The 55894-nt window shown below is 72.8% G+C and carries 47 protein-coding genes and 2 tRNA genes; 16 read left to right on the forward strand and 33 right to left on the reverse strand.

Going from position 1 to position 55894, the window contains the following annotated elements; genetic code table 11:
- Nucleotides 1-142: 142 nt before the first annotated feature.
- From galE to ACFV4F_RS11040, 4 genes are all read right to left on the reverse strand, one after another.
- Nucleotides 143-1105, reverse strand: a complete 963-nt coding sequence (gene galE, locus ACFV4F_RS11025) for a UDP-glucose 4-epimerase GalE (protein WP_380444284.1) — start codon at nt 1103-1105, stop codon at nt 143-145.
- Nucleotides 1106-1280: 175 nt separating this feature from the next.
- Nucleotides 1281-1949: a LuxR C-terminal-related transcriptional regulator gene (locus ACFV4F_RS11030; protein ID WP_380444282.1), complete on the reverse strand. Its 669-nt coding sequence runs from the start codon at nt 1947-1949 to the stop codon at nt 1281-1283.
- Nucleotides 1950-2117: 168 nt separating this feature from the next.
- A tRNA-Thr gene (locus tag ACFV4F_RS11035) sits at nt 2118-2193 on the reverse strand.
- 118 nt (nt 2194-2311) lie between these two features.
- Entirely contained in the window at nt 2312-2782 is a 471-nt protein-coding gene (locus tag ACFV4F_RS11040; RefSeq protein ID WP_380501630.1) for a winged helix-turn-helix transcriptional regulator, read from the reverse strand.
- A 147-nt stretch (nt 2783-2929) separates the two neighbouring features.
- Between ACFV4F_RS11040 and ACFV4F_RS11045 the strand changes: the two genes are divergently transcribed.
- Nucleotides 2930-3526 (forward strand): flavodoxin family protein, encoded by a 597-nt coding sequence (locus tag ACFV4F_RS11045; protein WP_380501632.1) that lies wholly within the window; start codon nt 2930-2932, stop codon nt 3524-3526.
- 46 nt (nt 3527-3572) lie between these two features.
- On the opposite strand, the gene ACFV4F_RS11050 is transcribed toward ACFV4F_RS11045, so the two are convergent.
- On the reverse strand, nt 3573-4889 hold the full coding sequence (locus ACFV4F_RS11050) for an MFS transporter (RefSeq protein WP_380501634.1): 1317 nt from the start codon (nt 4887-4889) through the stop codon (nt 3573-3575).
- A gap of 162 nt (nt 4890-5051) precedes the next feature.
- Here ACFV4F_RS11050 and ACFV4F_RS11055 point away from each other — a divergent pair, with 162 nt between their 5' ends.
- Genes ACFV4F_RS11055 through ACFV4F_RS11065 form a run of 3 tightly spaced genes read left to right on the forward strand, consistent with a single transcriptional unit; the run spans nt 5052 to nt 8424 of the window.
- Nucleotides 5052-5513, forward strand: coding sequence for a WXG100 family type VII secretion target (locus tag ACFV4F_RS11055; protein WP_380444274.1), 462 nt, complete (start codon nt 5052-5054; stop codon nt 5511-5513).
- Between the two features lie 9 nt (nt 5514-5522).
- Nucleotides 5523-7748, forward strand: coding sequence for a hypothetical protein (locus ACFV4F_RS11060; protein WP_380501636.1), 2226 nt, complete (start codon nt 5523-5525; stop codon nt 7746-7748).
- A complete protein-coding gene (locus tag ACFV4F_RS11065) occupies nt 7741-8424 on the forward strand; it encodes a hypothetical protein (protein ID WP_380501638.1) in 684 nt (227 codons plus the stop codon). Before ACFV4F_RS11060 ends, ACFV4F_RS11065 begins: the two co-directional genes overlap by 8 nt.
- Nucleotides 8425-8581: 157 nt before the next feature.
- Here ACFV4F_RS11065 and mycP read toward each other — a convergent pair whose 3' ends face one another.
- From mycP to ACFV4F_RS11080, 3 genes are all read right to left on the reverse strand, one after another.
- Entirely contained in the window at nt 8582-9775 is a 1194-nt protein-coding gene (gene mycP, locus ACFV4F_RS11070; RefSeq protein WP_380501640.1) for a type VII secretion-associated serine protease mycosin, read from the reverse strand.
- A gap of 239 nt (nt 9776-10014) precedes the next feature.
- Nucleotides 10015-11622 carry a WXG100 family type VII secretion target gene (locus ACFV4F_RS11075; RefSeq protein ID WP_380501642.1) on the reverse strand — a complete coding sequence of 536 codons (1608 nt, stop codon included), beginning with the start codon at nt 11620-11622 and terminating at the stop codon, nt 10015-10017.
- 4 nt (nt 11623-11626) lie between these two features.
- Nucleotides 11627-12064: a hypothetical protein gene (locus ACFV4F_RS11080; protein WP_380501644.1), complete on the reverse strand. Its 438-nt coding sequence runs from the start codon at nt 12062-12064 to the stop codon at nt 11627-11629.
- Nucleotides 12065-12383: 319 nt separating this feature from the next.
- Between ACFV4F_RS11080 and ACFV4F_RS11085 the strand changes: the two genes are divergently transcribed.
- Entirely contained in the window at nt 12384-14231 is a 1848-nt protein-coding gene (locus ACFV4F_RS11085; protein ID WP_380501646.1) for an FUSC family protein, read from the forward strand.
- A 31-nt stretch (nt 14232-14262) separates the two neighbouring features.
- Here ACFV4F_RS11085 and ACFV4F_RS11090 read toward each other — a convergent pair whose 3' ends face one another.
- From ACFV4F_RS11090 to rsmI, 7 genes are all read right to left on the reverse strand, one after another.
- Nucleotides 14263-16080, reverse strand: coding sequence for an ABC-F family ATP-binding cassette domain-containing protein (locus tag ACFV4F_RS11090; protein ID WP_380501648.1), 1818 nt, complete (start codon nt 16078-16080; stop codon nt 14263-14265).
- 192 nt (nt 16081-16272) lie between these two features.
- Nucleotides 16273-17205: a 4-(cytidine 5'-diphospho)-2-C-methyl-D-erythritol kinase gene (locus ACFV4F_RS11095; RefSeq protein ID WP_380501650.1), complete on the reverse strand. Its 933-nt coding sequence runs from the start codon at nt 17203-17205 to the stop codon at nt 16273-16275.
- Complete coding sequence (gene rsmA / locus ACFV4F_RS11100) at nt 17202-18083, reverse strand: 16S rRNA (adenine(1518)-N(6)/adenine(1519)-N(6))-dimethyltransferase RsmA (protein WP_380444257.1); 882 nt, start codon at nt 18081-18083, stop codon at nt 17202-17204. The genes ACFV4F_RS11095 and rsmA overlap by 4 nt, the downstream gene beginning before the upstream one ends.
- Before the next feature lie 235 nt (nt 18084-18318).
- Nucleotides 18319-19197 carry a TatD family hydrolase gene (locus ACFV4F_RS11105; RefSeq protein ID WP_380501652.1) on the reverse strand — a complete coding sequence of 293 codons (879 nt, stop codon included), beginning with the start codon at nt 19195-19197 and terminating at the stop codon, nt 18319-18321.
- The gene (metG, locus tag ACFV4F_RS11110) at nt 19197-20816 is read right to left on the reverse strand and encodes a methionine--tRNA ligase (RefSeq protein WP_380444253.1); all 1620 of its coding nucleotides are present in this window, start codon (nt 20814-20816) and stop codon (nt 19197-19199) included. Before metG ends, ACFV4F_RS11105 begins: the two co-directional genes overlap by 1 nt.
- A gap of 162 nt (nt 20817-20978) precedes the next feature.
- A complete protein-coding gene (locus ACFV4F_RS11115) occupies nt 20979-21404 on the reverse strand; it encodes a hypothetical protein (RefSeq protein ID WP_380444251.1) in 426 nt (141 codons plus the stop codon).
- Between the two features lie 349 nt (nt 21405-21753).
- Entirely contained in the window at nt 21754-22638 is an 885-nt protein-coding gene (gene rsmI, locus ACFV4F_RS11120; RefSeq protein WP_380501654.1) for a 16S rRNA (cytidine(1402)-2'-O)-methyltransferase, read from the reverse strand.
- Between the two features lie 97 nt (nt 22639-22735).
- On the opposite strand from rsmI, the gene ACFV4F_RS11125 reads away from it, so the two are divergent.
- The gene (locus ACFV4F_RS11125) at nt 22736-24586 is read left to right on the forward strand and encodes a dolichyl-phosphate-mannose--protein mannosyltransferase (RefSeq protein WP_380501656.1); all 1851 of its coding nucleotides are present in this window, start codon (nt 22736-22738) and stop codon (nt 24584-24586) included.
- Between the two features lie 190 nt (nt 24587-24776).
- The gene (locus ACFV4F_RS11130) at nt 24777-26549 is read left to right on the forward strand and encodes a penicillin-binding transpeptidase domain-containing protein (RefSeq protein WP_380444245.1); all 1773 of its coding nucleotides are present in this window, start codon (nt 24777-24779) and stop codon (nt 26547-26549) included.
- A 33-nt stretch (nt 26550-26582) separates the two neighbouring features.
- On the opposite strand, the gene ACFV4F_RS11135 is transcribed toward ACFV4F_RS11130, so the two are convergent.
- From ACFV4F_RS11135 to ACFV4F_RS11160, 6 genes are all read right to left on the reverse strand, one after another.
- Nucleotides 26583-28007 carry a glycosyltransferase 87 family protein gene (locus ACFV4F_RS11135; protein WP_380444243.1) on the reverse strand — a complete coding sequence of 475 codons (1425 nt, stop codon included), beginning with the start codon at nt 28005-28007 and terminating at the stop codon, nt 26583-26585.
- A 160-nt stretch (nt 28008-28167) separates the two neighbouring features.
- Nucleotides 28168-29730 carry an amino acid permease gene (locus ACFV4F_RS11140; RefSeq protein ID WP_380501658.1) on the reverse strand — a complete coding sequence of 521 codons (1563 nt, stop codon included), beginning with the start codon at nt 29728-29730 and terminating at the stop codon, nt 28168-28170.
- 177 nt (nt 29731-29907) lie between these two features.
- Nucleotides 29908-31419: a penicillin-binding transpeptidase domain-containing protein gene (locus ACFV4F_RS11145; RefSeq protein ID WP_380501660.1), complete on the reverse strand. Its 1512-nt coding sequence runs from the start codon at nt 31417-31419 to the stop codon at nt 29908-29910.
- Complete coding sequence (locus ACFV4F_RS11150) at nt 31419-32810, reverse strand: FtsW/RodA/SpoVE family cell cycle protein (RefSeq protein WP_380501662.1); 1392 nt, start codon at nt 32808-32810, stop codon at nt 31419-31421. Before ACFV4F_RS11150 ends, ACFV4F_RS11145 begins: the two co-directional genes overlap by 1 nt.
- 171 nt (nt 32811-32981) lie before the next feature.
- Entirely contained in the window at nt 32982-33662 is a 681-nt protein-coding gene (locus ACFV4F_RS11155; protein WP_380444235.1) for an ABC transporter, read from the reverse strand.
- Entirely contained in the window at nt 33659-34522 is an 864-nt protein-coding gene (locus ACFV4F_RS11160) for an ATP-binding cassette domain-containing protein (RefSeq protein ID WP_380501664.1), read from the reverse strand. The genes ACFV4F_RS11155 and ACFV4F_RS11160 overlap by 4 nt, the downstream gene beginning before the upstream one ends.
- Before the next feature lie 205 nt (nt 34523-34727).
- On the opposite strand from ACFV4F_RS11160, the gene ACFV4F_RS11165 reads away from it, so the two are divergent.
- From ACFV4F_RS11165 to ACFV4F_RS11175, 3 genes are all read left to right on the forward strand, one after another.
- The gene (locus tag ACFV4F_RS11165) at nt 34728-36050 is read left to right on the forward strand and encodes a VWA domain-containing protein (RefSeq protein WP_380501748.1); all 1323 of its coding nucleotides are present in this window, start codon (nt 34728-34730) and stop codon (nt 36048-36050) included.
- Nucleotides 36051-36052: 2 nt separating this feature from the next.
- Nucleotides 36053-36934, forward strand: coding sequence for a peptidase (locus ACFV4F_RS11170; RefSeq protein WP_380501666.1), 882 nt, complete (start codon nt 36053-36055; stop codon nt 36932-36934).
- A 127-nt stretch (nt 36935-37061) separates the two neighbouring features.
- A complete protein-coding gene (locus tag ACFV4F_RS11175) occupies nt 37062-37493 on the forward strand; it encodes a universal stress protein (RefSeq protein ID WP_380501668.1) in 432 nt (143 codons plus the stop codon).
- A 3-nt stretch (nt 37494-37496) separates the two neighbouring features.
- Here ACFV4F_RS11175 and ACFV4F_RS11180 read toward each other — a convergent pair whose 3' ends face one another.
- From ACFV4F_RS11180 to ACFV4F_RS11225, 10 genes are all read right to left on the reverse strand, one after another.
- A complete protein-coding gene (locus tag ACFV4F_RS11180; RefSeq protein WP_380501670.1) occupies nt 37497-39107 on the reverse strand; it encodes a DUF2079 domain-containing protein in 1611 nt (536 codons plus the stop codon).
- Nucleotides 39108-39109: 2 nt separating this feature from the next.
- Nucleotides 39110-40330 (reverse strand): glycosyltransferase 87 family protein, encoded by a 1221-nt coding sequence (locus ACFV4F_RS11185; RefSeq protein WP_380501672.1) that lies wholly within the window; start codon nt 40328-40330, stop codon nt 39110-39112.
- A gap of 345 nt (nt 40331-40675) precedes the next feature.
- Nucleotides 40676-40749, reverse strand: a tRNA-Ala gene (locus ACFV4F_RS11190).
- Between the two features lie 81 nt (nt 40750-40830).
- Nucleotides 40831-41841 (reverse strand): hypothetical protein, encoded by a 1011-nt coding sequence (locus ACFV4F_RS11195; protein ID WP_380497974.1) that lies wholly within the window; start codon nt 41839-41841, stop codon nt 40831-40833.
- 150 nt (nt 41842-41991) lie between these two features.
- Entirely contained in the window at nt 41992-42618 is a 627-nt protein-coding gene (locus ACFV4F_RS11200; RefSeq protein ID WP_380443846.1) for a GNAT family N-acetyltransferase, read from the reverse strand.
- Nucleotides 42615-43133: a molybdenum cofactor biosynthesis protein B gene (locus ACFV4F_RS11205; RefSeq protein ID WP_380501674.1), complete on the reverse strand. Its 519-nt coding sequence runs from the start codon at nt 43131-43133 to the stop codon at nt 42615-42617. The genes ACFV4F_RS11200 and ACFV4F_RS11205 overlap by 4 nt, the downstream gene beginning before the upstream one ends.
- On the reverse strand, nt 43130-43570 hold the full coding sequence (gene moaC / locus ACFV4F_RS11210; RefSeq protein WP_380501750.1) for a cyclic pyranopterin monophosphate synthase MoaC: 441 nt from the start codon (nt 43568-43570) through the stop codon (nt 43130-43132). The genes ACFV4F_RS11205 and moaC overlap by 4 nt, the downstream gene beginning before the upstream one ends.
- Nucleotides 43571-43726: 156 nt before the next feature.
- A complete protein-coding gene (gene glp / locus ACFV4F_RS11215; RefSeq protein ID WP_380501676.1) occupies nt 43727-45070 on the reverse strand; it encodes a gephyrin-like molybdotransferase Glp in 1344 nt (447 codons plus the stop codon).
- 25 nt (nt 45071-45095) lie between these two features.
- Nucleotides 45096-46016, reverse strand: a complete 921-nt coding sequence (galU, locus tag ACFV4F_RS11220) for a UTP--glucose-1-phosphate uridylyltransferase GalU (protein WP_380443826.1) — start codon at nt 46014-46016, stop codon at nt 45096-45098.
- 12 nt (nt 46017-46028) lie between these two features.
- Nucleotides 46029-46961, reverse strand: a complete 933-nt coding sequence (locus ACFV4F_RS11225) for a GGDEF domain-containing protein (RefSeq protein ID WP_380497975.1) — start codon at nt 46959-46961, stop codon at nt 46029-46031.
- Nucleotides 46962-47054: 93 nt separating this feature from the next.
- On the opposite strand from ACFV4F_RS11225, the gene ACFV4F_RS11230 reads away from it, so the two are divergent.
- Nucleotides 47055-47630: a 5-formyltetrahydrofolate cyclo-ligase gene (locus ACFV4F_RS11230; protein WP_380501678.1), complete on the forward strand. Its 576-nt coding sequence runs from the start codon at nt 47055-47057 to the stop codon at nt 47628-47630.
- A gap of 189 nt (nt 47631-47819) precedes the next feature.
- On the opposite strand, the gene ACFV4F_RS11235 is transcribed toward ACFV4F_RS11230, so the two are convergent.
- Nucleotides 47820-50540 carry a penicillin acylase family protein gene (locus ACFV4F_RS11235; RefSeq protein WP_380501680.1) on the reverse strand — a complete coding sequence of 907 codons (2721 nt, stop codon included), beginning with the start codon at nt 50538-50540 and terminating at the stop codon, nt 47820-47822.
- Nucleotides 50541-50892: 352 nt separating this feature from the next.
- Here ACFV4F_RS11235 and ACFV4F_RS11240 point away from each other — a divergent pair, with 352 nt between their 5' ends.
- The 5 genes from ACFV4F_RS11240 to mscL all read left to right on the forward strand — a co-directional run bounded on the left by ACFV4F_RS11240 (nt 50893) and on the right by mscL (nt 55422).
- On the forward strand, nt 50893-52377 hold the full coding sequence (locus ACFV4F_RS11240) for a potassium/proton antiporter (protein WP_380501682.1): 1485 nt from the start codon (nt 50893-50895) through the stop codon (nt 52375-52377).
- Between the two features lie 302 nt (nt 52378-52679).
- Nucleotides 52680-54035: an MFS transporter gene (locus ACFV4F_RS11245; protein WP_380501684.1), complete on the forward strand. Its 1356-nt coding sequence runs from the start codon at nt 52680-52682 to the stop codon at nt 54033-54035.
- Nucleotides 54036-54148: 113 nt separating this feature from the next.
- Entirely contained in the window at nt 54149-54451 is a 303-nt protein-coding gene (locus ACFV4F_RS11250) for an FmdB family zinc ribbon protein (protein WP_380443815.1), read from the forward strand.
- A 248-nt stretch (nt 54452-54699) separates the two neighbouring features.
- Complete coding sequence (locus tag ACFV4F_RS11255) at nt 54700-54972, forward strand: hypothetical protein (RefSeq protein ID WP_380501686.1); 273 nt, start codon at nt 54700-54702, stop codon at nt 54970-54972.
- Nucleotides 54973-55002: 30 nt separating this feature from the next.
- On the forward strand, nt 55003-55422 hold the full coding sequence (gene mscL / locus ACFV4F_RS11260) for a large conductance mechanosensitive channel protein MscL (RefSeq protein WP_380497980.1): 420 nt from the start codon (nt 55003-55005) through the stop codon (nt 55420-55422).
- Between the two features lie 39 nt (nt 55423-55461).
- Here the strand turns inward: mscL and ACFV4F_RS11265 are convergent, their stop codons facing one another.
- A complete protein-coding gene (locus ACFV4F_RS11265; RefSeq protein WP_380443810.1) occupies nt 55462-55716 on the reverse strand; it encodes a hypothetical protein in 255 nt (84 codons plus the stop codon).
- Between the last annotated feature and the right edge of the window lie 178 nt (nt 55717-55894).

The raw sequence follows: 55894 nt of genomic DNA on the forward strand, positions 1-55894 counted from the left end.
GCGCGGGGGGGCGCGCCGGGCTTTTGTCCCCCCCCGCCCGCCACTTTTCGCGCGGGGGGGGGGGGGGGCCCCGCCCCCCCCGGGGCGCCCCCCCGGGGGGGGGGGGGGGGCGGCGCCTGCGGTTCCTTCGAGCTCGGCCCGCTTACAGGCCGTTCTTCTCCAGCGTGAACTTCCAGGCGTCGGCGACGATGTCGTCCAGGTTCGGACGGCGCGGCGTCCAGCCGAGGGCGTCGTGGGCACGCTCGGCGGAGGCCACCAGCACCGCCGGGTCGCCGGCGCGGCGCCCGGACACCTGCACCGGGATCTCGCGGCCGGTGACGCGCTTGACCGACTCGATCACCTCACGCACCGAGAAGCCGCTGCCGTTGCCCAGGTTGCAGATCAGGTGCTCGCCCGGCTTGGCGGCGTCCAGCGCCAGCAGGTGCGCGTCGGCCAGGTCGGCGACGTGGATGTAGTCGCGGATGCAGGTGCCGTCCGGGGTCGGGTAGTCGTCGCCGTACACCGCGATGTGCGGGCGCTGGCCCAGCGCGGCCTGGAAGACCAGCGGGATCAGGTGCGACTCGGGGTCGTGCCGCTCGCCGTAGGCGCCGTACGCGCCGGCCACGTTGAAGTAGCGCAGCGACACCGCGGCCAGGCCGTGGGCGACGGCCTCGCTGGTGATCAGGTGGTCGACGGCGAGCTTGGTGGCGCCGTAGGTGTTGGTCGGCGCGGTGCGGGCGGTCTCGGCGATCGGCACGACCTCCGGCTCGCCGTAGGTGGCGGCGGTCGAGGAGAACACCAGCTTGCGCACGCCGGCCTCGCGCATCGCGCTGATCAGCTCCAGCGAGCCGGCCACGTTGTTGCGCCAGTACTTCTCCGGGTCCACGACCGACTCGCCGACCTGCGAGGAGGCGGCGAAGTGCAGCACGCCGTCGAAGGAGCCGTCCAGCACCTTGCCGGCCTCCTGGATCCGGCCCTCGACGAACTCGGCACCGGCCGGAACGCCCTCGCGGAAACCCGTCGAGAGGTCGTCCAGGACGGTCACCTGGTGCCCCGCCTCCAGCAGGTGAGCGGCCACCACACTGCCGACGTAGCCGGCGCCACCCGTGACCAGGTACTTACTCATGATGAGACCTCCAGCGGGCGATGGCCGCCGGATCGGCGGGGCCATCGGAAACGTGCGAACGACTGGCGCCTATTCTCCCTGCCCTCCGGGGGTGCTCCGGACCAGGGTCCGCGGCCCCCGCGACCGCCTGCGGCAGCTCCCTCCGGTGCCCTTCATCGCCCTCCGGCGCACGCCTTCAGTCGGAGGCCATCCGCTCCAGCAGGCCGGTCCTCGCGGCCACCGCCGCCGCCTCCAGCCGGGTCCGCGCGCCCAGCTTCATCAGCACCCGCTGGACGTGCGTCCGGGCCGTGCTCGCGGCGATCCGCATCCCGGCGGCGATCGCCGCGGTGTCCTCGCCGTCCGCGATCCGGGCCAGCACCTGCACCTCACGGCGGGTCAGCAGGCGCAGCAGCCGGACGGCTTCGTCGTCCGGCTCGGCGGCCGGCCGCAGCAGCTGGTCGAAGGCGCCGCGCAGCACGTCCACGGCCACCGCCGCCTCGCCCGCCCGGGCCCGCCCGATCGCCCGCTCGACCACTTCGATCCGCTCGTCGCTCGGCACGTAGCCCGCCGCCCCGGCCGCGAACGCCCCGGCCACACCGCGCAGTTCACCCACCGGGCCGAGCACGATGACGGCCACCTCGGGCCGCTCCCGGCGGATCCGGCGCAGCCCGTCGAACGCGCCCGGCTCGGCCGGCGCGGCCACGCCGAGCAGGCACACCTCGGGCCTGCGCCCGGCCACCAGGTCGGCGGCCACGCCCGCCGGCGAGCCGACCGCGAGCACCCGGTGACCGCGCAGCTGGAGCGCGGTCGCGAGTGCCTCGGCCAGCAGCCGGTGGTCGTCGACCACCACGAGTCGAACGCCCATGACGCCCTCCCGGTCGGGGTCCGGCTCGCGCCCGCTCCCCACGGGCGGGCGGCCGATGACGCACCATCACAGCGCATTCCGTACCCGACTCGCTAGGCCACCGCGTGTCGGCGGCCCGGCCGGGCCGGGAACGCGAAAGACCCCCGCCTTCAGGCGAGGGTCTTCGAGTGGAGCCCCCATGCGGAATCGAACCGCAGACCTTCTCCTTACCATGGAGACGCTCTACCGACTGAGCTATAGGGGCTTGCCGGACGTTTCCGCCGGGCCGGTCGAACAAGGAAGACATTACACGGCCGTCGGCCCGGAAGGGAAATCGGCTCCGACCTGCCCCCTCCGCCCCCCTCCGCCCCCTTCCGTCGCCCTCAGGCCTCGGCGTGCGCCGCGTCGAACACCTCGCGGGCCGCGAGCATCTGCTGGGCGCGGCGCTCCGTCCAGCGGCCGAGCGGCGAGACCAGTTCGGCCAGTTCCCGGCCGAGCGGCAGCAGGTCGTAGACCACGCGCGGCGGCGTCTCCGGGTGGACCGTGCGGCGCACCAGGCCGTCGCGCTCCAGCGTGCGCAGCGACTGGGTGAGCATCTTGCGGCTGACCCCGCCGATCCCGCGCTGGAGTTCGGAGAACCGCTGCGGGCCGCAGAGGGCCAGGCTCATCAGGATCAGCAGCGACCACTTGTCGGCCAGCTCGGCGAACATCTCGCGACTGGGACAGAGCTGGGCGAAGACGTTGAGCTCCAGCTCCTCCCGCTGCACATGCTCCTGGGATCCCCGGGGCTCCCGGGAGTCCCAGGACTCCCGGTGCCACCCGATGTCGGCGCGGGCCGTTTCCTCCGTCGTCATGACACCCAGGGTAGCTCCGTCGGTCTCCAATCCCCCCTTGGTAACCATTGGAGACTTGGTCTATATTGGAGACCAGGCGGGCCGAGGCCCGTCGTCCCCTTCCTTCTTCGTCCCCCGGGCCACCGCCGCCCGTACAGGAGTGCCCGCATGACCGCCATCCGCCCCACCGTCGCCATCGCCTTCCACTCCGGCTACGGCCACACCGCCGTCATCGCCGAGGCCGTCGCCCGCGGTGCCGCCGCCGGCGGTGCCGAGGTCGTCTCGATCGCCGTCGACACCATCACCGACGAGCAGTGGGCCCAGCTCGACGCCGCCGACGCGATCGTCTTCGGCTCCCCCACCTACATGGGCACCGCGTCCGGCGCCTTCCACGTCTTCGCCGAGGCCACCAGCAAGCGCTGGTTCGGCGACGTCTGGCAGGACAAGGTCGCGGCCGGCTTCACCAACTCCGCCTCCAAGAGCGGCGACAAGGCCGGCACCCTCGGCTACTTCCAGACCCTCGCCGCCCAGCACGGCATGAACTGGGTCAACCTGGGCCTCAAGCCCGGCTGGAACGCCACCACCGCCAGCGAGAACGACCTCAACCGCCTCGGCTTCTTCAGCGGCGCCGCCGCCTCCTCGCCGGCCGACGCCGGCGCCGAGGCCGTCCACAAGGCCGACATCGCGACCGCCGAGCACCTCGGCGGGCGCGTCGCCAAGCACACCGCGGTCGTCCTGGCCGGCCGCGCCGCCCTGGCCGGCTGACCGCGCCGCACCTGCCTGCCGCACCGCCTGCCGCACCGCCTGTCGGCTACGCCGCCGGATCCGTCCCCAGCAGGGGCGCCCGGCGGCGTTCGCCGTCCACCGACCCCAGCTCCGCACCGCACGTCTCCGGCAGCAGCCGCAAGCACAGCACCGCCACCACGCCCAGCGCCGCCACGTACCAGCCGACCAGCTCGGCCGTCCCGTACGCCGCCGTCAGCCGGGTCGCCACCAGCGGCGTCAGCGCCCCGCCGACCACGCCGCCCAGGTTGTACGTCAGTGCCGCGCCCGTGTAGCGCACCCGGGTCGGGAACAGCTCCGGCAGGAACGCCGCGACCGGCCCCAGCAGGGCACCCAGCACCACCATCGCCCCGGCCAGCGCCACGAACATCAGCGGCCGGCGCGCCGTCTCCAGCAGCGGGAACTCGACGAGCGACCAGGCCGTCGCGAACGCCGTCGCCCACAGCATCGTCCGCCGCCGGCCCCAGCCGTCACTGCGCCCCGCGGTCGTCCACCCGGCCGCGCCCATGCCCACCGCGCCCACCAGCAGCATCGGCAGCAGCACGGTGCTCGGCACCCCGAGACCGGTCGCCGCGTACGCCAGCGCGTACGTCGTGGTCAGGTAGAACAGCGCGTACCCCACGGTGATCACGCCACAGCCCACCAGCACCGTGCGCCAGTGCCCGCGCAGCACCTCCGCCACCGGCAGCCCGGGCCGGCCCGCCTCCTGCCCGCGGAACAGCGGAGACTCCTCGACCTTCAGCCGGATGAACAGCCCGACCACGACGAGCGCGAGCGAGGCGACGAACGGGACCCGCCACCCCCACTCCCTGAACGCCCGCTCGTCCAGGCCGAGTTGCACCAGCAGGAACACTCCGTTCGCGAGCACGAACCCGACCGTCGGCCCCAGCTGCAGGAACGCCCCGTACCGCCCGCGCCGCCCGGCCGGCGCGTGCTCCGCCAACAACAGCGCAGCCCCACCCCACTCCCCGCCGAGCCCGACCCCCTGACACACCCGCAACACGACGAGCGCCACCGGCGCCCACCACCCCCACACCCCGAACCCCGGCAACACCCCCACCGCCGCCGTGGCCACCCCCATCAGCAGCAGCGACACCACCAGCGTCGTCTTCCGCCCCAACCGGTCCCCGAAGTGCCCGAACACCACGGCCCCCAACGGCCGCGCCAGGAACGCCACCGCGTACACCGAGAACGCCGCCAACAGCGCCCCCACCGCCCCCAACCCCGGGAAGAACACCGCCCCGAAGACGAGCGCCGCCGCCGTCCCGTAGATGAAGAAGTCATAGAACTCGATCGCGGTCCCGATCAGAGCCGCAGCCGCCGCCCGCCGCACTTGCACACCCATGCCCCCAACCCTGCCCGCCCCACCCACCCCACCCCCAGCCCCCACCCGAGTGACCCCGGCGCACGACCCCATCCCGCGCGCCCCGTGGCAGACTCGCAGCGACGAAGTGGCGACACTCCGCGCACGGTGGAGGTCGCTCAGCCCACTCCTGAGGGGGGATTGATGGTTGATCTGGACTTCGAGCGCCGAATGAACCCGTGGCTCTTCGACAGCTCCGGAAAACTGACGGACGCGGCCAAGAAGCAGTTTCCCGACCTGGCCGCCGTCGAGTCCGGAGCGCCGGCGCCGGTCTACACACCGAGCGCCCCCGCGCCCGGTACATCGGCGCCGACCGTAGCCGTCAGTCCGGAGGCGCTGAGGCGTGCGGCAACCAACAGCGACACCCTGAAGACCAAGTTCGGGCAGGCGTGCAAGCAGCCCACCACGCACGCCTCCGCGGCCTCCGCGCAGCTCCCGACCAACTGGGCGCTGCGCGCTGCGATCACCAGCGCGGCCGGCGTCTGGACGGACCAGGTCAGGACCCTTGAGGATGCGATCGGAAACGTGGCCGGGAACTTACGCCTCAACGCCGACCGGTATGCGCAAACGGATCAGGCGAATACCCACGCGTTCGGAAAGGGCTGAGGCACCGGCATGAAGTTCGAAGAACTGAGGAACGCGCAGGTGACCGGCCTTGACACCCTGGCCGGCGAGTTCGAGGCGATGCTTCGGCAGTGGAACTTCTCCTCCGAGCTGACCGGCGACATCATCACGCCCTTGAACGGCTCGGGCTGGCGCGGATTCGCGGCCGAGACCGCGGCTGAGAACATCACGAAGATACGCAACGAAATCGACGCGGCCTTCGAGGAGGCCAGCGGCATCGCCCAGACCCTCCGTGATGCCCACACCGAGATCACCGCCGCAAAGGCCGACCTGGAGGCGGCGATCCGATCGGCAACCGACCAGAAGCTGACGGTCGACAACGACGGAACCGTCCACTGGCCCCCGGCGACGACCCCGGAGGAGAAGAAGGACCCCGACTACGCCGGGGCCTACCGGCAGAAGGCCACCGACGCCGCCGACGCGATAGCCAAAGCACTGTCCCGGGCCGCCGAAGCGGACGCCGCCGCAGCAGCCGCTCTCGCAGCGGACACCGGCACTGACCGGAAGGCGTTCAACAAGAAGCCGGTGGGCGGCGTCTCCGAGCAGGAGGCAAAGCAGGCAGTGGACCTGATGCGTCTCGGGGACAAGGCCACGCCCGCACAGATCGCCCAGCTCGACACCCTGCTGAAGGCGCACTCCAGCGACTCGCGGTTCGCCACCCTCTTCCTCGACTCCATGGGGCCGGACGGTTTTCTCAAGTCCTTCGGCGCAATGGCCGAGTACAGCGGCTACTACGGCAACGACGCGACGAAACGGGCCCTGGCCGATATGCAGGCCAATCTCGGCCTCACCCTCGCAACGGCAACGGACGGGGCCAAGCAACCGCATCTGTCCGACGCGTGGCAGGCGGGACTGCGCAAGGCTGGAGCCAGCCAGTACCAACTGCTCCCGGACCAGCTCCAAGGCGGCAACCCGTACGGCTACCAGATCCTCTCCAACATCCTCCGGACCGGCACGTACGACCAGCGCTTCCTCAACCCGCTGGTCGAGCACATCACCCAGCTCAGTGCAGCGAATCCAGGCCGTTGGGAGGACGCCGTCAGCAAGGCCAACCCGCTGGAACAGGTACTCGTCCTCGGAAAAGACGGCTCAGGCCTCAACCCGATGGCCGGCGCCCTGGAGGCGCTCGGCCACAAGCCGGAGGCGGCGACCGCGTACTTCCATGACCCGGCAACCACCTACAACGAGGACGGAACGGTCAAGGCCACCGGCCAGCCGAACACCTACCTGAAACAACTGACCGACGCGGGCTTCAACTCCCTCCTCCAGGACTTCGAGCCGGACCACCTCACTCCGCACTACCGGGCAGCAGCACATGACGCGACCGCACTCGGCCATGCGCTGGAGGCGGCCACCACCGGGCGGGCCTACGACGCGACCGACGGTCCGATGCCCACGCACTCACGCGAGATGAGCGCGGTGATGAAAGACGTCGTCGATCGGTTCGGGAACACGGACGGCCCCGGGCTGCTCAAGAAGGACGGGATATTCACCACCATGGACCCGAGCTTCGGCCACATGGTGGCGTCGTACATGGGCGACGTCCAGATCGCAGTCGACCACAACAACCACTCGATGCCGACCAACGGGGACCCGGCCGGCCTCGACCAGGGCGCCACCCAGAAGCTGCTGGGGGTGCTCGGCCGGAACCCAGATGCCTTCGGCACGATCGCGCAGGCACAACAGGCCTACACGACTGCCCACCTGCAGGACGTCATGCTGCAGAAGGACAAGTACGGGGAACTCTTCGGCGAGGCCATCACGAATGCTGCCCGCCCTGGAGGCGAGGTGGCAGGCATCCTCAACGCTGTGGCAACCGATGAGGTCTACAAGCAGAAGCTGCAGGAAATGACCGACTACAACAACAGCGTCGACGAGAAGGTCGGCTGGGCCAAGCAGGTATGGACGGCTACCGCAGGCAAGGCGATAGAGGGAATCCCCGGGGCGGATAAGCTTCTGACAATTCCCACCGACAAGATATTTCAGAACATAGCGCTGGGCTACCACATCGACAGATATCCGAGCGACGCCGCCGCGGACTGCTTCAACAGCGGGAGGAACGCCGCGTCGGACGCGGCAGAAGCAGCCATCAGGGAGACGGCGAAGGGCAAGGGGATCGACCCGACGTACCTCAACGCCTTGGCCAATACGGCCGCCAACGGGGCGAAGCAGGGTCTCTCCGACGGAAGCATCCTGACAAAGGCAATCAATGCCTGACGCCCCGGAGAATCCCCTCGAAAGTGCCCCCGCAGAACAAAAAGCGGTCCGGTACCGGCAACGCCGATTGGTACTCGCGATGGTGCTGGCGCTGGTCGTCGGCGGGGGCGGCGGGCTGTGGTGGTGGGCCTCGCACGACTCGCTGAACCTGCCCGAAAGTGCCTGCTGGTCGATATTGGACCAGAATGACCTGCGTTCGCTGGCCGGTGCGGCGCGGGGGACGTACACCGTTCGTTACGGAGAGCACCGTGGGGACGAAAACTCGCTCCAGCCGGGCCTACAGAATCAGACCTGCACAGTGGAGGAGGATCACCACGTGCTCTCGGGGGTGACCGTCCGCCCGTGGGGCAAGCTCACCTACCACGATGTCTACGACGCGAACGCGGACCCGGCGGCGAAGCGGCAGTCGGACCTCGGTCCCGACATCCAGGGGCTGTGGGAGGAACACGGCAGAATGCGGCTCGCGTTTCTTTGCGATAATCCAGCGGCGAATTTGACACATCTCACGTACCTGGAGGTCATGGTCTGGGGAGACTCCGAACTCGTCGACCCCGAGCTGCCATCGGTTCGCCAGGCCCGCCTGAACACTGCACTGAAGACGGCCAAGACGGCCGCCAGCACGAGCGGGTGCGTGAACCCGATTCACTTCCCGGCGCAGGCGCCCGGGGTGGTCTGATTCGCACGACGGCGCGTCGCCCGGCGGCCTCTCGCTCCTGCCGCGGACCGAGAGGCCGCCGCTGCATTCGTTCAGGCGGTGAGGTCGCTGTCGTGGTCGAACTCGCGCGCCTCGATGTCGGCATCCCGAAGCGGTTCAGCCCCAACTCGGCCGCCAATTACCTCACGTACGGGTTGTCCGTTGGCTTCACCGGCGACCCATCGGCTGCAACCCTGCTGGCCGCATTTCGCCACCGTGCCACGAAGATCACCCCACCCGCCACCAGTACCACTCCGCTGACCACGGCGATCGCAATCGGCAGCACCGCGCCACCCGAATCGGATGCCTTGTCTGCGATGGGCGCCGCTGCCGGAGAACCGACATTCGTCGGTGCTGCGGGCACGGCAGCGGGTGAGGTCGCCGGGGCAGAAGAGGTATCGGCCGATGGCGAAGCCGAGGGCATCGGAGCCGTCTTGCTCGGAATCGGGTACACATCCGCCGGCCCCGGATCGCCCGGCGTGGCCAAGGCGATGCGAGGGCGGACCGCGCCATACCCGACGCTGTCGTTGCGGCTGGAACCATCGGTCGGCTTACCAGCCGTGTTGATGAGGACCCGCAGAACCTGATTCGCCGTCCAGTCGGTGTGCACGGCCCACACCAGGGCCGCCGAGGCTGAGACCAAAGCGGTCGCAGCCGACGTGCCGTGGCCTTTGCAGTAGCCAGTAGGGTCGATACACGCCTGGACGATATCTGTGCCAGGCGCCACGAGATCAACCTGCCAACCCTGTTGAGACTCAGCCGCCGTCACCAAATTCCTGTCGACGGACCCGACACCGACGACATACGGCAAACCTCCCGGGTACTCGACCAGGTTTCCGTCCTGTGCACTGTTCCCTACGCTGGCAATCACCAACGAACCCTTGGCCACCGCACGAGCGAGTACGGCATTTAGCTTTGCCGCATTTTCGGGAGACGTCACAGCCGCAGCGACCCCCTGCGAGATGTTGATGACCTTGGCCCCCTGATCAACCGCGAAATCGACGGCCTGCCCGATCTGATCAAGAAAGACCGCTGCGGGAACCGCGTGGCCCGGGACACCACCGTCGACCTTCACGGGAAGGATTTTGGCCCCCGGCGCCAGGCCATAGGCACCTTTCCCCCCCATTCCCTTGCCAGACCCGGCAATGAGGCTCGCCATCGCCGTACCGTGACCGTCGGAGTCGTCCCCAACCCCACCCGGCAGTCCACTGAAGTCCTTACCCGGCAGAAGTTGTCCGGTTAGGTCCGGGTGATCGAACTTGAACCCGCCATCAATCACGGCAACGGTGATGCCCTGTCCGGTCGACGTATTCCACATCTCCGGAGCGTGCATCGCGTCCAGATACCACTGATCGCCACGAATGGAACCCCCGGCAGCTGCTGGAGCCACAGCCGGACCGGCCATGACGCCGACCGCCAAAGCCGCTCCAGCAAGGCCGCGCCAACGCACTCTGCCGCACGTTCGCCGCATCACAACTCCTCGTCAGTCTTCGTGTCAGCCGAGGGCCGTGCCCCGGACAGGTCTGCCCGGCCCTTGGGGACAGACCAGCCGGCCGGGCAGTCGCGTCAGTTCTACTCAACCACGTTCGGATTGCTAAGCGGTGTACCGCTGGTCCAGGTCTCCTCGTCCTCGTGCAGGTAGTCAGGCCTCTGGCGGCGATCCCGCTCGTTCCTCCCCGCCCCGCCCCCATGCACGCCCGGCATCATGCCGTTCTGGCCGGAGCGAGCCCCACCTTCAACAGTCGCAGTCTGCCTGCGCAGGCCAGTACCGCCGGGGGTGAACTCGCCACCAGCGGAAGGGCTCTTCCGTCCGCCAACAATCCCGCCACCGGTCGAGGTCAGGCCCCGGCCACGTGTGCCCCCGCCCGAGGCACCCATACCGGGGCCAACCGGACCGGGATGCATGCCACCCATCCCCGGCATCCCCGATACCCCTGCTCGCCCCGGCTGCGCCTCACAAGCTCCGAAGACTGTCCCGGTGGGCAGCCCTGGGGTAGCTGACCGTCCTGGAAGAGAACCGCCGCCGAAGGGAGCCGGCCTGCCAGAAGTCGAGCCACCACTCCTGCCTGGCACCGATCCACCCTTTCCTGGGTGGCCACCCGCCGGAACCGAACCGCCGATCGGGAAGGCGGGGTTACCTCCGGCCTCCGCAGCCCCGCCCGAGCGTCCGGGAGCCCCTCCCACACCATCGAGTGGCAGATTCCCGCCATGGATCGGACCGACCGGCACACTCGGGCTCAGCAGGCTTGGGACGGCTGGCAGGCTATCGAGACCCAAACCAGGACGGTCAACGGGAATCGACGGAGCTACTGCCCCCTCCTGTTCCTGCGGAGGTGGCACGCCCTCTCCACGACTCGAAGAAATCGGATCGATCCGCCCCAACGCCTCTGGCTTCTGCTGACCAACTGGCGGTTGGCGAAGCGCTTCCGAGCCGCCGCTGTAGCCGCCGCCCGGCGGGGCGTAGGCAGAACGCTGGCCACCGGCGCTCCCGCTCGGGTGGTGGACTGCACCATCGGGGTGTGTCGATCCCTCACCGCCGGGGGAGTAACCAACCAGGTCCTCCCGATGCTTGGCCCCCGGCGTTCCCGGCAGGGTCGGTTCTTCCAGCGAGTTCAGTGTCGTCGTGGCCGCGGAGTAGGCCTGCGCCAGCTTCTCCATCTGTCGGATGGCTTCCTGGCGGTCACTCTCGATCCTCGCCGCTGCCACGTCGGCCTGGGCCTTGGTGATCCAGCCTTCCTTGTTCTTCGCCATGAAGTCGTCGAAGGACTGGCCCGACTCGGCAATCTGGGATCCCACGCCGGGTGACAGGTACTGCAGCTGGTTCTTGGCGGCCGCCAGCAGACTGATCTGCTTGTTGGGAGGATCGGGAACGGCGACCTGCGCGGTGCTGAGGGACTCGCCTGCCTGCAGGAGCGCGTCGCCGGCCTTGGTGGAGTAGTCGCCGAGCAGCGTGGCGGACTTCTGCAGGTTTCCGGCCCAGGTCTTGAAGCTCTCGGCCGCCGGGCCTTCCCAACCGACGTTGTCGACGTGCGACTTGAGGGCTGCGCTCAGGTCCTTCAGGACCTGGCCGGCCGCCTGGAGTTGTACGCCGCGGTCTACCACGGTCTTCGCGTCGGTCGAGCGGACCATGTCCTTCAGCTGGGCATGGTCGTACTGCTCAAAGTTCGTGCCGTCTGCCATTTCGTCACAGCCCCTCGATGCTCTTCGACGCTGCCCCGCCTGCCCCGCCCAAGTTCGCGTGCACGGTCTTGTGCGCGTCGGTCGTTGCCTGCTCGTTGCCCGCATAACTGCCGGCCGTCTTGGCCACCGCGAGTTTCATCGCCTCGATCTGGGAGGCGAAGTCCTTGTGGAGCTTGACGAGCTGGGTGTGGACCTTGTCGTAGGCGGTGGTCAGGGCGACCGCCTCCACGACGTGTTCGCTGTACGCGCCGCTGATCAGGGCCTTGCCGGCCAGCTTCTGCGCCTGCAGCTTGTCGGGTGCCGCCGCCGAGCCCTCCATCGTCTGCAGTAGTGCCTCGATCTTGCTGGCGAACGCCGTCAGCGTGTCGAGCTCCACCTTGACGTCCTGCTTGCCGAACGCGGACACCAGGTCCGCGACGTTGGGCGTCTCCGGTACCCCCACGGGCTGGTCCGGCTTCGGCCTGGGACCGGGCGGGACTTCTCCTGGCACAGCGAACACCTCTCCCCCGCTGCGGATGGCGGTCCGCAACACACCGTCAACTACCGAGCCTTGTAGTCACTGTCGGCAACGCCACCACCCCGACGGGTTGCCGGTACGGGTCATGCTAGCGATCGGCACCGTCAGCCTTGGTGCGCTTGGGTGCGATCGGTACGAACGGGCGGGCGGGCGCGCTCGGGCCGGTAGGATCGCGGTGTACGACCCGATCTGCCGCGCAATGTCGCACAGCAGCGACCCCTGGCCGCAGAACGGACGTGACCGCATGCCTGTCGAGGAGATCCCCGCCACCGCCTGGTGGGCCCGGGCCGTGCGGCCGACGCGGGTCGTGTTCCCGGGTGCGTTGGTGGTGCGGGCGGCTGCCGGGATGGGGGTGCCGCTCTCCGTCGGGCTCCTCGCCCACCGGCTGGATCTCGGGGTGTTCGCCGGGCTCGGGGCGATGCACGCGACGATGAACGACCGGGCCGAGCCGAACGGCTTGCGGGTGCGGCGGATCGGGACGGCCCTGCTGGCGTCCGCCCTCGGCATGCTGATCGGGACGGTGCTGCAGTACGTCCACGTCTCGCCGCTGGTCCTCGGCGCGGCGCTCACCGTCACCGCGTTCGTGTCCGGCGCCCTCAGCGCCACCGGCCCGCGCGGTTCCGCCGCCGGCATGCTGCTGCTGGTGTCGACGGCGCTGGGGAGCGGGATGCCGTTGCCGCATCCGTGGTGGGCGGCGGCGCCGATGATGCTGGCGGGTGCGGCGTTCGTCCTCGTCCTCGGACTGCCGGCCGGTCACGTCGACGAGCGCGACCGCGCCCTGGCCGCCGCGTACGACGCGCTCGGCCGCATGCTGGCCGATCTCGGCACTCCGCAGGGTCCGGCCTCGCGCCGGGTCCTGACGGCCCGGCTGAACCAGGTGCAGGACTTCCACCCGGACCGGACCGATCCCCGGTACGAGGCCGCCCTGGTCGCCTCCGAGGCGGCCACCGGCCTGTTGTGGGCGCGCCGCCCCGTCCCGCCCGAGGTCGCCGACGTCCCCGTCCGCCTCGCACGCGCCGTGGAGCAGGGCAGCAGCGAGATCACCGTCCCCGACTGGCGCCCCGACACCCCCGCGCGCCAGGCCCTGGACGCCGCCCTGCGCGCCGCTGCGGACACGGTGGCCGGCCGGGAGGTGGTGCTCGGCACCGCCCCCGCGCCGCCGCCCGACCCGTGGCGCATCCGGGCGCGCCTGCTGTCGCGCGGCTCGGTGGCGTACGGGCTGCGCGTGGCGCTCTGCATCGCGGTGGGTGCGGCGGTCACCGCCAACTACCCGCTGAGCAAGAGCTACTGGGTCCCGATGACGATCGCGTTCGTGCTCAAGCCGGACCTCGGCTCGGTGTTCCTGCGCGCGGTGAGCCGCTCGGTCGGCACCGTGCTGGGCGTCGCGCTCACCGCCGCCGTCGTGGGCGTGACCACCGACGAGTGGATCCTCACCGCCGTCGCCGCGCTCTGCGTGGCCCTGTTGCCGTACGCGACGGCGGCGCACTACGGGCTGACGACGGTCGCGATGACGCCGATGGCGCTGCTCCTGCTGCAGCTCGGCGGGCAGAGCAGCGCGGCCGAGTTCCGGCCGCGGGTGCTGGACACGGCCCTGGCGAGCGCGATCGTCCTGCTGCTCGGTTACCTGCTGTGGCCCGAGCGCCCGCGGCACCGGATCGAGCCGCGCGTGGTCGACGCGGCCACCACGCTCCGGTCCTACCTGGACGCCGTGACGACGGCCGGACGGGCCGAGGTGTGGCTGCGCCGCACCACGTACCGGTCGCTCGCGGACGCCCGCCTGGAGGTGCAGCAGGGCCTCGCCGAACCGCCCCCGACCGGCCGGCTCGCCGAGCAGTGGCTGCCGGCGACGGCGGCGCTGGAGCGGCTGGGCGGCGCGGTGGCGGCGTACGCGGCGCAGCTCCGGTACGGCGGGCGGGTGCCGGACCCCGCCGAGGTCGACCGGGTGCGCCGGGCGCTGGACGACCTGACCGCCGCCGCCCGTGAGCACCGCCCGCCGACGGGCCCCGCGGCCCGCCCGACGAAGCCGCACGACCCGGCGCGCAGCGCGCTGGGCCGTGCGGCGGACGAGCTCGAAGCCCTGCTCACCCCGTAGGGCGGTCAGCCCTGCTCACCCCGTAGGGCCGTCAGACCTGCTCGGCCAGCTCCAGCCAGCTCATCTCCAGCTCCTCCTTCTCCTCCCGGACGGCGCGCAGCTGCGCGTCCAGTTCCGCGACCTTGGAGAAGTCGGCGGCGTGCTCGGCGAGTTGGGCGTGCAGCTTGGACTCCTTCTGGTCCAGCTTGGCGATCTGCCGCTCCAGCTTCTGCATCTCCTTCTTGGCGGCGCGCAGGTCCCCGCCGGAGAGCCCGGCCCCGGCGGCCTCCTCGACCGCGGGAGCGGCCGCGGACGCGGCAGCAGCCGTAGCGGCGGCCATCCGCGCCCGGCGCTCCAGGTACTCGTCAACGCCGCCCGGAAGCATGCGCATCCGCTTGTCGCCGAGCAGCGCGTGCACGACGTCGGTCGTCCGCTCGATGAAGAAGCGGTCGTGGCTGATGACGACCATCGAGCCGGGCCAGCCGTCGAGCAGGTCCTCCAGCTGGTTGAGCGTCTCGATGTCGAGGTCGTTGGTCGGCTCGTCGAGGAAGAGCACGTTGGGCTCGTCCATGAGCAGGCGCAGCAGCTGCAGTCGCCGCCGCTCGCCGCCGGAGAGGTCGCCGACGGGCGTCCACTGCTTGTCCTTGCCGAAGCCGAACTGCTCGCACAGCTGGCCGGCGCTCATCTCCCGGCCCTTGCCGAGGTCGACGCGCGAGCGGACCTGCTCGACGGCCTGGAGCACGCGCACCTCCGGGTCCAGCTCCGCGATCTCCTGGGACAGGTAGGCGAGCCGGACGGTCTTGCCGACCTTGATCACGCCGGAGTCCGGCTGCACGTCGCCCTCGGAGGCGTACGCGTCGCGCAGGGCGCGCAGGAGCGAGGTCTTGCCGGCGCCGTTGACGCCGAGCAGGCCGATCCGGTCGCCGGGGCCGAGCTGCCAGGTGAGGTTCTCCAGGAGCAGCTTGGGGCCGGCCTTGACGGTCACGCCCTCCAGCTCGAAGACCGTCCGGCCGAGGCGCGCGTTGGCGAACTTCATCAGCTCGGACTTGTCGCGCGGCTCCGGCACGTCGGCGATCAGGGCGTTGGCGGCCTCGATGCGGTAGCGCGGCTTGGAGGTGCGGGCGGGGGCGCCGCGGCGCAGCCAGGCGAGCTCCTTGCGGGCGAGGTTCTGGCGCTTCTGCTCCTCGACGGCCTCGATGCGGGAGCGCTCGGCGCGCGCGAAGACGTAGTCGGAGTAGCCGCCCTCGTACTCGTGGACGGAGCCGCTCTGGACATCCCACATCCGGGTGCAGACCTGGTCGAGGAACCAGCGGTCGTGGGTGACGCAGACGAGGGCCGAGCGGCGCTTCTGCAGGTGCTGGGCGAGCCAGTTGATGCCCTCGACGTCGAGGTGGTTGGTGGGCTCGTCGAGGATGATCAGCTCGGGCGAGCCGAGGAGCAGCTTGGCGAGGGCGATCCGGCGGCGCTCGCCGCCGGAGAGCGGGCCGATGACGGTGTCCAGGCCGTCGGCGAAGCCGGGCAGGTCGAGGCCGCCGAAGAGGCCTTCGATGATGTCGCGGATGCGGGCGTCGCCGAGCCACTCGTGGTCGGCGCGGTCGGCGATGACCTCGTGCCGGATGGTGGCCTTCGGGTCGAGCGAGTCGTGCTGCGTGAGGACGGCCGGTTCGAGGCCGCCGTTCCAGGTGATGCGGCCGCCGTCGGGCTCCTCCAGCTTGGCGAGCATCCGGATCAGGGTGGTCTTGCCGTCGCCGTTGCGGCCGACGACGCCGATCCGGTCGCCCTCGCTCACGCCCAGGCTGACCGCGTCGAGCAGGGCGCGGGTGCCGTAGACCTTCGTGACGGACTCGATGGTGGCGAGGTTGACGGCCACGTGTGCTGCGCTCCTGGGGGGTTCGGCGGTGCCGGGGCGGCCCGCCGTTCCCCGGCCGGGCGCCCCTCTCGGGGACGCCCCGATCTCCCCAGCCTAATGGGCCCGCCGAATCGCCCGCACCGCCGAGCTCACCGCCCGCACCGCCGAGCTCGGCCCCACTACAGGGGCCGATGCATGACCGGGGCCGATCCCCTACAGCGGCCGGTCCACCACCGCGGCCCCCGCGACCGGCCCGTACGTGGCGTGCGCCGTCCGGCAGGTGCCGGAGGCGCGCAGGGCCGCGGCGATGGCGGCGGCGCCGTCGGCGTCCTTGGCGAGGAACGCGCAGGTCGGCCCGGAGCCGGAGACGAGGGCGCCGATCGCGCCCGCCTCGGTGCCGGCCCGCAGGGTGGCGGCGAGGGCGGGGCGCAGCGAGAGGGCGGCGGCCTGGAGGTCGTTGGAGAGCGCGGCGGCGAGGGCGACGACGTCGCCGTCCGCCAGGGCGGTGAGCAGCGCGGGGTCGGCGTCGGGGGTGGGGACGTCGACGGCGCTGGAGCCGGTGCCGGCCTCGTCGCGCAGGCGGTCGCACTCGTGGAAGACGGCGGGGGTGGAGAGGCCGCCGTCGGCGACGGCGAAGACCCAGTGGTAGGTGCCCTCGACCGGGAGCGGCTCCAGGATCTCGCCCCGGCCGCGGCCCAGGGCGACGCCGCCGACCAGGGCGAACGGCACGTCGGAGCCGAGTTCGGCGGCGAGTTCCAGCAGCACGTCGGCCGGGGTGTCCAGCTTCCACAGGGCGTCGCAGGCGACCAGTGCCGCCGCGCCGTCGGCGCTGCCGCCGGCCATGCCGCCGGCGACCGGGATGGCCTTGGCGATGTGCAGGTGCACGGCGGGGTCGGCGATGCCGTGGTGGGCGGCGAGCAGCCGGGCCGCGCGGGCGGCGAGGTTGCCGTCGTCGAGCGGGACGGCGCCGGCGTCCGGGCCGGAGCAGGTCAGCGTGATGCCCGGGCGGTCGCCCGGGGTGGCCGTCACCTCGTCGCCGAGGGCGACGGCGAAGAAGACGTTGGCCAGGTCGTGGAAGCCGTCGGCGCGCAGGCCGCCGACCCCCAGCTGGACGTTGACCTTGGCCGGCACCCGTACGGTGATCACTCGTTCCCAGCCTTCGGCTTGTGCTCGGCGATGGCGGCGAACTGTTCCACCGTCAGCATCTCGCCGCGCAGCTTGTGGTCGATCCCGGCGGCGGCGAGGGCCTGTTCGGCCCCGGCGGCGGAGCCGGCCCAGCCGGCCAGGGCGGCCCGGAGGGTCTTGCGCCGCTGGGCGAACGCGGCGTCGACCACCGCGAACACCTCCGCGCGGCTCGCGGTGGTCCTGGGGGGCTCGCGGCGGATCAGCGAGACGAGGCCGGAGTCGACGTTGGGGGCGGGCCAGAAGACGTTGCGCCCGATGGCGCCGGCCCGCTTCACGTCGGCGTACCAGTTGGCCTTGACCGACGGGACGCCGTACACCTTGTTGCCCGGCTTGGCGGCGAGCCGGTCGGCGACCTCGCTCTGCACCATCACCAGGGTGCGCTCGATGCTGGGGAAGGTGGCCAGCATGTGCAGCAGGACGGGCACCGCCACGTTGTACGGGAGGTTGGCGACGAGCGCGGTGGGCGCCGGGCCGGGGAGCTCGGTGACCTCCATGGCGTCGCTGAACACCAGGTCGAAGGCGTCGGCCTTGCCCGGCATCCGGGCGGCGACGGTGTCCGGCAGGTGCTGCGCGAGCACCGGGTCGATCTCGACGGCGGTGACGTGCCGCGCGACCTCCAGCAGGGCGAGCGTCAGCGACCCGAGGCCGGGGCCGACCTCCACCACCGCGTCCTGCTCCGTCACGTCGGCGGCCCGGACGATCCGCCGCACGGTGTTGCCGTCGATGACGAAGTTCTGCCCGCGCTGCTTGGTCGGCTTCACGCCGAACGCGGCGGCCAGCTCCCGGATGTCGGCGGCGCCCAGCAGGTGGCTGTCAGGGGTGGGTTCGGTGGTGCTCACGGGCCAAGGATACGGGCGCGGGCCCTGCCGTCCGGACGCGCCGGACCGGACGGACGGGTTCCCGATGCCACCCGCAGACCGGACGGACGGGTTCCCGATGCCGCCCGCAAACCGGACGCACCGGGTTCGGTACCCCCGAACCGGGCGGCACCCAGCCCCGGCACCCAGCACCGGCACCGGCACCCAGCCCCAGCCCCGGCCCCAACCCGGGACCCACGAACGAGGCGCCCCCGGCTCAGTACCCGAACGCCCGCGCCGTGTTCGCCGCGATCGCCGTCGCCAGCTCGTCCTCGTGCAGCCCCAGCGTCGCCGCCATCGACCGGACCGTGACCGGGATCAGGTACGGCGCGTTGGGCCGGCCGCGGTAGGGGTGCGGGGTGAGGAAGGGCGCGTCCGTCTCGACCAGGACGCGGTCGAGCGGGGTCGCCAGCAGGGCGTCGCGCAGCGGCTGGTTGGCCTTGAACGTGACCGGGCCCGCGAACGACAGGTACCAGCCGTGCTCGGCGCAGACCTTGGCCATCTCCGCGTCGCCCGAGTAGCAGTGGAAGACGGTCCGCTCGGGGGCGCCCTCCTCCAGGAGGACGGCGATGACGTCCTCGTGGGCGTCGCGGTCGTGGATGACCAGGGCCTTGCCGTGCCGCTTGGCGATCTCGATGTGCCGGCGGAACGACTCCTTCTGGATCTCCACGCCCTCGGGCCCGGTGCGGAAGTAGTCGAGGCCGGTCTCGCCGACGGCCCGCACCTGCGGCAGCGCCGCGAGGGCGTCGATCTCGGCGAGCGCCTCGTCCAGCGCCGCCGCACCGCCGGCCGGGCGCTGCTGCCCGGACCAGCCGTCGGGGTCGCCGAGGAAGATCCGCGGCGCCTCGTTGGGGTGCAGCGCGACGGCCGCGTGGACCTGCTCGAACCGGGCGGCCAGCTCGGCGGCCCAGCGCGAGCCGGGCACGTCGCAGCCGACCTGGACGACGGTGGTGACCCCGACCGAGGCCGCGCGGGCGAGGCCCTCCTCGGGCGTGCCGGACTGCATGTCCAGGTGGGTGTGCGAGTCGGCCACCGCCACCGCCAGGGGTTCCGGCAGGGGCGGCGGGGTCGACCGGTCGTCGTCCTTCTTCGCCATCAGGAAGCGGGCTTCTCTTCGAGGCGCGGGAAGAGGATCTCGCCCTTGGTGACGGTGGCGCCGACGGGCAGCCGGCCCCAGTCGGCCGTGGTGGCGACGGTCTGCGCGGCGAGCGCGCCCAGTCCGGCCTCGGCACCGAGGGAGGCCCACAGCTTCTCGGCCGTGGCCGGCATCACCGGGTTGAGCAGGACGGCGGTGGCACGCAGCGACTCGGCGGCGGTGTACAGGATGGTGGCCAGGCGGGCCCGGCCCTCCGCCGAGTCGTCCTTGGCGACCTTCCAGGGCTCCTGGTCGCTGATGTAGCCGTTGACCTGCTTGACGAACTCGAAGATCGCCGCGAGGCCGCCCGCGAAGTCGAGGTCCTCGCCGATCTTCCGGTCGGCCGCGGCGACGGCGGCGGCGAGCCCGTCCTGGACGGCCTTCTCGGCCTCGCCGGACGCGGTCGCGGCGGGCAGCACGCCGTCGAAGTACTTGCCGACCATGGCGGCGACGCGGGAGGCCAGGTTGCCGAAGTCGTTGGCGAGTTCGGAGGTGTACCGGGCGGTGAAGTCCTCCCACGAGAAGGAGCCGTCGGTGCCGAACGGGATCGCGCGCAGGAAGTAGTACCGGTAGGCGTCCACGCCGAAGTGCGAGGTGAGGTCGGTGGGCGCGATGCCGGTCAGGTTGGACTTGGACATCTTCTCGCCGCCGACCATCAGCCAGCCGTTGGCGACGACCCGCTTGGGCAGCGGCAGCCCGGCGGCCATCAGCATGGCGGGCCAGATCACCGCGTGGAAGCGCAGGATGTCCTTGCCGACCAGGTGGACGGAGGCGGGCCACAGCTCGGCGAAGCGCTCCGGGTCGCTGCCGTAGCCGGCGGCGGTGATGTAGTTCTGCAGCGCGTCGACCCACACGTACAGGACGTGCTTCTCGTCCCAGGGCAGCGGGACGCCCCAGTTGAAGGTGGAGCGGGAGATCGACAGGTCCTTCAGGTCCTGCTCGACGAAGCGCAGCACCTCGTTGCGCGCCGAGGCGGGCTGGATGAAGTCCGGGTTGGCGGCGTAGAACTCCAGCAGCTTCGGTCCGTAGGCGGAGAGACGGAAGAAGTAGTTCTCCTCCTCCAGCCATTCCACCGGCCGCTTGTGCACGGCGCAGAGCTTCTCGTCCGCGGTGGCGCCGTCGAGCAGTTCGGCCGGGAGCTTGAACTCCTCGCAGCCGACGCAATACGGGCCGGAGTAACCGCCCTTGTAGATCTCGCCCTTGTCGTACAGGTCCTGGACGAATTCCTGCACGCGGTCGGTGTGGCGCTGCTGGGTGGTGCGGATGAAGTCGTCGTTGGCGATCTCCAGGTGCTCCCAGAGCGGCTTCCACGCCTCCTCGACCAGCTTGTCGCACCACTCCTGCGGGGTGACGCCGTTGGCCTCGGCGGTCCGCATGATCTTCTGACCGTGCTCGTCGGTGCCGGTCAGGTACCACACCTTCTCGCCGCGCTGGCGGTGCCAGCGGGTGAGGACGTCGCCCGCCACGGTGGTGTACGCGTGGCCCAGGTGCGGGCGATCGTTGACGTAGTAGATCGGGGTGGAAACGTAGTACGCCGGGGCGCTCGCCCCGGTGGTGCTGTGGTCTGCAGTGGCCGCCATGGTCGGAAAGCTTAGTCGGGCACGCGGGCGGCCCTCGACCGCGTTCCGCCCCGCGGACGCCCGGGAGCCGCCCCCGCCGACCGCGGACACCGGCCGCCCGGGGACCGCCCCGGCGGTCACGGGAGGACGGCCCCGCTGCGCGCCCCGGTGCGCGCCTTGGTGTCAGCCCAGCAGCCGCGACCAGAACCGGGCCCAGCGTCCGCGCGGCTGCGCGGGCCCGGACACCGCGGGCGGCCCGGCCGGCTCGGCGTGCGCCGGGTAGCCGGGGGCGTGCTGCCAGGGCTGGTCGGCGACGGCCACCCGGCCCTCGCGCATGATCCGGACGGTGTGTCCACCACACCCCGGGCAGGTCGGCTTGAGCAGCGGGGACGGTACCCGGACACCGTTGGCGTGGTACTCGAACACGACGTGGCCGTCCCTGGCGACGTGGTGCTCGATGTCGTACGCCTGCTCCCATCCGTACCCGCACTTCAGGCACGCGAAGGAGTAGGCCTCCCGAACGGTCTCGACGGGAGTGTGCGCCCGCCCGGCCGGGACGGGGTCGCTCAGCGCGTTGCCACCGAGGGGGCTACCGATCGTCTCGCTCATAGCCGTCTCCCAGCGCCCGCCGGGCGCTCGCCCGGCTGGGTCTTTCCATTCCAGGAAATGCCCGGACCGCCCCTGGCGATGCCCTGCTTGTGAAGACTTGGATGCGGGTTGGGGATCCCTAGACGAAAGGTCGGATCCATTGCGGAAACCGCGGCCAAAGCTTCAGCTCAGTTGGCGTTTACCGGGGCCTTCACTCCAAGGTACGACGCACCGCCCGCCACGCAACCCCCGGAATTCACCGGCTTATCAAACCCGTTCGAACCCGTACCCGCCCGCGCCCACTTCCCCGTGGCCGCGGGCGCCCCCTCCCCCGTGGTGCCGGGCCCTGCTTCCCGGCACCGGCCGGGCCCTACTTCCCGGTACCGGCCGGGCCCTGCTTCCCGGTCCCGGAGCCCTCCTTCTTCGCCGCGACGACGGCGTCGAACACCTCCCGCTTGGGCAGCGCCAGCTCCGCCGCGACGGCGGCGATGGCCTCCTTGCGGTGCTCCCCCGCCTCCTCGCGGACGGCGACCAGGCGGGCCAGCTCGGCCGGGGTGAGCTCCTGCGGCGCGGCCGGCGGGGCCCCGGCGACGACCACGGTGATCTCGCCCTTGACGCCCTCGGCCGCCCAGGCCGCCAGCTCGCCGATCGGGCCGCGCTTGACCTCCTCGTAGGTCTTGGTCAGCTCGCGGCACACCGCCGCGGGCCGCTCGGCTCCGAAGGCCTCGGCCATCGCCGCGAGCGCCTCGGCGATCCGGTGCGGCGCCTCGAAGAAGACCATCGTGCGCGGCTCGGCGGCGATCGAGGCGAGCTGGCGGGCCCGGTCGCCGGTCTTGCGCGGCAGGAAGCCCTCGAAGGTGAAGCGGTCGACGGGCAGCCCGGACAGGGCGAGCGCGGTGAGCACCGCGGACGGCCCGGGCACCGCGGTGACCTTGACGTCGGCCGCGACGGCCGCGGCGACGAGCCGGTAGCCGGGGTCGGACACGGACGGCATGCCTGCGTCCGTGACCAGCAGCACCCGGGCGCCGCCGAGCAGTGCCTCGACCAGTTCGGGGGTGCGGCCGACCTCGTTGCCCTCGAAGTAGGAGACCACCCGCCCGGCGGGGGTCACCCCGAGCGCCTGGGTCAGCCGGCGCAGCCGCCGGGTGTCCTCGGCCGCGATCACGTCCGCGGTCGAGAGTTCGGTGAGCAGCCGGGGCGGGGCGTCCGAGACGTCGCCGATGGGGGTGCCTGCGAGAACGAGTACTCCTGTCACGGGCCCCATCCTTCCAGCCCGCGTGCTTATGGTGACGATTCGGGCAGCTTCCGAGGGGCCGGTCCGACGATAGGACCACGCGCCTACGATGTGGCGGATGAACGGCGACACGGCGGCGCAGACGCCCACTGGTAGAGACCGCACCACACCGGGTGGCCTCGGCGCGACGGACCTGCCGTCCGGTTCCGTGCCCGCCGTCCCGGCCCCGCGCCCGCCGGTGGCCGACCCGCCCGCCGACCCGCCCGCCGACCCGCCCGCCGACCGGCCCGCCGCCTGGCGCCAACGCCTGGCCGGCTTCGGCTACGCGCCGCGCCCGGCCGCGCCGCTGACCGAACGCCTCGTGCCGCCGATGCCGGACGGCCCCGGGGTGACGCCGGACGACGTCCCGCCGTCCCCGCTGCTGCTGCGCCTGGGCATCGCGGTGCCGCCGGCCCTGTGGGCGTTCCTGTGCCGCTGGTCGGGCTGGCTCGGCCCGGTCGCCGTCGCGGTCTTCGCCGGGATCCTGCGGTTCACCGACCTCGGGGAGCCGCACGCGATCATCTTCGACGAGACGTACTACGCCAAGGACGCGTACGCGCTCTGGCACGGCGGCTACGAGATCAACTGGCCGGACGGCGCCAACGAGCAGATCATGAAGGACGGGACGGCCCCCTACCGCCCGATGGCCGGCTACGTCGTCCACCCGCCGGTGGGCAAGTGGATCATCGGCTTCGGCGAGTGGCTGTTCGGGATGAACCCCTTCGGCTGGCGCTTCGCGGTGGCCCTGCTCGGCACGGTGTCCGTGCTGATGATCGCCCGGATCGCCCGCCGCCTGTTCCGTTCCACCCTGCTGGGCTGCGTGGCCGGCCTGCTGCTCTCGGTGGACGGCCTGCACTTCGTGCTCAGCCGCTCGGCCCTGCTGGACCTCGTGGTGATGTTCTGGATCCTCGCCGCCTTCGGCTTCCTGATCCTGGACCGCGACCGCACCAGGGCCCTGCTGGCCGCCCGGCTCGACGGGATCGCGGACGCCGCGCTCGCCCAGCGGGTGCGCCTGGGCTGGCGCCCGTACCGGATCGCGGCCGGCGTCTGCGTCGGCCTGACCTGCGCGACCAAGTGGAGCGGCCTGTACGTCGCGGCCGCCTTCGGCCTGATGACCGTGCTCTGGGACGCGGGCGCGCGCCGCCTGGCCGGGGCCCCGCGCCCGTACCTGGCGGCACTCACCCGGGACGCGCTGCCGGCCTTCGTCTCGGTCGTCGTGGTCGCACTGGGCGTCTACGTCGCCTCGTGGTGGGGCTGGTTCGCCAGCAGCAACGCGCCCGGCCAGGGCGGCTGGGGCCGCGACTGGGCGGCCGGCCGGAGCACCGACTACCCGTGGATCCCGGAGGGCCTGCGCGCCCTGTGGCACTACCACTCCACGATGTACGACTTCCACACCCACCTGACCGACCCGCACACCTACCAGTCGAACCCGTGGAGCTGGCTGGTCCTCGGCCGGCCGGTCTCCTTCTACTACGAGTCCCCGAAGACGGGCCAGGACGGCTGCACCGCGGCCGAGTGCGCCCGCGAGGTGCTCGGCCTCGGCACCCCGCTGCTGTGGTGGGCCGGCTGCATCGCCCTGGTGTACTGCCTGTGGCGCTGGGCGGCCCGGCGGGACTGGCGGGCCGGCGCGGTGCTGTGCGGCCTGGCGGCCGGCTACCTGCCCTGGTTCGAGTACCAGCAGCGGACGATCTTCCTGTTCTACGCGGTCGCCTTCGTCCCGTTCCTGGTGCTCGCGGTGACGATGATGCTCGGCGCGATGATCGGGCCCCCGGGCGCCTCCCGGGACCGCCGGATCATCGGCGGCGCGTCGGCCGGCCTGCTGGTCCTGCTGATCGTCTGGAACTTCCTGTTCTTCTTCCCGCTGTTCTCCGGACAGACGATCCCGATGGACGACTGGCGCCGGCGGATGTGGTTCAACAGCTGGATCTGAGCCGGCTCCGGGCCGGGCCGGCCCGCCGCGCCCCGGTCCGGCCGGGAGTGCGGGGACCGTACGCATACGGTGTTCGACACGTACCAGAACCGTCACAACTCCCGGGCGTTTCGTCGGCGCACCGAGTCGGCCTGCCTAGGGTGGGGGGTCAGTACCGCGTTAGTCGCCCGACCCCTGGGGGAGCAGCACCATGCGCAAAGGCGCGAAAATCGGCATCATCACCGGCGTGTCCGTCGCCGTGCTCGCAGGCGGCGGCTACGGCGCGTACAGCCTGGTGAACGGCTCGGGCGACGGGTCCGGCTCGGCCAAGAAGCCCCGCACGGTGGTCGCCGAACCCCCCTCCGCGGACCAGGCGGCCAGCGGCGCCAAGGACTTCCTGGCGGCCTGGGCGGCCGGCGACGTGGCCAAGGCGGCTTCGCTGACCGACAACCCGGACGCCGCCACGGCCGCACTGACCGCCTTCAAGGAGCAGGTCAAGCCGAGCGCGCTGACGCTGACCCCGTCCGGCCCGGCCACCCCGCAGGCCTTCGCCTCGGCCACCGGCACCCCCACCCCGGCCAAGCCGTCCGGCGCACCCTCCGCGTCCGCGACCCCCTCGGCCGCCGGCACGCCGGGCGCGAGCGACTCGCCGTCCGCCGCCGCCACCCCCGCGCCCACCGGCGTGCTGATGGGCTTCAAGGCGCGCGCCGAGTTCGAGGGCACCGCCCGGGTCTGGGACTACAACGGCTTCCTCGGCGTCGTGAAGATGAGCGACGACACCCCCGCCGTGCACTGGGCCCCGAGCGTGCTCCACCCGCACCTGTCCGGGAACGAGACGATCGCCACCCAGCAGGTCTTCGCCCCGCCGTCCAGCGCCGTGGACCGCAACGGCAAGCCGCTGCAGGCCCCCTCGCTCACCGCGTCGCTGGCGACCCTCCAGGACAACGCCCGCAAGCTGCTGCCGCCGGACCCGAACAAGGACCAGGACGCGGGCAGCGCGGTCGTCATCAGCGACCCGGCCGGCAAGACCGCCCCGGACAAGCTGTTCACGATCGTCGAACCCAAGCCGGGCAAGCCGTTCAAGGTGACGATCGACAACGCCATCCAGGCCGCGGCCGAGAAGGCGATGACCGACCTGGGCGGCAAGCAGGGCTCCATCGTCGCGATCGAGCCGAGCACCGGTCAGGTGCTGGCCTTCGCCAACGCGCCGTCCAACGGCCAGAACCGGGCCTTCCTGGGCCTGCTCGCGCCCGGCTCGACGATGAAGATCGTCACCTCGACGGCGCTGCTGGAGGCCGGGATCAACCCGGACTCGAACGTGGCCTGCCCGGAGAAGAGCAGCAACCCGGTGGCGATCCCGAACGACTTCCCGGGCGCCTTCCCGAACAACACCCTCCAGGACGACTTCAAGGTGTCCTGCAACACCGCCTTCATCAACCAGGGCCTGACCAGCCTGAAGCCGGAGACGCTCGCGGCCACCGCCAAGGACGTCTACGGCGTCGGCCTGGAGTGGAAGACCGGCCTGCCGAACTCGGACGGCAAGATCCCGGCCACCCCGGGCAGCAAGGACGAGCAGGCGATGAACTACATCGGCCAGGGCAAGGTCCAGATGAACCCGCTGGCGATCGCCTCGATCACGGCGACCGTGCAGAGCGGCGCGTTCAAGCAGCCCATCCTGGTCGCCGGCCTGCCGCAGCAGCCGGCCGCCCGCCAGATCTCGCCGGACGTCGCCGGCAAGCTGCGCGCGATGATGAACGCCACCGCCACCGGCGGCACGGCCCAGGCCGTGATGGCCGGGATCACCGACAACGCGGGCGCCAAGACCGGCTCCGCCGAGGTCGCCGGCGCGGCCACCACCAACAGCTGGTTCACCGCCTACCGCGGCAACATCGCGGTCGCGGCCGAGGTGCAGGGCGGCGGCCACGGCGTCGACGCGGCCGGCCCGGCCGTCGCCTCGCTGCTCAAGTCCTTCGGCAACCGGTAGACCTCACACGCACCGGCACCCCCAGGAGCCCGCTCAGCCCCTCGGCAGAGCGGGCTCCGGCCGTTCCGGGCGGTCCGGCTGTTCCGGGCGCCGCCGCACCACGGCGGCCGGCCGGTTGCTCCACCGCCGCGCGGCGAGCCGGGGCCAGATCACCAGGACGGCCGGCAGCGCGAGGTACCCGAAGCGCCCGGCCGGGGCCAGCATGAAGGCGATCGCGAGCCCCGCGGCCAGCAGGTCGGCGGCGCCGGTCGCGGTCACCGGCGGCCGGGCCAGCAGCCAGATCGCCACCGCGACGCCGCCGAGGGTCATCAGCGTCAGCGAGACGGTGTGCCCGGTCGGCCCGAAGCCGGCCAGCACCTTGCCGGGCAGCGGGCTGCCGGCCGGGGTGCGGATCGCGGTCATCCCGAGCGGGAAGAGCACCACCTGCTCGCGCAGCTCGGCCGCCCTGGTCAGCACGGACGGCAGGAGCACGGCCAGGCTCGTACCGACCGCGATCAGCCCGGTCCGGGCCGCCGGGCGCCGCCCGTAGAGCCGCCACAGCAGCAGGACGGCGACGGGCAGCGCGGGCCAGGCCGTCCACTTGAGGGTGCAGGCGAGGGCGAGGACGAGCCCCGCGGCGACGGTGCGGTCGCGCTCGGCGAGTGCCATGGCCAGGCAGCAGACGCCGATCAGCGGCAGGTCGACACCGCCGACGACGAGGGCGAGCGCTATCAGCGGCGAGGCGGTGAGCACCGCGAGCGGCAGCAGCGGGGCGCGGTCCCGGGAGGGGCGCAGCAGGCGCCAGCTGGCCAGCAGGCAGGCGAAGAAGGTGAGCGCGAACCAGATCCGGGCGTCCCCGGCGACCCGGGTGAAGGCGTCGCCGCTGCCGAGCAGCTGGCGGGGCATCCCGAAGAGGGACATGGCCGGCAGGTACGGGTTGTAGTCGGTGACCACGACGGGGTGCTGCAGGTAGGCGCTGCCGGTGGTGAGCAGCAGGTGGGCCGAGCGCTCGACCACCATCACCTCGGACTGGTGGCGGCCCTGGACGGCGAGGAGCGCCAGCGGCACGACGACGGCCCCGAGGAGGGCGACCGCCGCGGCGGAACGCGCCGCGAACCGGCGCGGCAGGATCAGGCAGAGCAGCCCGGCCAGGAGGTAGGCGGGGGCCGCGATGATGCCCCAGACGCGCTGGTTGGGCAGGTCGGAGACGAGCGGGAAGGCGGCCGCCCAGCCGGCCGCGACGGCGCAGCCGAGCAGCTGGACGCTGCGCAGGGAGGCGAGCCGGGCGGGGTCGGTCCGCGCGGCCGTGGGCGGAAACGTGTTCTCGCGGCGCTGGCGGGGGACGGCCCTGGAGACCAGGCCGCGCAGGGGGCGGTCGGGCCGGGAGGGCGGTCCGACCGGTTGGGGGGCCGGCGTTCTGGAACGGCCGGTGAAGCGGCCGCGCGGGCGGGAGAAGCCGGGCGTGCGGGTGCTCACCATGGTGGAAGGTTATGGGTGGGGGGCCCGCGCTGTCGCCACCGGGATCGACGGAGAGTCGCGGTCTACGCGCGAAGAGTCGCCAGGCGTCTTGCCACCTGGCGACCCTTCGTATCCATAGCAACGGGCGGTGACCACCGCCGGATCCGGAGCGTGAGACGGATCAGCCGGAGTGGCTGTCCACCGGGGCGCTCTGCTGCGCCGCTCCGCGCTCCAGCTTCGAGTTCTTGATGCTGTAACCGAAGTAGACGACCACGGCGACGGCGAGGGCGATCGCCCCGGCCCGGAAGGTGTCGGCGTGCAGGCCGGTGATCAGGTAGCCGCAGAAGCCGACGCTGAGCAGCGGCACGACCGGGTAGCCGGGCACCTTGAAGCCGCGCGGCAGGTCGGGCTGGGTGCGGCGCAGGACGATGACGCCCACCGAGACGACCGAGAAGGCGATGAGCGTCCCGAGGCTGGTGATGTCGGCCAGGATGTTGAGCGGGACGAACGCGGCGAGCGCGCCCACGCCGACGCCGACCACGATCGTGTTCCAGACCGGGGTGCCGGTGCGCGGCGAGAGCTCGGCGAAGCGCTTGGGCAGCATGCCGTCGCGGCCCATGGAGTACAGGATGCGGGTCTGGCCGTAGATCACCACGAGGGTGATGCTGAAGATCGAGAGGATCGCGCCGACCGCGAAGACCATCGCGGGCCAGCTCTGGCCGGTGATGTCCTGGAGGATCTGGGCGAGCCCGGCCTCCTGGCCGTCGAACTTCTGCCACGGCTGGGCGCCGATGCCGGCCAGCGCGACCAGGATGTAGAGCAGGGTCACCACGACCAGCGAGATGATGATCGCCAGCGGCAGGGTGCGGCGGGGGTTCTTGACCTCCTCACCGGCGGTGGACACGGCGTCCAGGCCGATGAACGAGAAGAAGATGCTGGACGCCGCGACCTGCACGCCGCCGATGCCGAGCGGCATGAACGGGGTCAGGTTGCCGGAGTGGAAGCCGGTGAGCGCGACGCCGACGAACAGCACCAGGATGAGGATCTTGATCGCGACCATCGCCGCGTTGACCTTCACCGACTCGCTGACGCCGCGGATCAGCAGGAAGCAGACCATGGCGACCAGCAGCAGCGCCGGCAGGTTGAACCAGTGGGTGCTGTCCGGCGCGCCCGCCAGCTGCTCGGGGATCTTGACCCCGAAGGCCAGGTCGAGGAACTTGTCGAGGTACTCGGCCCAGCTCACCGCGATCGCGGAGGCGGACACGCCGTACTCCATCAGCAGGCAGATGCCGACGCCGAAGGCGACGCCCTCGCCGAGGGTCGCGTAGGCGTAGGAGTAGGACGAGCCGGAGACCGGGATCGCGGAGGCCATCTCGGCGTAGCACAGCGCCGTGAGGCCCGCCGTGACGGCGGCGATGACGAAGGACAGGATGACGGCCGGTCCGGCCGACGGCACCGCGGTGTTGAGCACGAAGAAGATGCCGGTACCGATGGTGGCGCCGATGCCGATCGAGGACAGCTGCCAGAGTCCGATGGAGCGGCGGAGGTGGATGCCGGAGCGTCCGCCCTCCTCCGGCGCGCCGGCCGGGAGGCTGTCCCGGCCCTCGCTCTCGGCGATCAGTGTCGACACGGGCTTGCGTCGCAGCAGACGCGCACCAAGGGAGTTGCTGGCCAAAACCGCGGTCTTTCTAGGCGAGGGAGGGTGTCCTAGCGGTCGGTCACCAAGTGCGATACGGGGTGTCATCGGGGACCAACCGAACAAAGATGGGACAGTACCGCGCGAATGCACCAGTGTCGCAAACGAACAGTCCGGGCTTGCGCATTATACGAACTGTCGAATGGACAAGGACAAACCGGACGCTTCGTAAACGGCGAATCTCCCTCGGGCAAGGTAAAGCCGCAGCTCAGGGGTATCGCCCGGTCACCGTCCGAGGACGGCCTGCATCACCGAGCGGGCGATCGGCGCCGCGAGCCCGCCACCGGTCACGTCCGTGGCGTCACTGTCCGCGATGACCACGGCGACGGCCACCGGCGGCACCTTGTCCGATCCGGCCGGCCTGGCCCACGAGACGAACCACGCGTACGGCGTCCCGCTGTTGTCCACGCCGTGCTGGGCGGTGCCCGTCTTCCCGCCGACCACCGCGCCCGGGATCCGGGCGTTGGCGCCGGTGCCGTTGTCCACGACGTCCGTCATGAGCCGCTGCACCTGCGCGGCCACCCCCGGATCCATCGCCCGCTTGTAGACGGCCGGCTTCATCAGCCGGACCGCCGTCCCGTCGCTCTTCGTCAGCTTGTCCACAAGCTGTGGACGCATCACGGTCCCGTTGTTGGCGACCCCGGCCGCGACCATCGCCATCACCAGCGGGGTCGCGGCCGTGTCGAACTGCCCGATAGAGGAGAGCGCGAGCTGCGAGTCGTTCATCGTCGTGTCGAAGTTCGAGCGCGACGGCCGCACCGGCATGTCGAGCCTGGCGTCGTTGAAGCCGAAGTTCGCCGCCATCGCGGCCATCGCGTCCAGGCCGGTGCGCACGCCGAGGTAGCCGAGGACGCTGTTGCAGCTGTAGGTCATCGCGGTGTCCAGCGACTGCCCGGGCTGGTCGCAGGCCCTGGTGTCGTTGACCAGCGGCGTGGTCGTCCCCGGCAGGACGTACGGGAAGGGCGCGCCGGTGGGCGCGTTGATGTCGGTGACCACCCCGCCGGCGAGCGCGGCGGCGGCCGTCACCACCTTGAAGGCCGAGCCGGGCGGGTAGGTCTGGCGCAGCGCCCGGTTGAGCATCGGCTGGCCGCTGTCGGCCTGCAGCCGGTTCCACGCCGTCTGGTCGGCCGAGGTGGACCCGGCGAAGCTCCCGGGGTCGTAGGTGGGCGTGCTGGCCAGCGCCAGGATCCGCCCGGTGGCGGGCTCGATCGCGGCGACCGCGCCCGTCTGCGCGCCCAGCCCGCGCATCGCCGCCTCCTGGGCCGCCCGGTCGAGGGTGGTGTAGACGTCCCCGCCGGGGTTCTGCCGGCGCGCGACCGCGTCCCAGACCGCCCAGCCGGCGAGGCGGCTGTCCGTCCCGGTCAGCAGGTCGTCCTCGGTCCCCTCCAGCTGCGTGTCGCCGTACGCCTGCGAGGCGAAGCCGGTGACGGCCGCGTACGTCGGGCCGTCGGTGTAGGTGCGCTTGTACGCGTACCGGCCGCCGGTGGGCGCCGAGCCGGTGACGGTGTCCGCGCCGACCAGGATGTTCCCCCGCGGCTGCCCGTACCGCTCGACGGTGAGCCGCTGGTTGGCGCTGTTGTGGTCGAGGTCCTTCGCCTCGAAGACCTGCACCCGGGTGGCCTGGACGCACAGCGCGGCGATCAGCAGCAGGCAGAACGTGCCGGCACGGCGGCCGGTCACGGAGATCCCCGGGAGCCCCTGCGGCCCGTTCCCCCTGGCCGGCCCGAAGCGCGCCATCAGGCCTCCCCCGAAGCCGGAGCAGGGGCGGGGGCCGGGGCCGGGGCCGGGGCCGGAGCAGGCCGCCGCGCGATGTCGCTCATGCGGACCAGCAGCGCCACGATGATCCAGTTGGTGACCACCGACGAGCCGCCCTGGGCGACGAACGGCAGCGTCATCCCCGTCAGCGGGATCAGCGCGAGCACCCCGCCCGCCACCACGAACACCTGCAGGCCGACGATCGCCGCCAGCCCGATCGCCAGCAGCCGCCCGAACGGGTCGCGCAGCGCGATGCCCGTCCGGAACCCGCGCGAGACCAGCAGCGCGTACAGCAGGAACACCGCGACCAGCCCGGTCAGGCCGAGCTCCTCGCCGATCGTCGCGAGGATGAAGTCGGACTTGGCCGCGAAGCCGATCAGCACCGAGTGCCCGTTGCCGAGGCCCGTCCCGAGCTCTCCGCCCCACGCGAAGGCGAACAGCGACTGGGCGATCTGGTTGGCCCCCTTGCCCGCCGCGATCGAGCCGAGCGGGTCCAGCCAGTCCGCCACCCGGCTGCGCACGTGGGCCTCCAGGAATCCCACCGTCACCGCGCCGGCCGCCGCGAGGCCCAGCCCGATCGCGATCCAGCCGGTGCGCGCGGTGGCGACGTAGAGCATCACGACGAACAGCCCGAAGTACAGCAGCGAGGTCCCGAGGTCGGTCTCCAGCACCAGGACCCCGACGAACGCGGCCCAGATCAGCAGCACCGGCCCGAGCACCCGCCCGCGCGGCAGCTGCCAGCGCCAGACCCGCCGCCCGGTGAGCGCGAGGGCGTCCCGGTGCACGGCCAGGTAGGCGGCGAAGAAGACCGCCAGGAGGACCTTGGCGAACTCCCCCGGCTGGAAGGAGAGCGGCCCGACGACGATCCAGATCCGGGACCCGTACACCGGCGGGAAGAAGATCGGCAGCACCAGGAGGACGAGTGCCGCGAGCGCGCCCACGTGGGCGTAGCGCCGGAGCCGCCGGTGGTCGGGCACCAGCAGCACCACCGCGCCGAACAGAGCCACCCCGAGGGCGGACCACAGCAGCTGCGTGGAGGCCGCGCCCGGGCCGGAGGTCGCCCGGTCGAGCCGGTAGATCACCACCAGCCCGATCCCGTTGAGCAGCACCGCGATCGGCAGCAGCAGCGGGTCCGCGTACCGGGCCCGCCACCGGACGACGGCGTGCGCCAGCAGGGCGAGCACGCCGAGCGCGGCGCCGTACCCGGCGGTGTCGGCGGGCACCGTGCCGTCCAGGTCGACGCCGACCTCGACGTAGCCGAACACGGCGATCAGCACCGCGGCCAGCACCAGCACGAGCTCGGTGGTGCGCCGGGTCGGCACCGGCCGGGCCGGCCGGGCGGCGGTGGTGGTCACGGCGGAGGGTGTCGCCACGGACCGTCCTGGGGGTGCTCACCGCGGGTCCTTCCCGCGCGTCGGACGTACCGGGGAGCGGAAGCGCCCGCGCCCCGATTCGTCACCCTAACGAGCACTATCCATATTTATCGGCTCTTCTTCACGGTGTGTCAGCAATTGTCCGGATCATCGGGGCCCGCGCCCGCCGGCTCACTCCGGCCGCCGCCCCGCCAGCGCCGCCGAACCCGCGGCGGCCGCCACCAGCAGCCCCGCGGCCGCCAGCAGTTCGAGCCACGGCGGGCCGACCCGCCCGGTCCGGTCGGCGGCGACCAGGCCGCTCACCGCCGCGTTCGCCGGCGAGCCGGGCGCCACCAGCACCGCCGTCGCGAGCGCCGGCGCCAGCGGGATGCCGTACTGCGCCCGCGCGAGCACCGGCCGGTTGCACAGCGCCCCCACCAGCACCCCCAGCAGCACGGAGACCACCGAGGCCAGCAGCCCGGCCAGCAGCGCCACCCCGACCGGCGGCTGGTCCGCCTTCGGGTTGGCGACCGGCCCGCTCACCCACCAGAGCCCGGCCACCTCGGCCACCGCAAGCACCAGACCGACCGTCAGCGCCGCCAGCAGCCCGCCCAGCTGGACCCGGGCCGGACCCGCCGCCGCCACCAGACACGCCCGTGAGGCCGGCGGCTCGGCGTTCAGCGCACTGCGGACGTACCACGCGCTGACCGGCAGCAGCACACCCGCGCCGTAGCCCAGCCCGCCCAGCAGCGGATCACCCGCCGTCACGCCCAGCACCAGCAGCAGCGCGTACGCGAGGAACGGCGGCAGCCATCCGTGCCCGCGCAGCAGCAGCTCCAGGTGGTACCGGGCCAGCGCCCCGACCTGCCTCACCCCTCCCCCTCCCGCCGCCGGACGGCCAGCACGCTCACGGGCGGACAGCCGGTCAGCAGGCGGCGCAGCAGCGCGTCCGAGTGCGCCGCCGCCACCGTGAGCCGCACCGCCGTCCCCTCCAGCGCGGTGAGCTCCGGGGCGCCCGGCAGCCGGGCGGGCAGCGGATCACCGTCCAGGACGTCCACGTCCACCTCCACCCGCACCGACGGGCCGTCCGCCCGCACGGCCCGCTCCTCCGCGGGCCGTTCCTCCGCGGGCCGCAGCCCGCCGTCCGCGCCGACCCGGTAGGCGGCCGTGGTCAGTCCGGCCAGCCGCGCCGGGTCGTGGTCGACGAACAACACCGCGCCGCCGCCCGCCGCCCGCTCGGCCGCGGCCTCGTCCAGCACCGTCCGGGCCGCCGGGTCGAGTCCGGTCCAGGCCTCGTCCAGGAGCAGCACCCGCGCCCCGGACAGCAGCGCCTGCGCGACCGCGACCTTCTGGCAGGTGCCCTTCGACAGCCGGCTCAGCGGCGTGCCCGCCCGGTCCGCGAGGCCGAACCGGTCCAGCCACTCCGCCGCCCCGCGCCGCGCCTCCGCGTCCGTCAGCCCGTGCACCCGGCCGACCCGCAGCAGGTACGAGGCCGCGTCGAACGGCAGCGCCGGCGGGAACCGTTCCGGCACGTACGCCACCGTTCCCGGCCGCACCACCCGCCCCGCGCTCGGCCGCTCGATCCCCGCGACGAGCCTGAGCAGCGTCGACTTGCCCGTCCCGTTCGCCCCCGCGATCCGCACCAACTCCCCCGGCCGGACGGCCAGGTCGACCCCGCGCAGGACCCACCGCCCGCCCCGCCCGTACCGCTTCCCGACGCCCGTCAGCTCCACCGCGCCCCCTTCGCCGCCCGCCCGGCCGGTCCGGACCCGCTCGACCGGTCCGCACGGAAGGCTAACCACCGCGCATAAGCGCCGTGTGAGCCCGGCGCCCGCGAAACCCCGCCCGCGCGCGGGAGTTCGCCCGGGGGTGCACCACCGCCACGCTGCGGACTCGTTTGGCCATGGCGAACTGATGATCCCTAGGATCGGCCGCGTGATTACCGGACGACGACGACCAACGACCAGGCTGGGCAGCCTGCTCGCCGCCGCGGCGATAACGGGTGCCTCGCTGCTCCTCGGCCTGCCCGCCCACGCCGACGAACCCTCGGGCGGCTCCGCCCCGGCTCCCCAGGAGGCCCCCAGGGTCGACCTCATCCTCGATGTCAGCGGCTCCATGAACACCGCCGACATCCAGGGCAAGAGCCGCATCTCGGTGGCCCAGCAGTCCCTCAACGAGGTGATCGACGCCCTGCCCGCGGAGACCGACTTCGGCATCCGCACGCTCGGCGCGACCTACCCCGGCAACGACAAGACCGTCGGCTGCCAGGACACCAAGCAGCTGTTCCCGGTCGGCAAGACCAACAAGGTCGAGGCCAAGACCGCGGTCGCCACCCTGCGCCCCACCGGCTGGACCCCGATCGGCCTGGCGCTGCGCGGCGCCGCCCAGGACCTCGGCAAGGGCGACGCGACCCGCCGGATCGTCCTGATCACCGACGGCGAGGACGACTGCGCCCCGCCGGACCCGTGCGACGTGGCCCGCGAACTCGCCGCCCAGGGCATCCACCTGGTCGTCGACACCCTCGGCCTCGCCCACGACGACAAGACCCGCCAGCAGCTGCTCTGCATCGCCAACGCGACCGGCGGCACCTACACCGACGTCCGCAGCCAGGACCAGCTCACCAACAAGGTGAAGCAGCTGATCGACCGCAGCGACGACACCTACACCGTCAACCCGGTCAAGACCGCCGGCACCGACAAGTGCGAGAACGCCCCCGTCCTCGCCCCCGGTGTCTACAGCGACCGCGAGAAGTTCTCCGAGCACCGCGTCTACAAGGTCCCGGTCAAGTCCGGCCAGGAGCTGCGCGCCTCGGTCAGCGTCTCCCTGGACCGGGCCGTCGCCCGGGACTACGGCGTCCTGCTCCAGGCCACCAGCGCGACCGGTCAGGAGCTGGTCCGCGGCACCGACGCGGACAACGGCCGCAACGACGTGATCTCCACCGGCCTGCGCTGGTCCACGAACGACTCCAAGGGCTACGTCATCGCCAAGCCCAAGGCGTCGCCGAGCGAGCAGCCGCCGACCACCGTCTGCCTGGTCGTCAGCAACTCGCTGGCCCCCCAGGCCAGCGTCCAGGCCGACCCCGGCCTGCCGCTGGAGCTGACCGTCGACCTGGCCTCCGCCTCCCCCGCCCCCGAGGGCGCGGCGATGGGCCTCGGCCGCGGCTGGATCCTGCTGCTCACCCTCACCGGCGCCGGCCTGCTGACCGGCCTGGTGGCCGGCTGGATCGCCCGCTGGCGGATCGCCGTCTGGCGGGAGAACTGACCATGCGTAGGACTCTTCGCGGCCTGCTCGCCGCCTCCGCCCTGCTGCCCGCCCTCGCGCTGGCCGCCCCGGCGGCCTCCGCCGCCTCGCCGACCCCCGCGCCGAGCGCGAGCGGCACCGCGGCCCCGGCGACCAAGGCCGGCACCTCCTTCCTGACCGCCGTCAACCTCTCCCCCGGCCAGGACGCCAACGTCGCCGCCTCCACCGGCGACTACCTGTACTGGGCGTTCGGGGCCGCCGAGGGCCAGACCCCGACGGTCTCCGTGACCGTCAACCTGGCCCCCGCCGCCGACCGGCACGGACACGGCCCGCAGACCTGGGCCGTCGAGGTCTTCGACGGGCTGCGCCGCCGTCAGGCCTGCACCGCCGGCACCCAGAACGCCACGGGCGACGAGAACACCGCCTCGCTCGCCCTGAGCTGCACCCTGCGCGAGGTCCGCACCTGGGCCGAGCCGTGGTCCGGCGACCCGCTGCCCGGCACGTACTACGTGAAGCTCGCGGCCACCGACGTCGCGCAGCAGGACCTCGGCCTCGCCGCCTCCGTCCAGCTGCACACCGCTGCCAAGGGCAACGCCGACAACGCCCAGCCCGAGGGGGGCGAGCTCAAGGCGCCGCTCGTCCCGCCGGCCGGCGGCGGCGCGAGCACCGCCAAGGCGGCGGCCCCGGTGAAGGCGGCGGACCACTGGTACACCGGCTGGTTCTCCGGCTGGAACAGCCGCTGGTACTGGACGATCGGCGGCGGCGCCCTGGCCGCCGTCGCGGGCGTCCTCGGCTTCCACCTGACCCGCCACCCGCGCGGTCGCCGCCCGGGCCGCTACGGCTCGGTGCCGGCCCAGGCCGGCGCCCACCAGCACGGCGCGTACACGGACACCCAGCGCCCCTGACGCGCTTGCGCGCCCGAGGGCCGGCCGGGACGGAGTTCCGGCCGGCCCTCGGGCGTCTCAGGGCCCGTCGTCGGGCTTCCGCCCGCACGGCAGGCGGGAGTCCGACGACGGGCCCTACGCTCGATGCATGGCCCGGCAGCCCGACGGCAGGATCGTGGTCGGCGTGGACGGCTCCCCGGCCTCCCGCGCCGCCGTCCGCTGGGCGGCCCGCCTGGCCGGCCTGAGCGGCGCCCCGCTGGAGGCCGTGACCGTCTGGGACTTCCCCTGCCTGTACGGCGAGCACGGGTTCGTCCCGCCCGCCCTGGACGGCTTCGGGCCCGAGCGCCGCGCCGCCGAGATCCTCGACGAGACGCTGGCCGCCTGCCCCGAAGGGCTCGCCGTCCGCCGCCACCTCGCTGCCGGAGCGCCCGGCCCCACCCTGGTGGCCGCCGCCGAGGGGGCCGCCGCCCTGGTCGTCGGCAGCCGGGGCCGCCGCGCCCCGCCGGGGGCCCTGCTCGGCACCGTCTCCCAGTACTGCCTCCACCACGCGGGGTGCCCGGTCGTGGTCGTCCGGGCCTGAGTGTCAGCCCCGGAAGAGGTTGTGCCCCACGTCCGACGGCACCTTGTCCTGGACGGGCTTGCTGTCCCCGCCCGGCACGTGCTCGCCCGGGATCGGCTCGGTGCCCTCCCGGTGCAGCAGCACCACGCCGTCCTCGGCCCAGATCTGCCGGTACCCGTGGGCCAGCAGCAGCTGGATCCGCTCGGCCTGCTGCTTGTCCGTCTCGAACGGGAACGAGCGCTTGTCCGACCGCGTGAGCACGTACTCGCGCCCGCGCGGGGTGCCGTCCACCAGCACCACGTCCGCCCGGGCGGTGAGCCGCGGCGCGATCTGGTTGTCCGCCTCCACCGACGCGCCGTCGGGGACGAGCGCGGCCGCCCGGACGAGCGCCGCCTCGCTCGTCTTGGGCTGCCAGGAGGACGGCACGGCCAGCTGCGCGAGCCCGAGCGGCACGGCGGCGACCAGCGCGCAGCCCGCCGCGGCCAGGCCCAGGAGGCGGCCGCGGCGCGCCGTGCGCTCCTCGGCCATCAGCCGGCCGGTCACCTCGACGGCCGCGGTGAGCAGGATCGGCCACAGCATGGAGTCGTAGTGGCGGGCGATCGACCAGTGGTTGGGGTTGCTGGAGAGGATCCGCTCGGCCAGCAGCGGCACCGCGCACAGGACGGTCGCCGAGCGCAGCGGCAGCAGGAACATCGTGCCGAAGAGCCAGAGCAGCAGCAGCGGCTTGAGCGGCTGGTCGAAGGCGGCCTGGACCAGCAGGAACGGGTTGCCCAGCAGGTTGTGCAGGGCGTCCCCGGCGTCGCTGCCGATCGAGCCGTAGTTCCAGTAGTAGCCCGGCTCGCCGCCCATCGCCGGGATCAGCCACTTGATCGCGACGGCCGAGGCGAGCGGTCCGCCCACCAGCAGCCCGATGCCGGTGTACCGGCCGGCGCGGTCCCCGGAGCCGCGCAGGCGCAGCAGCAGGACCAGTCCGTACGCGGCCACCATCAGGCCGAGGTCTTCCTTGGTGCAGCACAGCAGGACGGCGGCCAGGGCCACCGTCCAGTACTTCCGGGCCAGGCCGCGTTCCAGCATCAGCAGGGTCAGCGGCACGGCGAAGGCCACCTCGTGGAAGCCCACCCGGGAGGCGACCAGCAGCGGCCACCCGAGGGCGTAGACGAGGCCCGCCAGGTCGGCGGCGCGCCGGGCGGTGGCCGGGGCGGTGTACGCGAAGGCGTGGACGGCGATCCGCCGGATCAGCGGCACGCCGGACGCGAAGAGCAGGGCCTGCCCGAGGATCAGCGAGCGCGGGTCGTCCCAGATCCAGTACAGCGGCGCGAGCAGCGCGAGGACCGGCGAGAAGTGGTCGCCGAGGAGCGAGAAGCCCGGCGGGAACTCGTGGTGGTAGCTCTTCAGCGTCGAGACGGGCAGCCCGAAGTGGGCGTAGCCGCGGATGCCCTGGTCGAAGATCCCGAGGTCGAAGCCGCCGAGCGCGACCGAGGTCCAGCCCTGCAGCCCGATGGCGCACATGACGGCGAAGCACAGGACGCCGAGCAGCACGGTGCGCCGGGCCGGGCTGCCGGCCAGCGCCGAGCGCACGGCGGCGCCGGGCAGCCGGGCGGGGGCGGGTGTCGCGGAGCGGGTGTCGACGGCCATGGTCACGCCTGCTTCGTCAGGGCCGCGTCCGCGCCGAGCTCGGCGCGGCGGAGCACCTCGTCGGCCTCGGCTCCGAGCTCGCCCGGGCCGCCGCGCAGGCGGTACAGCCGCAGCGCCACGACGACCAGCAGGGCGATGCCGAACGGCGCGTAGACCGAGGACGGCAGCTGCCAGTACCAGGCAACGCCGAGCCCCCAGCGGTGCGGCACGGTCCACATCGCGTGCGAGAGGAACACCGCCAGCGCCACCCCGAGCAGGACCTTGCGCCCGGTGGTCCTGGCCTCCACGGCCAGCAGGGCGAGCAGCGGGATGCACCACACCCAGTGGTGGGTCCAGCTGATCGGCGACACCAGGAGCGCCGTGAACGCGGTGCACAGGGCGCCCCACGCGTCGGCGCGCCGCAGCGAGCGCGAGCGCCCGGCCAGGACGGCCACGCCGAGGCCGAGGATGCCGACGGCCGCGCACGCGGCCAGTCCGGCGAGGCCGGGCTCGTTGCTGCTGAGCAGTCGGCAGACGGCGCCGCGCAGCGACTGGTTGTCGGCGATGACGGTGACCCCGACCCGGCTCGGGTCCCACAGGTACTTCGTCCAGAACCCGAAGGTCGCGTCGGGCAGCACGAGCCAGCCGACCAGTCCGGCCGCCAGGAAGGTGCCCCCGGAGACCAGCGCGGCCCTGATCCGGCCGGTCAGCAGCAGGTAGACCGCGAACAGGCCGGGGGTGATCTTGATGGCGGTGGCCAGGCCGATGCCCACGCCCTTGGCGCGGCTGCGGTCCGGGCGGGTCAGGTCCCACAGGACCAGGCACAGGATGCCGAGGTTGACCTGCCCGTACTGGAACGTGGTGAAGACCGGCTCCAGCCAGACGCCGAACCCGGTCGCGAGGAGCACGGCGGCGGTGCGGTGCCGCGCGGCCGGCCGGCCGACCAGGCGGAAGGAGAGGTGGGCGGCGAGCGCCAGCAGGCCGAGGTTGAGCAGCTGCACCAGGACGCGCAGCGTGCTCACGTCGAACCAGGTGCTCGGCACGAACAGCATCGCGGCGAACGGCGGGTACGTGGCGGGCAGGTCCCAGCCGGGCAGCCGCATCGCGTACAGGTCCTGGCCGTGCACGACGGCCGCGCCCTCGGCCCGGTAGACGAGCATGTCGACCATCGTCTGGCCGTGGAAGTGGCGCACGACGGCGTACACCGCCAGGGAGAGCGCCGCGAGGCAGCCCGCGACGACCACGCTCGGAGCCGGTCCTCCGGGGGCTGGAGTGGTGCCGCGGTCCTCCGCGTCCGTCCGTCGTGCCCACCGTGTCAGACCGAACTCGCGCACCGCGATGGCACCCCGTTGAGATAGACCAGATCGTTCCCTCGTCGCCGTCTGGGCCAACCCACCATAACCGACCCCCCTGAGGGCCGACCGTGGCTCCGGAACCGGCGGGAGCGGCGCCGTGTGACCTTCTTCACAGGCCGCCGGCGGGACCGGACCGACCGCCAGGACACCCGCCCCCACGGACAGTTGACGCGAACGCCGCCACAAAGCAGGAACCCCGCCCGGTCTTGTCGACCGGGCGGGGCCCTTGTTGGGTGGAGCTGAGGGGATTCGAACCCCTGACCCCCTCGATGCGAACGAGGTGCGCTACCGGACTGCGCCACAGCCCCAACGAGAAGAAACTTTAGCACCTTTCGGAGGGGGTCCGTGACCACCCCCCGATCCCGCTGCCGGCCGGGGCCCGCGGCCGCTCACTCGTTGGCGGCGCGCGGGCGGGTCTCGGGGGCCGGCGGCTCGGCGTACTGGTCGAAGAGCGGGGTGTTGCGCGACTCCGTCGGACGCCCGGCGGTCCACGTTCCCGGGGCCGTCAGGTCCAGGCCGCGGGAGACCCGCGGGGCGACCGGCGCCGTCACGTACGTCGGCAGCGGGACGGGCACCGGCTCCCAGGAGTCCGGGCCGGCCGCGCCGCGCTCGCGCATGCCGTCGACCCACTCGTCGTGCTCCGTCGCCTCCACGAGCGCCGAGGCCGACGACGCCGCACCCCGGACCTCCTCGGGCCCCGGGGCCAGCCGCAGGTGCGGACGGCGGGCGACCCGCGGCTCGGCCGGGGCCGACGGCTCCGGCGGGGCGACGACCGCGGTCTGCACCTCGTCGGCCGCCCGGGCCTCGGCGCGCTGCTGCTCGCGCTTGCGCAGCCGCTCGGCGGCCTGCGCGGCCCGGACCCGGTCGAGCTTCACCTCGTAGCGCTGGCGCTCCAGCTTGCGCAGGTGACCGATGTAGAGGGTCAGGAGGACCGCCGGGACGGCCGGCACCCACAGGAAGGCCAGTCCGGCCACCGCCGCGACCACCGCGCCGAGCGCGAAGGCCAGGAAGAGGGCGGTGACCATCCGGCGCCGGCGGGCCAGCAGGCGCGCCCGGCGCTCCGCCCCGCCCGGCGGCGCGGGGACCGGGGCCGGCCGCCCGGGGCGCTCGGGCCGCTCCGCCGGGGGCTCGGGCTCCCGGTCCGCGGGGTCGCCGGAGACGGCCTCGTCCCGTGCGGGAGGGCCGTCGCTGCTCTGCTCGTCGTCACGCGATTCGTCGCCCAGGGACCGGGCCGCCCGCCGCTCCAGCGCCGAACGCCCGGCCAGCAGGCGGATGGCGGTGCTGAAGCGTTCCGTCGGGCGCGCCTCGTTGAGTTCGTCCTGCCTGCGAAGCCACATGGGCACCAGATAGGCGGCCCAGGCCCCTACGATGACGGCGTAGATAAGGCCGCTACTGCTCACGATTCACACCGTACGGGCGACGGGGAAGGCCCGACAGCAATTTGACGCGGCGTGTCGTGTGATCAAGCTGATTCTCCGACTATTTTGACGGCATTTGTGACCGTCCGTCTCCACGTCGATGCCATATCGATATTTGATTCGAACATACATTCAATTATCGCGGCCCGCAGCCGAACTGAGCGCCCGCCAGCGTTCCAGCATCCCCTCGGGGACCTCCTCGGCCGTCAGCGCGTACACGAGGTGGTCGCGCCAGTCGCCGTCGATGTGGAGATAGCGCGGGCGCATTCCCTCCGGACGGAACCCGAGCTTTTCCACCACCCGGCGGCTCGGGGTGTTCTCCGGGCGGATGCAGACCTCGATCCGGTGCAGCCCGAGGTTGCGGAAACAGTGGTTGACCGAAAGCGCCACGGCGGTGGGCATGATGCCGCGGCCGGCCACCGCCTCGTCGACCCAGTAGCCGACGTTGGCCGAGCACATCGAGCCCCAGGTGATTCCGCCGACGGTCAGCTGGCCGACCAGCCGGCCCTCGTGGAGCACGACGAAGGGCAGCATCCGCCCGGCCGAGGCCTCCCCGCGCAGGAAGCGGACCATCTGCCGGAAGGTCGGGCGCGGCCCGGCCGCCTGGCCGGCCGGGCCGGGCGGCACGGTGGCCTCCCAGCGCCGCAGCCAGTCCCGGTTGCGGCGGCTGACCTCCTGCCAGTCGCGCTGGTCGCGCACCCTGATCGGGCGCAGCGCGACCTCCCCCTCATGGAGCTCTACCGGCCAGCCGGCGTTCAGTGCGCTCTCCCGGGTGCCGCGTCGTCGGGCCGGGGGTGGTCCCCTCCGCCGAGCTGGTCGACGGCGTGGGCGAGCAGCGGCCCCAGCACGGCGAGGCCGTCCCGGACGCCGCCGGTCGATCCCGGCAGGTTGACGATCAGCGTACGTCCGGCGAGACCGGCCAGCCCGCGGGAGAGCGCCGAGGTCGGCACCTTGTCGCGGCCGTGCGCGCGGATCGCCTCGGCGATGCCGGGGACCTGCCGGTCGATGACCCGGGCGGTCATCTCGGGGGTGAGGTCCATCGGCGAGATGCCGGTGCCGCCGGTGGTCAGCACGACGTCGTAGCCGGCCGCGACGGCCTCCCGCAGGGCCGCCTCGACGGGCTCGCCGTCCGGCACGACGCGCGGGCCGTCGGCGGTGAAGCCCATCGCGGTCAGCCCGGCGACCAGCAGCGGGCCGCCCTTGTCCGCGTAGACACCGGCCGAGGCGCGGTTGGAGACGGTGACGGCCAGCGCCTTCCCTGCCGACGCCTTCATGCGTCCACCCCAGGGGCGAACCAGTCGCCGCTCTTGCCGCCGGTCTTGCTGAGCACCCGGACGAACTCGATGGCGGCGCCCTTGTCCACCGCCTTGACCATGTCGATGACGGTCAGCGCGGCGACCGTCACGGAGGTCAGCGCCTCCATCTCGACGCCGGTGCGGTCGGCGGTCTTCACGGTGGCGGTGATCTCGACCGCGTCGTCGGCGACGGCGAGGTCGACCTTCACGCCGGAGACGGCGATCGGGTGGCAGAGCGGGATCAGGTCGGGCGTCCGCTTGGCGCCCATGATCCCGGCGATCCGGGCGACCGCGAGGGCGTCGCCCTTGGGCACGCCCTCGCCGCGCAGCAGTTCGACCACTTTCGGGGAGACCCTGACCCGGCCGGCCGCGACGGCGGTGCGCGCGGTGGTGGCCTTCTCGGAGACGTCGACCATCCGGGCCGCGCCCTGGTCGTCGACGTGGGTGAGGCGGTCGCCGGGGGGAGGTGTGGTCACGGGGGCTCCAGGGGCGCGCAGATCGAATACCGCGCTACCGTACAGCTCCCCCGCCCCGCCGCGTGGGAGGGGCCGGATCACGGGACGGGACGGGCCTCAGGAGTCGAGCAGGACCACGTCCACGGAGCTGCCCGCGGGCAGCTCCGTGACGTCCTCGGGGACGGTGATCAGGCAGTTCGCCCGGGCCAGCGCGCCGACCAGGTGGGACTCGGCCCCGCCGACCGGCTCGACCGTGCCGTCCGGCGCGTACCGGCCGCGCAGGAACTGCCGCCGCCCGGCCGGGGAGCGCAGCGCCGCCGGGCAGAGCGCGCGGACCACCGGGCGGTGCACGTCCGGGGCGCCGAGCATGGTGCGGATGACCGGGCGGACGAACAGCTCGAAGGAGATGTAGGCGCTGACCGGGTTGCCGGGCAGGGCGAGCAGCGGCACGCCGGCCGAGCCCGCGGAGGCGCCGATCCGCCCGAAGCCCTGCGGCTTGCCGGGCTGCATCCGCAGCCGCCGGAAGTCCACGCCCCCGTAGGACTCGAAGACCTCCTTGACCACGTCGTACGCGCCGACGCTGACGCCGCCGCTGGTGACGATGAGGTCGGCGCGGCCGAGCTGGTCCTCCAGGACGGCGCGCAGCCGGGCGGCGTCGTCCGGGACCCCGCCGACCCGGTAGGCGATGGCGCCGGCGTCCTGGGCCGCGGCGGTGAGGGTGAAGCTATTGGAGTCGGAGATCTGGCCGGGGCCGACGGGCTCGCCGGGCTGGACCAGCTCGCTGCCGGTGGACAGCACGACCACCCGGGGGCGCGGGCGGACCTTCACGGTGGCCCGGCCGATCGCGGCGAGCAGGCCGAGCTGGGTGGGGCCGAGCCGGGTGCCGGCCTCCAGGACGCGCGAGCCGGCCGCGACGTCGCTGCCGCGGCGGCGGATGTGGGCGCCTTCGGCGACCGGGCGCAGGACCCGGACCTCCTCGTCCTCGACGGCCGCGGTCATCGCGTCGGCCGCCTCGCCGGTGCCGGTGCCGCCGTCGGTCCACTCGACCGGGGCGACGGCCTCCGCGCCGGGCGGGATGGGGGCGCCGGTCATGATCCGGGCGGCCTGGCCCGGTCCGACCCGGGGCAGTTCGCCGGCGCCGGCCGCGATGTCGCCGACCACGGCGAGCACCGAGGGGTACTCGGCGGTGGCGCGGACGGTGTCGGCGGTGCGGACGGCGTACCCGTCCATCGAGCTGTTGTCGAACGGCGGCAGGTCGCCGTCCGCGAGCACGTCCTCGTCGAGCCGGCAGCCGCGGGCGTCGAGCAGGCCGAGTTCGATGGCCGGCAGCGGGGTGACGGCGGCGAGGACGTCGGCGAGGTGCTCGTCGACCGTCCACAGGCGAGGAGCCGCCGGTACCGGGTCCGCGGTGGCGTCGCAGCAGGCTGCGGCGGCGCTGTGGCTGTGCTCGGACCCGGTCATCGGCGGCTCGCTCTCGGTCGGTGTGTCAGTCCTGCAGCTCGGTGGCGACGAACTCCCGCAGCCAGGAGCGGAACTCCGGGCCCAGGTCCTCGCGCTCGGAGGCCAGTCGGACGATAGCGCGCAGGTAGTCGGCGCGGTCGCCGGTGTCGTAGCGGCGGCCCTTGAAGAGCACGCCGTGCACCTGGCCGCCGGACTCCGCGTCGCGGGTGGTCAGCTCGCGCAGGGCGTCGGTGAGCTGGATCTCGCCGCCGCGGCCGGGCGGGGTCTCGCGCAGCACGTCGAAGACCGAGGGGTCGAGGACGTAGCGGCCGATGACGGCGTAGTTCGACGGGGCGTCGGCGGTGTCGGGCTTCTCGACCAGGTCGGTCACCTGGAAGACGTCCTCGCCGAAGCCGTTCGCCTTGACGGCGGCGCAGCCGTACAGGTGGATCTGGGAGGGGTCGACCTCCATGAGGGCGACGACCGAGCCGCCGAGCTCCTGCTGGACCTCGATCATGCGGGCCAGCAGCGGGTCGCGGGGGTCGATCAGGTCGTCGCCGAGGAGGACGGCGAAGGGCTGGCCGGCGACGTGCTGCTCGGCGACCGAGACGGCGTGGCCGAGGCCCTTCGGGTCGCCCTGGCGGACGTAGTGCATGTTCGCCAGTTCGACGGACTCGCGGACGCGGCGCAGGCGGTCCTCGTCACCCTTGCGGGCGAGGAGCTCCTCCAGCTCGTAGGCGCGGTCGAAGTGGTCCTCCAGGGCGCGCTTGTTGCGGCCCGTGACCATCAGTATGTCGGACAGCCCCGCGGCGGCGGCCTCCTCGACGACGTACTGGATGGCCGGCTTGTCGACGACGGGCAGCATCTCCTTCGGCGTGGCCTTGGTGGCCGGGAGGAAGCGGGTGCCCAGTCCGGCCGCGGGTACCACGGCCTTGGTTACCGGAATTCGAGTGTTGGTCGTCGTCATGCGCAAACCTTACTAAGGCACGTTTTCAGCCGTCCGGGCGCGGTCGGGCGGCTGGGGAAGCCCGTCGCCGGGGCCGGCCGCGGTGGCAGGCGTCTGGGAAATGACCGGCTGGGAGAGGGGGTCCCCGCCGGCACAGGGCGACAGACTACCCGGCTTTTCCGAACGGTCACGTTCGGCAGTCGGACCGCCCTCCGTACCGGAAGTGACGGGCGCGCGGTGCCCGGCCGGCAGGCTGCCGCGCCAGCAGTCGCCGCCCGCCGCGCGGGCCCCGGCGAGCGCCCGGTCGGCGGCCCGGAGCAGGACGGCCGCGTGGGTGCCGTCCTCGGGGAGCACGGCGACGCCGACGGCGGCGGTGAGGCCGTTGCCGCGCGCCGGGCGGGGCTCGCGGGGGCCGGAGGACCAGTCGAGCAGCAGGTGCCGGCGCACCGACCAGACCAGCCGCTCGGCGACCTGGGCGGCGCCCTCGGCGCCGGTGTCCGGCAGGATCACCAGGAACTCCTCGCCGCTGTAGCGGCCGAGGGTGTCGGACCGGCGGATCTCCATCGCCAGGCGCTGGGCGAGGTCGCGCAGTATGGCGCCGGCCCGCGCGCGCCCGTGCTCGGTGACGATCGCGTCGAAGCCCGCGATCTCCAGGAGCAGCACGGCCAGCGGGCGCGGCCCCTCGTGCTGGTCGGACTGCTCTGCGCGGCGGGCGCGCTCGATCTCGCGGTCCAGGGTGAGCTGGAGGTGCCGGTAGTTCCACACGCCGGTGAGCGGGTCGCAGGAGGCGGTGCGCTCCAGTTCGGCGCAGCGGCCCTCCAGCTCGGCGACCCGCTCGTGCAGCAGCGCCTCCCGGTCGGCGGCCTCGCCGTGCGCCCGGCGCAGCCGCAGACCGAGCACGGTGGTGCCGGCCAGCGCGGGGACGCTCAGCGCGGCCAGGGCGTGGACCAGCAGCGGGGTGGGCAATCGGGGCGCCCTTTCGCGTGTCAGGCTCGGCCCGTCGGTGGCGGGGGCCATGGCGGGGTTCAGAGGACCTCGGAGCAGAGCAGGGGAGATCCCATGCACAACGAGAAGAGCGGGCTGAGGACACGGCTGCTGGCCGATCGCCGGGCACTCACCGGGGAACAGCGCGCGGAGGCGGCGCACGCGCTGGCCGTGCACGCCGGGGGGCTGGCCGCGCCGGGGGCCACGGTCGCCGCGTACGTCTCCGTCGGCGCCGAGCCCGGGACGGGGCCGCTGCTGGACGGACTGCGGGCGCGGGGCGTGCGGGTGCTGCTGCCCGTCCTGCTGGCCGACAACGACCTGGACTGGGCGGTGTACGAGGGCGTGGACGCGCTGGCCCCGGCCGGGCGCGGGCTGCTGGAGCCGGTCGGGCCGCGGCTGGGGCCGGAGGCCGTCGTGGGGGCGTCGGTGGTGCTGCTGCCGGGGCTGGCGGTGGACCGGCGCGGGCTGCGGCTGGGCCGTGGCGGCGGCAGCTACGACCGGGTGCTGGCCCGGCTGGAGCGGGCCGGGGCGCGGCCGGTGCTGGCGGTGCTGCTGTACGAGCACGAGCTGCTGGCGGAGGTGCCGGCCGAGCCGCACGACCGTCCGGTGGACGTGGCGGTCACGCCGTCGGGGCGCCACCCGCTCGGGTGATCCCGGACCGCGCGGCGGGGCCGGAGACGGGGGGGGGGGGGGGGGGCGGGCGGGAGGGGGGGGGGGCGGGGGGCGGCGCGCGCGGGGCGCGCGCCCCCCCCGGGGGGGCCCCGCGCGCGCGGGGCGGCGCCGGCGGCCGGGGGGGCGCCGCGCGGGGGGGCCCGCGGGGCCCCACCGGTGCTCCGGGCGTCAGCCGTTGGTCAGGACCAGTTTGTGCTTGGTCGCCTTCTCGACCGCGTCCGGCGTGTAGGCCCAGGTCAGCAGCTTGCCCTTGAGCCAGAGGTCGGTCTGGTCGTTGTAGTTCTCGTGGAAGGCGTGGCCGGAGGCGCCGCCGACGTTGACCCAGCGCGAGGAGTCGAAGTCGCTCAGGTCGACGACCATGCGCATCGACGGGATCCAGTCCACCTGGTAGCCGGCCGCCGCGTTCCAGCCCGCCGCGTCGACCGCCGCCGAGCTGCCGGAGAGGCGGTACGGGCCGCGGTTGAGCAGCTTGTGGACGACGCCGGAGGCGATCGACGAGTCGTCGGTGCCGAGGGTCTGCTCGCGCAGCGTCAGCTTGTGCAGGCGGCCCCAGCTCCAGCTGGAGACGTCCTTGCTGAGCAGCGAGGTCAGCTCCTGGCGGGCGTTCTTCATCGCCTCCTGGAGCAGGTTGTCCAGGCCCTTCTGCTCCTTGTGCTGCGAGTCGATGTACGTCCACCAGGTGCTGTCGGGCTTGCTCAGCTGCTGGCGCACGACCTCGGTCCAGCGGTCGCCGCCGTCGGGCTGGGCCTTGTCCGGGTCGCGGGTGCCGCACTCGGTGACGATCTTGCTGGAGCTGTCCGGCTTGGTCGGGTCGTCCTGCTGGCGGACCAGCAGGCAGTTGCCCTTGGCGCGGATGTCGGCCGGGAACTTCTGGCCGAACGCGAGGGTGAGCAGCTGGCGCCAGACCGCGTTGTAGTACGCGGCGGCGGCCGAGTCGGCGTCCTGGTGGTAGTTCCAGTCCTTCAGGAGGTCCTGGGCCTCGCGCACGTACGGGTCGTCGATCTGCTGCTTGAGCAGCAGCGGGACGAGCGTCTTGGCCATGACGCTGGTGTTGTCCAGCTGCAGGGTCTGCATGTCGTCCGGCGAGATCTTGCCGTTGTTCTTGAGCAGGCCGTCGATCTGGTCGGTGATCTCCTTGGCCCGGGTGCCGTACTCCCAGTCCTTGGTGAGGCCGTACTTGTACGTCGGGTCGACCACGGCCTGGTTGGCGGTGACGATGTAGCCGGCGGACGGGTTGAAGCTGTACGGCAGGGCGGCGAAGGGGATCGAGCCCTTCCACTGGTAGGCGGAGTCCCAGCCCGGGGCCGGGAGCGTGCCGTCGCCCTTGCCGCGGACCGGGATGTCACCCGGGGCCTGGTAGCCGATGTTCTTCGCGTCGGCGTAGATCAGGTTCTGCGCGGGGACGGCGAAGTCCTTGGCGGCGTTGCGGAAGTCGTCCCAGTTCTTCGCCTTGTCCAGCTCGAAGACGGCGTCCATCGTCTTGCCGGGGTTCAGCGCCGTCCACTGCAGGGCGACGCCGTAGCCGCCGGTGCCGCGGTCGGGGGCGGCGCTGCCGTTCGGGGCGTACTTGCCGACGTTCTGCTGCTCGGTGCTCTGGTCGGAGATGAGCGGGGCGCCGGTCTGGGTGGTGCGGACGGTGATGGTGCGGTCCTCGCCGCCGGCGACCTTGATGGTCTCCTTGCGGAGGTCGAACTTCACGTCCTTGCCGTCCACCTGGTAGGTGTCCGGGCCGGTGACCTTCTCCAGGTACAGGTCGGTGACGTCGGCGCCCAGGTTGGTGAAGCCCCAGGCGACGTCCTTGTTGTGGCCGATCACCACGCCGGGCATGCCCGCGAAGGTGAAGCCGGTGACGTCGAACTGGCAGGTCGGCGAAACGGTGCGGCAGTGCAGGCCCGTCTGGTACCAGACCGAGGGCAGGCCGGGGCCGAGGTGTGGGTCGTTGGCCATCAGCGGCTGGCCGGTCGTGGTGTGCGAGCCGGCCACCACCCAGGAGTTGGAACCGATGCCCTGGCCCGGGCGGCCGAGCAGCTGCGGCATCGCGTCGACCCGGTCGGTGAGGCCCTGCAGGAGCGCCTTGGTGGTGGCCGCGCCCTGCGCGGTGGGGGCCGCGGGGTTGCCGGCGCCCGGCGCGGTGGAGCCGTCGGCCGGGCGGTAGGTGTCGCCCGAGACCGTGCCGGTCTTCACGATCGTGCCGTTGCGGGCGTACGGGTAGTCCGGGTACAGCTCGGCGATCTTGTCCGGGGTGAAGTCCTGGGACAGCAGCGAGCGGTCGATCTCCTCCTGGAGGTTCCCGGAGAGGTTCCAGGCCATCGCCTTGAGCCAGGCCACCGAGTCGACCGGGCTCCACTGCTCGGGCTTGTAGCCGCTGTTGACGGCGCCGAGCATCGCGTACTCCAGCGAGGCCTTCTCCCCGCCCGGGTGCTCGGCCAGCCAGGCGTTGACGCCGTCCGAGTACGCCTGGAGGTACTTCTTGGTCTCCGGCGAGAGCTTGGTGTCGAACTCCTTCTGCGCCACCTGGCGCCAGCCCATGGTGCGGATGAAGGAGTCGGTGTCGACCTGGGAGTCGCCGAACATCTCGGAGAGGCGGCCGGCGGTGATGTGCCGGCGGACGTCCATCTCCCAGAAGCGGTCCTGCGCCTGGACGTAGCCCTGGGCGCGGTAGAGGTCCTCGGAGGTGTCGGCGTAGATCTGCGGGATGCCGTTGGCGTCGCGCTTGACGTCGACCGGCGCGCTCAGGCCCGCGATCTTCACGGTGCCGTCGACCGTCGGGAAGGACGCGCGGACCGCGGCGACCCCCCGGTAACCGCCGTAGCCGACGCCGGCCACCAGCAGCACGACCAGCACGATCACGATCAGACGGGCGCGCCGGAACTTCTTGGAGCGGGGCATCTGGGTCCTTGCGGTCCTCGACTTCGGGGCGGGCGGGCGTGTCCAGGGCCTGCGGCCGTGACAGGGCACCACATTAGGCCGAGTCCATGGGACGGCGTGCACGGGGACGGCCCGGAACGGGGCCTGTGTGAGGAGCCCAACTAAAGATATGGCAAAATGTTAGAATGAGTAACGATCCGCAAGAGGAGTATTGACGGCTTCTTAACGGGTCCGCGGCTCACCCCGGTACCACCAGCACTACCCGCATCACCTGCATCACCGAGAGACTCCAGCACCACCAGCACCACCGAGAGACACCAGCACCACCGAGAGACACCCCGCCCGCCCCCATGCCTGCACGAGGTGCCCCTGCGTGAACGTCGACCACCTGAACCAGCTGCTTCTCGAGTTCTCCGTGATCCTCCTGGTCGCGGTGGTCGCCGTGCGGATATCGACCCGATCAGGGCTACCCAGCCTCCTCATCTACCTCGGGATCGGCGTCGCCCTCGGCCAGAACGGCATCGGCGTCACCTTCAACAACGCCGAGCTCACCCAGGTGATCGGCTACGCGGCCCTCGTGGTGATCCTCGCCGAGGGCGGTCTGAAGACCAGCTGGAGAGAGGTCAAGCCGGTGATGCCGGCGGCCACCGTGCTCGCCACCGTCGGCGTCGGGGTGAGCGTGTTCGTCACCGCCGCCGGCGCGCACTGGCTGGTCGGCCTGGACTGGCGCACCTCGATGCTGCTCGGCGCGATCGTCTCCTCCACCGACGCCGCGGCCGTCTTCTCCGTCCTGCGGATGGTCCCGCTGCCGCACCGGCTCACCGGCCTGCTGGAGGCCGAGTCCGGCTTCAACGACGCGCCCGTCGTCATCCTGGTCGTCGCCTTCGCCACCACCGGCGAGCTGGACTCCTGGTACGTCCTGCTCGGCACGATCGCCGCCGAGCTCGCGATCGGCGCGGTGATCGGCCTCGCGGTCGGCAAGCTCGGCGCGTTCGGGATCAAGCACGTCGCCCTGCCGTCCTCCGGCCTCTACCCGATCGCCGTCATGGCGCTGACCGTGCTCGCCTACGCGGGCGGCGCGCTGCTGCACGGCTCCGGCTTCCTCGCCGTCTACATCAGCGCCGTGATCCTCGGCAACGCCAAGCTGCCGCACGGCCCGGCGGTGCGCGGCTTCGCGGACGGCCTGGCCTGGATCGGGCAGATCGGAATGTTCGTCCTGCTCGGCCTGCTGTGCACGCCCGAGACGATGGGCGACGCGGTGATCCCGGCGCTCGTCATCGGCGGGGTGCTGGTCTTCCTCGCGCGGCCGCTGTCGGTGGTGCTCACGCTGACGCCGTTCCGGGTGCCCGGCAAGGAGCAGGCCCTGCTGAGCTGGGCCGGGCTGCGCGGGGCGGTGCCCATCGTGCTCGCCACCATCCCGGTGGTCTCGGGCGCGCACAAGGCCGAGGACGTCTTCAACATCGTCTTCATCCTGGTCGTCGTCTTCACCCTGCTCCAGGGCCCGACCCTGCCCTGGGTGGCCAGGCATCTGAAGATCGGCGAGGGCGCGATGGGCCAGGACCTCGACATCGAGTCCGCGCCGCTGGAGAAGCTGCACGGCCACCTGCTGTCCGTCGCGCTCTCCCCCGAGTCCCGGATGTCCGGCGTGGAGGTCGGCGAGCTGCGGCTGCCCAAGGGGGCGGCGGTCACCCTGGTCGTCCGGGAGGGGAGCTCCTTCGTGCCGGACCGGGCGACGGTGCTGCGCGGCGGCGACGAGCTGCTCGTCGTCACGACGGACGAGGTCGGCGAGGCGGCGGAGAAGCGGCTGCGGGCCGTGGACAAGGGCGGCAAGCTCGCGGGGTGGCTGTACGGGAAGTGAGCCGTACAGTGGTGGCGTACCGGGCCTTTCGGGGCCTGGAAGCCCGTTCCGGCTTGGATCCGTTGGGGCCTAGCGCTATCTACGCGCGTAACTGTATGGTGGAAGAACACCGCTTTTTGACCAACCCAGCATCTGCCTGATGCAGAGTTGGCGCGACCGCTCGGCGGCTGCGGCCCGGCTCTCGGCAACCACGCCGGAGCGGCCCGGTATCTACCCCGGTCGACGCACGAGAGGACGACTCTCGGCGCCGTCGGGGCCACCCCATGCCCTTGCCGCGCTACCAGGCAGCAGGAAGGACGACCGTGACGGCCCGCCGAACGGTCGACGACGCCACGGACACCCCCACCGCCCCGGACGCCGCACCCGCGCGCGTCGGGTACGGCGCGCTGCTGCGCACCCCGGGTGCCTGGACGTTCCTGGCACCCGCGTTCGTCGCGCGGCTGCCCTACGCCATGCTCGGCATGGGCATCCTGATGCTCGTCACGGGCACCGGCGGCTCGTGGGGCACGGCCGGCACCGTCACGGCGGTCGCCGCCGTCGCCCAGGCCCTGATCGGCCCGCAGACCGGCCGGCTCGCCGACCGGTACGGGCAGGCCACCGTCCTCGTCCCGACCGTCTTCGTGCACGCCGCCTCGGTCGCCGCGCTGATCGTCCTCGCGAACGGCCACGCGCCGGCCTGGAGCCTGTGCCTGGCCGCCGTCCCGGCCGGGGCCAGCGTGCCGCAGATCGGCGCGATGGTCCGCGCCCGCTGGGTGGCCAAGCTCGGTGCCGAGGGCGCCTCCGCCTCCTCCGCCGCCAAGGTCGGCACCGCGTTCGCGTTCGAGTCCGTCACGGACGAGCTCACCTTCGTCGTCGGCCCGATCCTGGCCGCCAAGATCGCCACCTCGGTCGGCCCCTCCGCGAGCCTGATCACGGAGGCCGCGCTCACCTTCGTCGGCGGCCTGGCCTTCGCCGCCCAGCGCCGCACCGCGCCGGCCCGGATCGTGCCGCAGCCCGGGGCGCAGCGCGTCTCCGCGCTCGCCTCGCCCGGCGTCCGGCTGCTGGCCGGCGCCATCCTCGGCGTCGGCGCCGTGTTCGGCGGCATGCAGGTCTCGGTCAACGCCTTCGCCGACTCGGTCGGGCAGCACGCCGCGGCCGGCACCGTGTACGGCATCTTCGCCGGCGGCTCGATGGTGGCCGGCGTGCTCTACGGCGTGATCGCCTGGCGGCGCGCGGTGCAGCAGCGCATGATCACCAGCTACACCCTGCTGGTGCTGGGCTGCTCGACGCTGTGGGCGATGCCCAACCTGGTCACCCTCTCGATCGCCGGACTGGTCTGCGGCCTGGCCATCGCGCCGACCCTGATCAGCGGCTACACCCTGGTCGAGACGCTGGTCGCGGACGGCGCCAAGACCGAGGCCTTCACCTGGCTGACCGGCGCCATCGGCCTCGGCCTGGCGGTCGGCTCGATGGTGGCCGGGGGGCTGATCGACAGCCACGGGCCGTCGGCCGGGTTCCTGGTGCCGGCCGTCGGCGCCGGGCTGGGCCTGGCCGCGCTGGTCTCGCTGCGGCACCTGCTGGCGCCGTCGGGCGGGGCGAGCACGGTGGTCGCCGGATCCGGCGCCGGCACCGTCCCGGCCGCCGCCGAGCCGCAGCTGGTGGGCGCCGCCAAGGGCTGACGGCGGCCCGACCGGGCCCATGTCACACCGGAGTCGCTGGACTCATCCAGCGGAATACCGCATCATTGACCATCGTTAGCACTCATCAGGCGCGAGTGCCAGGAGGAAGACAAGTGCCCACGTACCAGTACCAGTGCACCGAGTGCGGCAACGGCCTGGAGGCGGTGCAGAAGTTCACCGACGACGCGCTGACCACCTGCCCCGACTGCCAGGGGAAGCTGCGCAAGGTCTTCTCGGCCGTGGGCGTGGTCTTCAAGGGCTCGGGCTTCTACCGGACCGACAGCCGCTCCTCGTCGAGCAGCTCGGTGAGCTCCTCGTCGTCGGGCTCGTCGACGACGTCCTCGTCGTCCGGGTCGTCCTCGACCCCGGCGTCGTCCACCTCGGGCTCGTCCTCCCCGGCTCCGGCCGCCGGCTGACCCCAGCACGCACCGGAAGGCCCGCTGCCCCGCTCCACGCGGTGGCGGCGGGCCTTCCGCCGTTCTCGGGGCAGCTCCCTCATCGCCGGGCGCGTCAACGTTCACGGGCCCGGCCAGCTCGTACGGGTGTACGGAATCGTCCACAGGGCCGGGGTTTTCCACAGGCTGCGGATAACATCTTCCGGCTTTCGCGGCGGACGCTCATCGTGGGGTCACCAGAGACCGACCGACCCCGGAGGTGGTTCCCGATGAACGCCCTCAGCCACGCCGTCCCGCTGCCCGCACCCACCGTTCCGCCCCGACGGGCCGTGCCGAGCTTCCGGCCGATCCGGCGCGGGGCCGGCGGACGGCACCGCTGGTGGCGCGCCGTCCGGCGGCGGGCCGGGGTGTCGGCGCTGGTGCTGCTCGCGGTGGCCGCGGCGCTCGCGTTCGGGCCCGCGCGGGCCGGGCTGCCACCGCCGTCCGGTGGCGCGCTGGGCCAGGCGGGTTGTCAATCCGGGGCTTCGGATGATCACCCGTAACCGGCCGACGACTTCGTCGTTCGAGGCGGCATGAAGGGCTTCAAGGAATTCCTGCTGCGTGGAAATGTCGTCGAGCTCGCCGTCGCCGTCGTCATCGGCGCGGCCTTCACCAACATCGTCAACGCCTTCGTCAAGGGCGTCATCAATCCGATCGTCGGTGTCTTCGGGACGAAGGACCTCGCGTCCTACAGTTCCTGCCTCAAGGGGCCCTGCGAGGTGGCCCCCACCGGCGAGGTCGTGTCCGGGATCCTCATCCTCTGGGGCTCGGTGCTCAGCGCCGTGCTCCAGTTCCTGATCACCGCCGCCGTCGTCTACTTCGTCCTGATCATTCCCATGAACCGCATGGCCGCCCGGCGCAAGTCCCTCGCCGAGGAGGTGGCGGAGGCCGAGGCCAAGGAGGTCCAGCTGCTCACCGAGATCCGCGACGCACTGGTCGCCCCGCTGCGCTGAGCGCGGCCCGTCACGTCCTGCCCTCGTCCCTCGTCCCGCTCAGTCGCCGTGGTGCGGCGGGCGCTGGCTCAGGTACCAGTCCAGCCCCCGCCCGCTCCCGGCCCCGGGGCGGTCGCCCCAGCCGGAGTCGGTGTCGTCCCGGGACTGCCGGTCCAGCGGGTCCCCGAAGACGAGGCGCGCCTTCGCCCGCGCCTGCTCCTTCGCCTCGCGCTCCCGCGCGGCCTGCTCCGGCTGATCCGGCGCCTCCTGCTCCTGCGCCCGGCCACCTGCCTGGCCCTGTCCCTGCTCGCTCACCCTGTTCACCCCGCTGCTCGACCCGGTCGTCCTGCCCCTCCAGCCTAAGAGCCCGAGACGGACCGCGGGGGCCGGGGGGGGGGGGCGCGCCCCCCCGCCCCCCCCCCCCGGCCCGGGCGCCGCCCCCCCCCCCCCCCCCCGCCCCACCCCCCCGCCCCCCAAAACCCAAGCCCCTAAC

Source organism: Kitasatospora sp. NPDC059722 (assembly GCF_042733235.1).
GTDB lineage: Bacteria > Actinomycetota > Actinomycetes > Streptomycetales > Streptomycetaceae > Kitasatospora.

What these genes read in the sequence shown, in the direction of transcription:
- ACFV4F_RS11045 (WP_380501632.1), top strand. Translation starts at nt 2,930, where the DNA reads ATGACCGCCATCCGCCCCACCGTCGCCATCGCCTTCCACTCCGGCTAC.
- ACFV4F_RS11030 (WP_380444282.1), bottom strand. Translation starts at nt 1,949, where the DNA reads ATGGGCGTTCGACTCGTGGTGGTCGACGACCACCGGCTGCTGGCCGAG.
- ACFV4F_RS11060 (WP_380501636.1), top strand. Translation starts at nt 5,523, where the DNA reads ATGAAGTTCGAAGAACTGAGGAACGCGCAGGTGACCGGCCTTGACACC.
- mycP (WP_380501640.1), bottom strand. Translation starts at nt 9,775, where the DNA reads ATGCACGCTCCGGAGATGTGGAATACGTCGACCGGACAGGGCATCACC.
- galU (WP_380443826.1), bottom strand. Translation starts at nt 46,016, where the DNA reads ATGACGACGACCAACACTCGAATTCCGGTAACCAAGGCCGTGGTACCC.
- ACFV4F_RS11175 (WP_380501668.1), top strand. Translation starts at nt 37,062, where the DNA reads ATGGCCCGGCAGCCCGACGGCAGGATCGTGGTCGGCGTGGACGGCTCC.
- galE (WP_380444284.1), bottom strand. Translation starts at nt 1,105, where the DNA reads ATGAGTAAGTACCTGGTCACGGGTGGCGCCGGCTACGTCGGCAGTGTG.
- ACFV4F_RS11125 (WP_380501656.1), top strand. Translation starts at nt 22,736, where the DNA reads ATGAACGGCGACACGGCGGCGCAGACGCCCACTGGTAGAGACCGCACC.
- ACFV4F_RS11180 (WP_380501670.1), bottom strand. Translation starts at nt 39,107, where the DNA reads ATGGCCGTCGACACCCGCTCCGCGACACCCGCCCCCGCCCGGCTGCCC.
- ACFV4F_RS11235 (WP_380501680.1), bottom strand. Translation starts at nt 50,540, where the DNA reads ATGCCCCGCTCCAAGAAGTTCCGGCGCGCCCGTCTGATCGTGATCGTG.
- ACFV4F_RS11130 (WP_380444245.1), top strand. Translation starts at nt 24,777, where the DNA reads ATGCGCAAAGGCGCGAAAATCGGCATCATCACCGGCGTGTCCGTCGCC.
- ACFV4F_RS11205 (WP_380501674.1), bottom strand. Translation starts at nt 43,133, where the DNA reads ATGAAGGCGTCGGCAGGGAAGGCGCTGGCCGTCACCGTCTCCAACCGC.
- ACFV4F_RS11055 (WP_380444274.1), top strand. Translation starts at nt 5,052, where the DNA reads ATGGTTGATCTGGACTTCGAGCGCCGAATGAACCCGTGGCTCTTCGAC.
- glp (WP_380501676.1), bottom strand. Translation starts at nt 45,070, where the DNA reads ATGACCGGGTCCGAGCACAGCCACAGCGCCGCCGCAGCCTGCTGCGAC.
- mscL (WP_380497980.1), top strand. Translation starts at nt 55,003, where the DNA reads ATGAAGGGCTTCAAGGAATTCCTGCTGCGTGGAAATGTCGTCGAGCTC.
- ACFV4F_RS11135 (WP_380444243.1), bottom strand. Translation starts at nt 28,007, where the DNA reads ATGGTGAGCACCCGCACGCCCGGCTTCTCCCGCCCGCGCGGCCGCTTC.
- ACFV4F_RS11145 (WP_380501660.1), bottom strand. Translation starts at nt 31,419, where the DNA reads ATGGCGCGCTTCGGGCCGGCCAGGGGGAACGGGCCGCAGGGGCTCCCG.
- ACFV4F_RS11065 (WP_380501638.1), top strand. Translation starts at nt 7,741, where the DNA reads ATGCCTGACGCCCCGGAGAATCCCCTCGAAAGTGCCCCCGCAGAACAA.
- ACFV4F_RS11050 (WP_380501634.1), bottom strand. Translation starts at nt 4,889, where the DNA reads ATGGGTGTGCAAGTGCGGCGGGCGGCGGCTGCGGCTCTGATCGGGACC.
- ACFV4F_RS11085 (WP_380501646.1), top strand. Translation starts at nt 12,384, where the DNA reads ATGCCTGTCGAGGAGATCCCCGCCACCGCCTGGTGGGCCCGGGCCGTG.
- metG (WP_380444253.1), bottom strand. Translation starts at nt 20,816, where the DNA reads ATGGCGGCCACTGCAGACCACAGCACCACCGGGGCGAGCGCCCCGGCG.
- ACFV4F_RS11115 (WP_380444251.1), bottom strand. Translation starts at nt 21,404, where the DNA reads ATGAGCGAGACGATCGGTAGCCCCCTCGGTGGCAACGCGCTGAGCGAC.
- ACFV4F_RS11255 (WP_380501686.1), top strand. Translation starts at nt 54,700, where the DNA reads ATGAACGCCCTCAGCCACGCCGTCCCGCTGCCCGCACCCACCGTTCCG.
- ACFV4F_RS11230 (WP_380501678.1), top strand. Translation starts at nt 47,055, where the DNA reads ATGCACAACGAGAAGAGCGGGCTGAGGACACGGCTGCTGGCCGATCGC.
- ACFV4F_RS11040 (WP_380501630.1), bottom strand. Translation starts at nt 2,782, where the DNA reads ATGACGACGGAGGAAACGGCCCGCGCCGACATCGGGTGGCACCGGGAG.
- moaC (WP_380501750.1), bottom strand. Translation starts at nt 43,570, where the DNA reads ATGGTCGACGTCTCCGAGAAGGCCACCACCGCGCGCACCGCCGTCGCG.
- ACFV4F_RS11170 (WP_380501666.1), top strand. Translation starts at nt 36,053, where the DNA reads ATGCGTAGGACTCTTCGCGGCCTGCTCGCCGCCTCCGCCCTGCTGCCC.
- ACFV4F_RS11140 (WP_380501658.1), bottom strand. Translation starts at nt 29,730, where the DNA reads ATGACACCCCGTATCGCACTTGGTGACCGACCGCTAGGACACCCTCCC.
- ACFV4F_RS11075 (WP_380501642.1), bottom strand. Translation starts at nt 11,622, where the DNA reads ATGGCAGACGGCACGAACTTTGAGCAGTACGACCATGCCCAGCTGAAG.
- ACFV4F_RS11105 (WP_380501652.1), bottom strand. Translation starts at nt 19,197, where the DNA reads ATGGCGAAGAAGGACGACGACCGGTCGACCCCGCCGCCCCTGCCGGAA.